Below are 48465 nucleotides of genomic sequence, written 5' to 3'. Positions count from 1 at the left end.
CGCGATCGCATACTCAACAGTTCTCCGCGATCAACCAAAGTCATCATTCTGACCAAATCCGCAGCGCTGGTAGTGTTGGTGCCATCTAAATCCGGCAGTAAGTTCCGGAGAAGGGTTGCGTCTAATCCCCATTCTTGGAACTTTGTATTTAAGGCATTGGTTCCACCCAAAAGCGTAATCATCAAGTTGGTAGCGGTGTTATCGCTATTCACGATCATTTCTGTCGCGACTTCCAACGCCGTATATTGACTACCAATTTCGTGCAGTTGCATGTCGCCGGAACCGCTGGCAATCATGTCTTCCTGTAAGGTGACAGCCTGATCGAGTCGCACGGTTCCATTATCAACAGCCTCTAAAAAAGCAATTAGGATAGGCAGCTTAATGGTGCTGGCTGCGGAGACAGCCTCTGTTCCGTTGAGATCAATGTAATTGTTGGTATCTAAATCGTAGAAAAAGACAGACTGCTGTAATCCTGGTGTCATGGATTCTAAAGCAACCAAATCAGTTTCTACTGAAATCAATTCTTCAGCTAAAGGAAGAGAGGTTGTCCGTGTGAGCGCATTGCGTCCAGAACTTTGACGAGACGCAGCCTGGGGTGCATTTGGATTAGCAGTTTGAGCTGTAGAACCCTCTTTTTGGGGATTTAGAGACGACAAGATGGTTCCAGCAATGGCGGCTATGCCTGTCCCCAAAATCAGCAGGCGGATACCGTACAAGACAGGACGGGGTGCTTTTCGAGTCGAGCGGCGAGGTTTAGACTCGCGACGAGAGCTAACTTTCGGAGGTGAGGAATCTGCTGGAGTGGACCAAACCGGTTGACGTTTTAGGGGAGTCACCTTGTTAGCGTTAACACGGACGCGGACAGTGTTGGGCGGCTGTGTCTGAGGCTGCTGGACAGGGGCTGGCTGAACGGGTGAGACCTGAGGTCTTTTAGCAAAAGACTCTAACGGATCCTTGATGGCAGATCTTGACGATTCGCGAGGCTGACTATGAGGCTGTATTTTTCCGGGAAGCTGGACAGGTCGATGAGAACTAGCGGACGTGAACGAAGCCTGTTGAGGTTGGCGTGAAGAGACAGGCGATCGCTTTCGGTTATCCTCGGTTGCTTTTGGAGATGTTGTTTGGATCCACTTACGCCAGCGACTGCGGACGTTCTGTGTAGTGCGACTCCGTCTGGGTGTGACGCCAGGCTGCTTGGCAGGACTACTGTCTAAAGGCAAAGGTTTGGGCAGAGGTGTAACGTTGGTGTGATCAGAACGCCCATCGGCAGGTGGAACGTACCGTCGCAAGGGCGAGGAGTTGTTATTCAGTTGCTGATTGTTGTCTGCCATTATGTCTCTTTTGTCACCTTAGCCACGCGCATCCTCTTGTGAGGAAGAGTTGCCTTCAGACGGGGAATGGTTGCTGGCTTGTATAAGAGCCCACTCCATCTGCCTCAAAATCCCCCTAAGCATAGCTAACTCTTGATGAGTCGGCGCAGCCCGTAGAAAGAAACGCCGAAATTTTTCCATACGACTATCTGCTGTATGGGGGTAAAGGTAGCCAATTTTAAGCAGAACAGCTTCTAAATGCTGATGAAAACCCTCTAACTTGTCCAAGGGAACAGAGGCTTGGGGATAAATCGGTTCGCTTCGGATCGTAGGTTGATGGCGAGGTTCAGCAGCTCGGGCCAGTTCGTAACAGCAGAGGGCGATCGCCTGCGCCAAGTTGAGAGAAGGATAGTCAGCATCGCTGGGAATGCGCACAAAACGCTGGGCATAGTTCAACTCTTCATTACTGAGTCCTCGATCTTCTGGGCCAAAGATTAGCGCCGTGGATTCTTCTACCTCCGCCGGTTTTAGCAGCCAAGGAAGGGCTATTTCGGGAAGTTCCATGTCCGTGTTGAGGGCACGATCACGAGACGTGGTGGCGATCGCCCTAACACAACCCGTAAGTGCCTCAGGAAGCGTCGTGACAACAAGCGCCTGCTCTAGTATCTCTGCGGCGTGAACAGCCATTAGCCGAGCCTCATTCCCCTGCGGATCACACTGCGGGTTTACAAGAACCAGTTCAGTTAAACCCATATTCGCCATGACCCGTGCCGCAGCCCCCACATTTAAGGCACCAGCAGGTTCTACAAGCACAATTCGAATATGTTTCAGGAGGGGACGCACCATGAAGTTTGTAGAGTTTGATGTGAGTAGCGATAGGGCAATAACAAAGGATAGAAAATAGAGCTTACCAAAAAAAAGCTGCTCTACTTTGGACCGTAGAACAGCTTCATTCAGTAGAGAGAATCAGACCCACACACGGGTCAATTATGCTTCGGACTGTGCCTGACGACGCTTACGAAAAACTGCGCCTCCAGCAGTTGCTGCCAGAGCGCCGAGAACCAAGCTGGGTTCCGGGACAGAAGCTGTTCCATTGAAATTGACGCCATCACCCGTTCGACCAAAACGCTCACCCAAGTTGAGAGTGATGGTTTTGACGTCTGTCAGTGCGACGTCTTGAATATTTGCATCTGGACCACTGGCGATTGTTACAAAGTCTCCGCCATTAATGCTGTAGCTCGTCGTTCCTGAGCGCTCAGTGTCAAAAAAGCTGAGGTTCAGTTCAGAGAGCATTCTGGTGAATTCGAAAGTAAACGTTCCAACTTCTAGCTCTCCACCCTCAATCAGAGAACCGTCGGGGTTGACTGCAACGGGGCGGAACCAATAGTGTTCAGTGCTTTCAGTGGTGCCGCTATCAACAGCGCCAAACGTAAACGTCCCACCATTAACGGTATCGTTGTAGGTGTTTTGGGTTCCCTTTCTATCTACAAAGAGATAGCTCCGAGTTCCAGTAGAATCATCAATTTCGCTAGTGACGCTACTGAAGATGTTGCTATCTAGCTCAAAACAGTCATTGCCCGTTAAGCATCCCAAGTCTTTTGTCTTGATTTCCCCTTCTGCAGACGGAACCAAGTTAAAAGCCTGAGCGGAAGGAGCCAATACAGTCATGCCCAAAACGGAAGCGGTTACGAGAGAGGCTGCTAAGCCTGTCTTACTGTGTAGAACCTTAGAAAAAATGACCTTCATACTATCCTGTTAGTAGTCTCGACGAGAGGTAGATAATTTCAAGTAGTAATTTTTACCCTGAGAAGTTACTATCGTCTCTGCTATTCAATTGATAACACGGGAGTTTTCAGGTCAATAAGGAAAAAGTTAAATTGAATACATAATCCTTACGCAAGAAGTCCGTGTATGAAGTTACGATTCTACATTCTAACCTCGGTAACTATCCCGAGAGATATTTTGCGACCTTTTTGGGGATTGTTAAATCTCTAAAAACGTCCTGTAAGACTGTTTGCGAGATATGTTGAGAATTTTACAGGGTATCTGCTTTGGTTTTTAGCAAATTGTCCTATTCCTGTCTATCTGTTTTCTCTATGCAGAGGGCGCCATCAAAAACAATCAGCGATGCCTGATTCAAAAACACTTTTGCAACACACAAAATGGGCAATACAAAAAGATGGGTAAGACCTCCCTGTCGCACTCAATCATTTTCAACGCTGTTGGTGCAGACGTAGGTCATCCCATACATGATGTTAACTGTGCTCAGAGCTTTCCACTGTGTAAGACAAGTCATCTACCGTGACCACATCTCCTGGAAAGAGTTTGCGTCCGCGCCGTAATTCCATTTCACCATTGACTTCAACGTAGCCGTTATGAATCAGCATTTTAGCTTCACCTCCAGATTGGGCAATCTGCTGCCATTTCAAGAATTGGTCGAGTTTAATGTAGGGTTCTTGGGTTGGCTGCTGGCTATTCATCGTGCTAAACGGTTATCTAATTCAAAGACGGTTCCTATTGGTGCGATCGCCGTCAGGTCGTATTGCTATCCCAGGCTCAAGATACCTTAAACCCAAATCAGGCTCGGTCATTGCGATTTTGATCAAACGACCTGATACTATCACCGAGACTACGTGAATTAATCAACCTTCTAGGAAGACCAAAGCTATCTATTCCAGGAGCACTACTTAAGACGTTAATACCGAACTGAAAGGGGTTCACTTAAAGCATCTTATGACTGCTGCCATGTTCAAATCATATAGGCTCTGGTTACTGGCTGCTTTGATTGCAATGAGCCTGGTTTTTGGAAGCTGCCAGCGATCGCGATCGCTTCCCGAGATTCGAGTTGGCTTAATCGTGTCTCTCAGTGGAGACATTCCAGAAGTCGGACAAGCCACCATTAATGCAGCACAAATGGCTGTAAGGCCGATCAACGAGATGGGCGGGTTGCAGACAGGAAAGCAAAGGCGCCTAATCAAACTCGTTATTGAGGACAGTCTTGATACCCCTCAGGGAGCAGTAGCGTCTGCCCAGAAGCTGATCAATCAAGAAGATGTGGCTGTCATTGTTGGCCCTCAAGCAAGCCGCAATGCCATTCCGGTGGCAGAGGTGGCAGAAGCGACTCAAATTCCCTTGATTAGTCCCTGGTCAACCAATCCAGCAACTACGGCTAACAAACGCTACGCATTTCGGGTTCCTTTTACTGACTTAGCGGCTGCTCAGGTAATCGCTCAGTTTGCTCGGAAAGATTTGCAAGCCACAAAAGCAGCTCTTTTATACGACATCACCCGACCCCACAACACGACATCCGCTGACGTATTCAAACAGGCTTTCCGGACCCTTGGGGGAGAAATCGTCGCCGATGAGACCTATACCCCCGATAATCCTGCTGACAATAATTTCATTCAGTACCTTACTCGCATTCGTGAACAAAACCCTCAGATTCTGTATCTGCCTAACTATTCCAATGAAATCTTAGTGCAGGCAGAACAAGCCCGTGAGCTTGGAATTGAGGCCATCTTTTTGGGGACTGATGCTTGGGTAACATTATCCTCAGAGCAGCTATCTGATGATTTGGAAGGGAGTATCTTTACGAGCCACTATGCGCCCGATATTCTAGAACCAGAAGCTCGGGGATTTGTAGAGCACTACCGCGAGCGCTATGATGAAGTGCCCAATGATGTGGCAGCGTTAACTTATGATGCCTTTGGCCTTCTTTTTCAGGCTATTCAGAACCAAGGAAAAGCTGATCCAGAAGCTATTCGTGAGGGGTTGGTTAGTATTAAAGATTATCGAGGCGTCACTGGCACAATTGGCTATCAGCGAGGAGGAGATCCTGTCAAGAGTGTAGTTTTGCTCAAAATTCAAGGCGGACAGTTCAAGTTTGAGCGCTTGGTCAATCCCTCTTAGTGCAGTGGCAATTGCGCCGACCTTTCTATATTCGAAAACATGGGGGAAGACTTGAGGCGATCGCAATGCCTAATTAGGAAGCTACGATAAACAGCTATCAGGCATCTCTTCAAGTTGACTGACGCCATTAAAGTCGTACATCAGACTCATTTTTGTTTTCGTTTATGGGTGTCAAGGAAAATTATCTCTGGATTAATATGTCAAGACTGATAGACGAATTGGGTTAGATCCCTTTATTTTTGACTTTAAAGATGAGATTTTGGCAGTTCTTTGAAAATCTAAATTAAAGCATGACTTAAGGAGCGGTCTTGATGCTTTCAGGGTGTATCTATTCGATAATATGCTTGCTAAATATCGAGATGTATAGCATCGGAGAATAGAGTGCTTCACGGTTCGAAGAGGTTAAAACTGAAGATTAATAACCTTTTTCAACTGTGGAACCATAACCTAATGGTTCGACTGGTGGCCTCTTTCCTGCTGCTGTCTCTACTGGTTGTTTCCGCAGCGAGTTTCTCAGCTTATGCTCTAGCTGCTAGAGCGCTAGAGGCCGAAGTTTTGACGCGGCTGAAGGCGATCGCAGATATTCGCGAAGAATCCCTAGAACGCTGGGTTGAAGATCAGAAAGACTTCATCGTCACTCAATCCGGTTTGACTGATATCCGTGAAGCTGCCACTCTCCTCAGCAAACGCTCTGAAAACGCCGTCGATTACCAGCTAAAAAGCACCATTAGCTATCAAAAACTCCATCAATACTTTGACACTTTGCTGGAGAACCAGCGCAACGTCGAGGAAATTTTCTTGATGTCAGGTGTAGGAGGACAAATTGCCATATCAACTGATTCCGCGCAAGAAGGAGAATACCGTTCGACAGACATCTATTTTGTTGAAGGGAAAGAGGGTCTCTTCGTTCAAGGGGTCTATCCTTCTCCGATCAAACAGCGTCCAATGATAACCATCTCGATGCCCGTTTTGAACCTTGATGATGAACTAGCTGCAGTATTGGCAATTCACCTAAATTCCAACCGTCTAGACGAAATCTTGCAACCTTCTGACGAAAACAATAGTAGCGGTCAAGAATCCTATGTAGTTGATCAATTTAATGTGTTTGTATCTGCCAAAGGTTTTGGCCGCAGCGGATTTCCTAGAGGCGTTCACACAGAAGGCATTGATGCTGCCGTTCGAGGAGAGAGTGGAACAGGCCTGTATAACAACTATAAGAACATTCCTGTCATTGGCGTCTATCAGTGGCTAGAGGACTATAACCTCGCGTTACTAGTAGAGGTGCCACAGTCAGAAGCGCTGAAGCCTGCTCGAATATTACTCAGAAACATTCTTGTCATTGGCGTAGTTTCAGCAGTTCTCCTATCACTAGGAATCTACTTTCTTGCCCGTCAAATCTCGCAGCCTATCTTGGCAATTTCAAGAACTGCTCGAAGAATTGCGAGCGGAGACCTCAATGCTTCCGTATCAGTAGCGACCCAAGATGAAGTGGGGGTTCTTGCCAAATCTTTTAACCAAATGACATATCAGTTGAGACGGTCTCAGCAACAACTAGCCGACTACAGCCATAGCGTAGAGCAGAAAGCTGATGAACTTGAGGCCACTCTGGCGAACCTGACCCATGCTCAAAGACGATTGGTTCAAGCTGAAAAGATGTCGAGCTTAGGACAGCTCGTAGCGGGTGTTGCTCATGAAATTAATAATCCGGTTACTTTTATCTACGGCAATATCAGCTTTGCTAAAAGCTACGTAGATGAGTTGCTGAGTTTGGTGTCCCTGGCTCGGCGAGGAGCCTCTACCCGCGAAATCGAAAGTTCTGCAGAAAAGCTCGACGTTGACTTCCTCGTAGAGGACTTCAAGAAACTCATCAGCTCCATACAAACGGGGGCAGAGCGAATTCGAGAGATTGTCGAATCCTTACAGAATTATTCGCGCCTAGACGAAGCGGAGCAAAAACAGGTGCAAATCCACGATGGCATTGAGAGCACCTTAACTATCCTGGCGAGCCGATTGAAAGCTAACGGCCATTTCTCAGGGATCCATGTGCAAAAAAAGTATGATGTGCTTCCTGCTGTCATTTGCTATCCCGGCCCTTTGAATCAGGTGCTGATGAATCTTCTGAGCAATGCTATTGATGCTCTTCAAGAACGGGAAGAAATACTGCCGCCTGAAGTTTTGGATGAGTGCCCGAATCAGATCACCATTACTACTTATCAATCCTGTGGCTGGGTGAAAATTGCAATTTCAGATAACGGAGTGGGTATGCCTCCCGAGGTCCAGACCAAAGTGTTTGATTACCTCTTCACGACTAAACCTAGCGGTCGCGGAACGGGGATGGGATTGTCCATCAGTCGAGACATTATTGAAGTCAAACATGGCGGACGACTTGAGTTCAAATCCCAACTGGGTAAAGGAACTACGTTTCAGATTGTGATTCCTGTTTATGGTCAAGCGGGATAGTCATTCATGCAGGATTGATTTGTTGCGAAAAACGACGAACTCTCCTGCTCTCTGGAGAGATAAATTAAGGTGAATATACATCCTTATTGCATGGTTTTGTTCTATGACATCTCCCTCTCCAGAGCTGTTACGGATTGGGCAAGTAAGTACCCAAAGTAGCTTGCCCGTTAAAACAATTCGCTTCTATGAGGAACGCGGTTTAATTCAGGCCGCCAAGCGTACGTCTGGTGGGTTTCGCCTGTTTGAACCATCGGTCTTAACTCGTCTCAGTTTTATTCGACAGTCCCAAGCTTTAGGGTTAAGTCTCAACGATATTCAAGACGTTCTGGGTATTGCAGATTCAGGAAGACGACCGTGCAAAGATGTTCGACAGAAGTTTCAGACAAAAATTGTTGAGATTGACGAACGTATCCACCAACTCAACCAGCTTAAACAGCAACTCCAGGTCTTAGTTACAGAGGCAGATCAACGCGAAATGCTAGATGCGGACTACTGCCCCATCATCGAACATGCTGCTGAATAGATCCGGAGTGCTTCATCTATTCAGCCCAGGACGTTGAGAGTGTGACGATTGAGCGTCATCAAAAACTCAGCAAGAGGAGAACAAGTTGCCCCCTAGCTGAGTTTGTAAATGATGATGATCCCCTCAGCGCAGTTGCAAGAGAGGTTTAAGGATACGGAACTGGTCCTTGAAGCTATAGCCGTCGCTAGTTCCGTTAGGACAAGGGCGAGCCATCTGGTTATGCACTAAGTACCCCGATGTGCCTTATGCACAAGCCTAGATGGCCAAAGCTATAACTCTCGAAACTATTCAGCCGGGGTTTCACTATCAGGAGCAGACTCTGCTGGGGCTTCACCATCAGGAGCGGACTCCGCCAAAGACCGAACATACTCTAGCGTTTGGGAAGAGGGAATAAATTCCACTAGCTCCATCAAAGGATCGCTTTCGGGATCATCAGCCGCCATGCTGCTTAAGACAGTCTCAAAAGTTGTAACTTCAACGCCAATGGAATCCTCGATGTCTGGATTAACAGCGACCAATGATTGGACTTGCGATCGCAAATCTTGCAAGGAGAAGAACATCGGCAGCGTGTTCTCTCCAGTCAAGAGATACTGATTACGCTCAAGATCAACAGCAGCATACAAAGGAACACCTTGAATTTCCTGATTAGAGATTTCGCTAGCTAAATAGAGCGACTGAGCACTGGGAATATAGACCAGTGAATCAGCGCTATCGAGCTGAGCGTTAGCCTCTGCATAAACATCGCTCAGGGACAAAATCGCAATCTGGACATCATCAGTGAACTCGGCTTCTCCGCTTTCAGCCTCCTCAACAAAAGCTTCTGCTTCAGTTGAATCGATGAAGACAACGGGTGACGGGACGGCTTCCTCTTCAGTCTCAAGGCTGACTGTCAAGGGCTGACCAGCATCGTCAACGACTAAAAAGACTGGGATTCGATCAAGTTTCTCTAAAATCTCTTGCTCTGAGAGTGCAAAAGCAGATCCTGGTGCAAGGAGCACTGAGGTTGCTGTCGCAACACTGGCTAGGCCTACAGAGGTTAGCTGACGGTAGATCTTGTTTTGCATGAGCATCTTATTTTTCATCTGAACAATAGGACTATGCCAGGAAACGTGAGGTTCCTCAAATAGCACTTCGATCGTGTTTGGGGACCCAACGAGACACCCAAATTTTGACAAGCAATCTCATGTCTGCGGCACGCTGTAGCCATCACGGCAGCTTACACAGCCGTTAATTGAAATTGCTGTCATCAAAGCTTGGCGTCACCGATGCATCCTAGCAGTTTTCGAAAAAATCGCGAACACGATTTAACCACTTTCAGAGGCGGCTTTCCAATAGCCAGAAGGTTCAAAAATCTAAAATCGGGATGACAGGATTTGAACCTGCGACATCCTGCTCCCAAAGCAGGCGCGCTACCAAGCTGCGCTACATCCCGGCCTTCATCCTAACATGAGTTTCTGAGGGAGTATGCTGTAACTTCTGCGCGTCTTGTGAAATTGATGTCTCAGCTCAAAACCTGGTTAATAGAAGAACTGCCTGGTCTCTCGAAGGAGCAAGTTGCTCAGCTTCAAAGTCTGGGACTACAAACGACACAAGATCTGCTGCGGTTAGCGCGATCGCCCCAGAACATTCAAAAAGCAGCGCAACGCCTCAATCTTCCCTTGCGATATCTGCAAAAATGGATTGCCCTGGCTGATTTGTCTCAGCTGCCGAGCGTTGGTTGTCAATACTGCGGGTTGCTGCTGCACAGCGGTATTGCTTCCGTGTCACAGCTTGCTGCCGCTGCCCCTGGACGCTTGCATAGTCAGATTCGCAAGCTGCACACGATGACCCTGCGTCGTGCCGATCTTTGCCCTACCGCTGATCAAGTTGTGAATTGGGTTCGGGAGGCAAAGTTAGTTCAAGGTCACAGCAGGGGCCTTTAGACAACGTCTTTATGCTACTGCTCGGCCATAGCACGCTAGAGTTCTTCGCCTTTAGCAACCCTATCCGCTGCTTTCACTTGACTCGGCATCGAGTCGAGTTGGTTGAGGTAGTGTTCAAATCGAGTTTTGAGAGCATTGGTGGACAGGTCTTTTGTCCAGTATTCAACGAGGGCTTGTCCCCAGGCCCAAGCCGTTTGACCAGGAGCGCGATCGCGACTTTGCAGCAGGATCGGCCATAGTTTGAGGATTTCTCCAGGTCGAAAGAGCGCCGTTTGTTCATTCAAAAGGCCAGCTAGTTCATAGGTGAGCATCAGTTTGCTGGCAACAATGGGCACGTGTTCGGCGGGTACAGCTTGGGCGAGCAACGTGCCCAGTTCGGGAGTTCCCGTAAATCGGGCCGAGAGGAACGCGAAGAGAGGCGTCTTGACTAGTGCAACGATGCCCTGACTACTGCTCATCTGGATCGCATAACGTTCAATCAAACGAGTGGCAGCCGTGATGCGGGCTTCGCGACTCCGCAAAAACTGAGCTAGCCTTTCGGACTTGGCTGGAGCGATCGCCTCCACTAATTGTGTGGCTAATTCATCGCTACCCCAGCTGGCTCGATTGGCTTCCTCAGAGGCCGTGACAATGGGCAGGATCGCCTGGACTCCGTTCCCCATTTGTTCTTGTCGATAGTTGACCGCTTCACGAATATTGCGTTCTTTAGTGCGATCGCCCTGCTGCCAATCGTAAGGGGGCTGCCATTCTCGGATGGGTCGCAGTCGGTCCACTTGGGTCAGCACCAGAAAGGTGGGGACATCATGCCCTTCTCGGGCGATGTCTTTGAGAAAAGCGATGTCTGCTTCTAGCGCCGGATCAAGTGCTGGAGCCACCAAGAGCAACACATCAGCGATCGCGGCTTGAGCCAGCACCTGTTGACGGAAGTCTGTTCGGTCAACCTGCTCATAGCCAGGACTATCCCACAGGACCAGTGCCTCTTGGTCGGGGGTCTCCCAGCGGTAACTGGTGATTTGGTCAGTGCTGGGCAGCACATCGACCTCAGCTTTGTCTTGCTGAAATAGGGTATTGATAAGGCTGCTTTTACCTGCTCCTGTTCGGCCCACTAGTAGTAAATTAATAGGCTCTGCCACGATCGCCTGAGTTGACTCGGCCTCCTCCATCAATTCTCGTAGGGTCTGAGCTGAGGTTGAATCGGGTGTAGATGTGGCAAAGTTAAGGGCTGCCTGACCACCATAGAGGGCGATAGCCTGTTTGCACAAAACCGTGAGAGCTGTTTCCCGCAGTGTCTGACTGAAGTTGGCCAAAAGTTGCTGATTGGCCTGGTCTCCTAGAGGACGACCGATTTCTTTGGCGATTGCGCCGATAGGATTCCATACCCAACGACTGAGGTCGAAGAGGGTCCAAACTCGCCGCAGTGGGGTTTCGAGTGCTCGATAGGTTTCGTAAGTCTGATAAACCTGGGCGACCGTGACCTGATTAAGGGTCGGTGCAGCAACGCGCATATAGCGATCCAAATCGTCCACCGTGCCACGAATTAGGCCATATGCTTGGGGCACGTAGATGTTTAGTAAGGGATATTTGACCTCAGGGTGATACAAGTGGGCAATCTCGCGCACTAGATCCTGACAGCGCTGGGCGAAGATGGGTAGGTCCTCCCAAATGGGCAGATCGTCTTGTGTAGATTCCAGGATTTGTCGCAAAACGGTCTCAACTTCTTCGGGAGCAACCTGCTGAGCGGTTTCGGTCAGGGTGTCTTGAAGCTGTGATCTCACCTCCGTTAGATTCTGCTCTAGCAGGGCAGTGTTGGGTTTCGACCAGCGACTAAACAACCAGCGCCAGCCTACAAGAGCGATCGCGACGATGGCCCAGAGCCAACTCAAGCCCCACTGCTGAAGCTGGATTCCGGCCAGAATGAATAATCCACTGATGAGTACAGTAGGAGGAATGGCTAAGACTATCCACTGCCAGCGTTTGAGCTTCAACATAAGCGCCTACTCATCTTGATTCCGGTTTTTCCAGTTTTGTTTTGCCTGCTGAAAGGCTTCTCCCATCAGCTCTTGAATTGCATCTGGGTCTGGCACCTTGCCTGCCATCAAATCACCAAAGTAAACACAGGCTCCTTCCCCCAGTGCCCACGTATAGGCAACCGCCCAGGACGTGGCTACCACGCTGCCCACACCAGGAACAAACTTCACTAGCTCTCGCCCCACCGCCTGGGCGAAGAATCCGCCTGCTAAGGTGCCGATCACACTCAGGGCTTGTCCAAAGGTCAGCGCCTGACCGTAGACTCGTCCCAACACGGCCACCATCGAAACCTGTAGGCTAGTCAGGACAGGCATTGTGGCAAAGGGTAGGGGGACAGCTGCCGCAATGCCAGCCATGACGGCAAAAGCACTGATGTAGTGGCGTGCTACTCGACGATACAGTCCGCCAATTGCTTTGCCTTGTTCGTCGGTTTCGAGAAGCTGATGAATGGCTTGAGCCTGAGCTTTGGGTAGCAAATCATCGAGCGCGTCCTGCAATGCACCGAGACCGTAGAAAACGGGATGGTAATTGTCTTCCTCTAACGTGAAATCCAGTAGGAGAGTACGATCGCACAAATTCCCGAAACCTTCCTCAATAGTTTGTGCAGCACGGGTCATGGCCTCCATCTGAGGCGGATAGTCAGGATGGTTGTCCGTCGGCGAATCATAGAGTTCGTGCAGGCAAGTTAAAGCGAGCAGACAGGGAATATGAGCAAAATCTTGTCTGAGCTGAGAAATGACTTGCTTCAAACTGTCGGTTGCGAAGTCTGTAATTTTGATCGTGAGAATAAAAATTCGCGATCGCCCAGCATCTTGCTTGAGCGTTTGCGTGAGTTCTTCAATGATGGCTTGGGTATTACGCTCAATATCACCTAAGCCAACCGTGTCTGTAAATATCAGCAGCGGCAATTCCTCAGACGGATAGGGATAGCGTTGAGTGTTTCGCGTATGGGGTCGGAACCCTTGCCCCACAATGTCTTCTGGCTGCCCCGTCATGCCCCGCACAATGGAGCTTTTTCCGGCCTGAGGTTTGCCAATCAAGACAACTTCAGTCGTGGGTAGCTGTTGCCGAACGGCTTCTAAATGAGCTGCGATCTGCTTTTCATTGATTGTAAATCGCTGCCAAATCTTATTTAGTGGTGTCCAGAGCCGCTTCACAGATATGTTCCGCCCCATAAAAGAACCCGCTCCTTTAGAATAAGAAGACTTCGCATAGACCTTATCGAGCTTGTTATAAACTGTCAGGAAACGACTGCGGCTCGCTGTACTGACCTAATTTTGAAGCCGTTACATCGGCAATATTGTGCTGACAACGTATCCTTTCTTCACGAAATCAGTGAGTGACACAACACCTAGCAAATGACCATCCTGGATTACAGGAGCCTGCTGAAGATTGGAATCTGACATAACTGAGGCAGCTTCTCGCAGCGTTAGGTGAGGTTCCAAAGAAATGCACGGATGCCGCATGATGTCTTGGACACGAATGCGAACCGGATCTAAGTTGCGGGCAAAGACTTTGTAAACGATGTCTCGCTCAGTCAAGACACCGTACGGCATTTCGCTAGCAGTGCGGTCAACAATAATCGATCGCAATCCATGAGCCTGCATGGCCATAATCGCATCGGCAACGGTTGATGTCCGATCAATGATTTGCAGGTTTTGGGTCATGATGTCTGCGATCGCCAGCATGCGGTGTCTCCCCTATGTATTTTTATGACGATTATCAATAAGCGCGCTGCCTACAAATTTAAAGACAATCCTGCGACTCTTCCACATCCTGCCGATAGATAGAGAGAGGTTTGTGATTTTTGCGGGTTATTTTTAGCTTTTGGGAGCAACCGCTCACTGTCCAGATGTTGCTGATATGACGGTGCTGTATTGGCGTTCCCTATCAAAAAAGGCTACCTGCGTGAACAGATAGCCGGAGCCGTCTATGAAACCTCAATGTCTTCTCAGTCAAACAAAAGGATTAGGTTTTTGATCGGCAAGCATCAGGCAGATAGAAGTCGACGCCACCATGTGCCTTTGCGAGTGTCAACAAATGTCCCACAGCTACTACATTTCTTAATGCCGGGAACTCCAATACGTCGGAGTCTGGTTTCTCCACATTCAGGACAATGAGTTTGCTTAGTCATGATGTGCCTTTCAAAAACGGTGGTTTCGTTTAACGCTGAATACACTTCACTTCTATCGTGGAGATTTTCTGAAGAAAGCACCCCCTAGACACTACCCAAGCCGTCATATGGGTTCTGACGAAAACCCTGGAATTTTACGGACATTGCCCTCGGTGTTGGAGGGCATGGTGCAACCAGCTATCGAACTGTCTTTTCCACAAGGTGCGATCGCGTCACTCGTCAATCCCAAACGTTGGCCAAAGGCACGGAGTTACCGCTGGACAAAAATGCGATTAAAATCGGGGTGATCTGGCATGTTTGGCAATGACTGCAAGGCTCGTAATTGTTGCCAGCCGTATTGCTCCTTTTAGAGGCTGCTATGTCTTGACTGGGATAGACAGTCGCTAAAGCGATGAATCCAGCGTGCTGACCCAGGACGGCAAGGCTGGTTTGTTGTGGCTCCATCCCTCTCCTGACTATCTCCACTACACCCATGACAGAGGTCCTAGAAACCCACGTTTATCCTGTTCGCTGGCAAGGCGATCACGTGCTCCTGATTGATCAGACCAAATTGCCCAAAGAGTATGCGATCGTTTCGATTAACCGCTGGGAGGACATTCTCACGGCTATTCAAACACGGATCGTCCGAGGCGGGCCAGCCTTGGGAATGGCCGCTGCTTATGGATTATATCTAGGTGCCCAAGACATCAACACCACGAACCGTACGGCTTTTCTAGAACGCTTAGAGGCGATCGCGGAACTGCTCAAATCAGTACGCCCTAATAAAGCCAACGTCCTTTGGTCAGTTGATCGTCAAGTCAACATTGCTCAGCAAACCTCTGGTACCGTTGACGAGTTGAAAGCGCTGTTGCTTGAGACAGCTCAAACCATTCAGCAAGAAGATTGGGAAATGTGTGTGGCGATCGGACAGCACGGTCTCACTGCCCTCCCTGAAACCCCCGAAAAGCTGACTCTCTATACCCACTGCAATCATGGTGCGCTAGCAACCTCCGGTTTTGGGACATCGTTGGGCATTGTGAGGACGGCGTGGCAAGAGGCGCGATTGAAGAAAGTGATTGCGGGTGAAACCCGTCCCTGGCTTCAGGGATCCCGATTGACCGCGTGGGAGTGCGTTCAGGAGACCATTCCAGTAACCGTGGTGACGGACAGTATGGCTGCGCACTGCATGACGCAAAACATGATTGACGCCGTCATCGTCGGCGCTGATCGCATTGCCGTCAATGGTGACACCGTCAACAAGATTGGGACTTATGGATTAGCCTTAGCCGCTAAAGCCCACAACATTCCTTTCTTGGTAGCAGCTTCCCTTTCCACTGTGGACTTTACATTGACAAACGGTGACGCCATCAAGATCGCTCAGGGCAGTGAAACGGATATCTGTCGCCTAGGCGATACGGTCACCTGTCCCAGCGGTGTGAATGCATATAACCCCCTAGTTGATGTGACGCCAGCGGATTTGATTACTGCAATTGTGACGGAACGGGGCGCGATCGCCCCTGCCCGCATACAAACCCTTGCGCCGCCAATCTCCTAAAAATTCTCAGGCAGTAAGCTATCAGCCCAGAGTTCTTTCTCCTTTAGCCAGTTCATGTTGAACAAGCGAGACTGGTAGCGGGCGCCGCTATCACAGAGGACCGTCACGATGGTGTGGCCGGGACCCATCTGCTTGGCTAATTTAACCGCTGCGCCGACATTGATGCCAACAGACCCCCCCATAAACAAGCCGTCCTTATAAAGCAGTTGGTAAACCGTTTGCAATGCTTCGTGATCATTCACCTGAATAGCATCGTCGGTTGGGGCACCCTCCATGTTTGCCGTGACGCGGCTGTTCCCAATCCCTTCGGTAATGGAACGCCCTTCTGGCTTGATTTCACCCGTTTTGACATAGCTATAGAGGCCACTGCCCATCGGATCTGCTACCACGCAGCGAATATTAGGATTCTTGTCTTTGAAGAACATCGCGGCTCCTGCGTAGGTGCCACCGGTTCCCGTTGCCGCAACCCAGCCATCAACTTTGCCGTCGGTCTGTGCCCAAATTTCAGGACCAGTCGTTTCGTAGTGAGCGCGACGATTGGCTAGGTTGTCAAACTGATTAGCCCAAACAGCATTAGGGGTTTCCTCAGCAACACGAGCCGAGAGCTTGACGTAGTTGTTGGGATTTTTATAAGGCACAGCAGGAACAGGGCGCACTTCAGCTCCCAACGTCCGCAGCATGTCCATCTTCTCTTCAGACTGGGTTTCAGGAATGATGATCAAGCATTTGTAGCCTTTGGCATTACAGATGTGGGCTAAGCCAATGCCTGTATTCCCAGCCGTACCTTCTACAACCGTCCCACCGGGTTGAAGCATGCCTCGTTCTTCTGCATCTTTGATAATGTAGAGCGCTGCACGATCCTTAACCGATCCCCCTGGATTGAGAAACTCTGCTTTGCCAAGAATCTCACAGCCTGTTTCTTCGCTGAAGCTGTTGAGGCGAATGAGCGGAGTGTTGCCAACAGTATCGACAAAGCCTTGTTTGATATCCATCCTGAGTTCTGGGTTAAGGAATGATTGGTCTACTCTTGCTTATCCTAAGGGAAAGGGTGGATGGGTGGATGGGTGGATGTAAGATTAGCCATCGGGAAATTGCCAGCAGGAGATGGTTTCGATGCGGGTGCTGCCGCAGGTACAGAAAACGGTATGGGAGGAGGCAACCCATTCGCGATCGCACTGGCGACAATGACAAAACACGTTGTTGTCGTCGGCCTGCTTCAGACCAAACTGCCACTGCTGCAATTCTTTTGGAGTGAAGTTGGATGAGGTGTTAGTCATGTGTGACACCAATTTGGGAGTTTAGATTGCGAGTTTGAAAACACGTTCACCATCTGTAGCCCCAGAAGGGAGAAAGGGTATTAAGTCTTCCGGTAGACGCTGCTGAGTCTAGAGCTTGATACGGTTTCAAGCATTGATGGCTACCAAAACGTCATCACTTTAGTTAAACCTTTACCTTGATTTCTTTCCATGCTTGTCAAAAATCGTGATGACCAGACGCTGATCAAAGTCGTAGATACAGAAGAACTGATCGATCCATTCAAAGATGAAATTCAGGGAAAACAGCAGGCTGGACAATCTGAACAACCCCCTCAAGCGTTCAACAAGTCTCAGTTGGTCTTTCCTTCTGGTGAGGCCCTACCCCAATGCTGGATAGACCCAGACTATCGGCAGAAGTAATCAGCATTGCCACCGGATAGCGTTTCTATTCGGTGGAGCAATGTCACACGCTCTTCTTCAAAATCTCTGCTGAGGATCAAGGGCTTCGCGGAGGGCGTCGCCTAGTAAGTTAAAGCCTAGGACGGTGAAGGCGATCGCCAGGCCAGGAAAGGTCGTAATCCAAGGTGCACGCTTAAAGTAATCCCGTCCGGCTGCCAACATCGCTCCCCACTCTGGCGAGGGGGGCTGAGCACCGAGGCCCAAAAACGATAGGGCTGATGCGGACAATACGGCAACCGAAACCCCTACGGTGGCGACCACGATGATGGGTGAAAGCACATTCGGCAAAACGTGGCGGAAGATAAGACGACTGTGCTGTGCCCCAATCGCTTGGGCTGCCTCAAAGTATTCTTTATTCTTTTCCACCAAAACTGCCCCATAGGTAATACGGGCGTAGAACGGAATTGAGCTAATGCCGACTGCAATCATGGCGTTTGTCAGACTGGGACCTAAAACGGCGACGGCAGCGAGAGCAATCAGCGTCTCGGTAAACGAGAACAGGACGTCAATCATCCGCATCAAAATCGTTTCCAACCAGCCACCTATATAGCCCGCGATCAGCCCAACTAGGACGCCAACGGTCATTGAAATGCCGACCGCAATCAGTCCAACATAAAGGGTTAAGCGAGAGCCGTATACGATGCGGCTGAACAGATCGCGGCCAAATTCATCGGTCCCAAACCAAAATTCGAGGCTGGGGGGCTGTAACAGCTCGCCCACCCCAAGTTCAGTCGGATCATGGGGAGCAATAACAGGTGCAAATATCGCTGTCAGCACCAGTACAAGACAAATAAACCCGCCGATCTTGGCACTAGGACTTTCAAGTAATCGCCAAAGAAATCGACGAGCACGCTTGGCTCGGGTAAGAACCAGTCCTGATTTGGGAAGGGTGGAAGCCTGCTGAGTCATTAGCTGTAAGTAATACGGGGATCAATCCAGGCATAGAGCAAATCCAGAACGATGGAGACGACAACCACCACCGTTGCAAAAATCAAGATGAAGCCTTGAATCGTAGGATAGTCACGCTGAAAAATGGACTGAATGGCGAGCCGTCCGATGCCATTCCAAGCGAACACATTTTCGACCACGATCGCGCCTCCCATCATGTAGGTGAACTGCAATCCCAGCATGTTGACCACATTGATCAAGCCGTTTCGCAGAGCATGACGAGATAAGACCAAAGTTTCTCTCAGCCCTTTTGCCCGTGCTGTTCGAATGTAGTCCTGAGCCAAGACATCCAGCATGGACGATCGCGTCAGTCTTGACACAGAGGCGGCGTTTGCCAGCCCTAATGTCACTGCGGGCAGAATCAAGTTTTTGAAGTCTGTTCCAGAAACGGGTAACCATCCTAGGCGGATCGAGAAAATATACATCAGCATCAACCCCAGCCAAAAGCTCGGAATCGAAATGCCAACGATAGCGCCTGTCATTAAAGTGGTATCCAGCCAAGTTCCCCGCTTATAGGCCGCAAAAAAGCCTGCGGCTACGCCAACCACCATCGTAATCAGCAAACTGCTAGCGGCCAGCAGTAGCGTATTTGGCAGTCTCACGAGCAGCAGTTCCAAAACAGGCTGATTGCCGCGAATCGTTGTGCCAAAATCGCCCTGAAGAATGCGTCCCATGTACATGAAGTACTGCTCATAAATAGGGCGATCAAGGCCGAGTTGCGATCGGATTTGCTCAATTTGCTCAGGCGTTGTGGATTGAGACTGAGCAAACATAATTTGCACTGGGTCGCCAGGGACCAAGTGGATTAGCAACGTAACGGCGACAGTTGTGACCCAAATGGTGAAAATACCGCTGAGGACGCGCTTGATAATGTATCGGGTCATGGATTTGCTTAACTTTAGTTAACCGCCTGTGGTGTATGCGTTGCGGCTATTCAAGGCAATTATGGGCGATGAAAATGTTCACTGTAAACTTCCCCGCAGCTTACAGCCCTTGTTGATTGACTGTTGATTGACAAAACTTTTGCGGTGTTGCTGAATTTGGGGATGAACGGATTAGAGGGGCAACTCGACATAGCCCCTTAAATCCCCAGGGCATCGCTCCCAGAATTCCGTCTATATTCAGACGCGAGGGATAACCCAGTAAAATCCTGAGAGCCAAGACACACGCTACGTCAACCGGCTACTCTGCCAATCTGACGTCATTGAATAAAGGTCGATTGAAAGGCCCAATCTTGAAGCCATCAACCTCCGCTCGGGTGGTGTAGATCCACAACCAACCAGGCGTATAGAGAGGAACATGCACCGCATTTTCCAACAAATACTGCTGGGCATCCTGTACAGCAGCAAGACGAGCTTCAGGATCAACAGTCGTCCGAGTTTCATCCAGCAGAGTATCTAACTCCGAAGTTTGATAGCCACTGTAGGCGCCAGGCGAGTGCCAGAGTTGATGCAGGATGTCCGGGTCATACCAAGCCCAACCCATCATGTCAAAAGTACTTTGACCACTGTCCGTCTCATTTTCCTGCTTCACGCGGGCATTCATCGTACCAATATCCATCGTCTCAATTTCGGTTTCGATGCCGACTTGAGCCAACTGGTTTTGGAAAACCTGCACCATCTTCTCCCGGTTTCCGCCAACCCACGTCATCATTGTGACCGTGAGGGGATTGTCAGGTCCGTATCCCAGTTCTGCTAGAAGTTCTTGGGCTTTCTCGGGATCGTGTTCGTAGCCGTGCTCAGCACAAAACTCTTGGTCATTGCCTAAAACACCCCGCGCAACCGTGCATTTCTCCCGCTTAACAACATCACCAAAGACAATATCAATGGCTGCATCCGGATCAATCGCATAAGCCACCGCTTGTCGTGCTCGAATATCGTCAAAGGGCGGACGAGAGATCGTGAACTCGAAGAACACATTCTGCCCAGTCTTTTCAGCAACGTAGAGTTCTAAAGCGTCATCAGAGCGAATAGCTTCTAATTCTTCTAGAGGCGGCTCGGCAATTACGTCAAGTTCCCCAGTTTGCAAACCTGCCAGTCGGGTTTGAGGTTCGGGAATTTGCTTGACAATCAACTCATCTAAATAGGGTGCACCTGAATTCTCGATAGGACGCCCAAAATTTTGATATTCCTCGTGAGCTTCAAGAACAATTTCGTCACCCTTAGTCCAACTGACGAGCTGCCAAGGACCTGTGCCAACCGCAGCGCTGACGCCAAACTCATCACCCAAGTCTTCAGCGCTATCGCAAATCTGGCTAGAGAAGGGATCTGCCATGAAAGAGATGAAGGCACCAAAAGGATTCTCGAAAGTAAACTTGACCGTCAAATCGTCAACAACTTCGACGGCAGAAATAGGACCCCACGCCCCACTTGTAACGCTAGGGTTCTCTTCGCTAATGGCCCGCTCAGCCGTATATTTAACGTCATTGGCATCAAAGGGGGTGCCGTCATGACACACAATTCCCTCGTTCAACACAAAAGTTGCTTCTAAGCCGTCTTCACTAACGGACCATTCTTTTGCCAAGTTGCCAACCACTTCGCCGTCGTCGTTAAAAGCCAGCAGTGTATCGTAAATCTGATCGAAAACTTGCCACGAAAGCGTTGTTGTGGTGCGATGGGGATCGAGGGAGTCAGCGTCGCCATAGCGTGCCCAAACAATTGAACCGCCTTCCTGAAGCTCGCCCGTTTCGGTTCCAGTCTCATCTGTAGTGTCGGGCGCTGCCGTTTCTTCACCACCGCAGCCGGCGATCGCAAATCCTAATAGTGCCAATCCAGCTAACCAACGACCTGTCCGCTTTGGGCGAAATTCCAAGTTCATATCGCGCCTCCTAATACGCTCTCTGTGTCAAAACGTAAGGATTTCAGTTTGTAAACTTACTGAAAAACCTAACCCATCGACCTTAAAGGGAAAGCGCGTCTGTAAAGGGATCATATAGATAGGTTTAAGGTTTGGTTAGGGGATGGAGCGATCGCACAATTGGCGAGATGCTCAGAACGCTCGCATTGCTTTGGGAGGGGGTTGCTCCAAAAGACAGGATGGGACAGATTAAATTCATTTAATTAAAGATAAACAAGCTTAGGGTAAGTGCTTTCTAATGAGCGGTTTGGTCTTGCGAAATTAACGAGGTGCAGTCTTCCTGAAATTGATCGAGTTGCGTGCGTTGGCTATCGTTCAGTTCGTCTAGTTCTTCTTCTTGAATTTCTACTTGGGTAACGGTTACCGCAGCCGTTCCTTGTTCAATGACCCCTAACTTGTGAGCAGCCGTATAAGAGACCAACAAAGACGGATTGCGATCGTTGACTTCGAGTTCGATGGGTTGGCTAGTGGCAGCTGATTGAATATGGATCTTTGAGCCAGGCGGCAGAAAAGCATGAGCAGCCGTCAGTTCAGAGTTTCTAAAAACCTTCCCATAGGCTGTACGCTCGCCATCCAAATCACGGTCAACCCACCTAATCTCCTCTTGACTACAGAAACTTGTATGGGGATTGGTTGATTTGTTTTCGGCAATCGTAGCTTTAGTACCCTTTTCAGGCATCGATGCAACTCGTTCAGTCCAACCAGAAGCGACTGATTTTCTAGCCTGCTTAATGAATATTGAAACTTCTCTGATATATAGGGTTGGAAGGATGAGCGTGATCACCGTTGCTGATACAGGCAGCAAATAGCGAACCAGTAGTCGTCGGCAGAAGCCTATCCGATTGGCTGGCTTTTCTCTAACCTTTTTTGCCGAGGAAGCCTTTTTGTGGGCATTAAAAGTCGTTCCTAATATTTTCTCAAGGGAAGCAATTCTGCCGGCTTCAATCTTGGCTAGTATGCCTTTATTGGTTGTGTTGCTCACCAGGTCAACGTGTTGGTTGATGAGCTGAGTCAACGCCATCAAATCTCTGTTTTGGCAAGCACTTGATAGAATAGCCTCTAACTCATCAGACTCTGATTCAGATAGCTCATTCTTTATCGTCAAGTACAGATATCTTTTCAGAGTTTTTTCATAACTCAGAGTGACTTTTTTGTTGCTTTCCACAAGTTGAATGGCATGAGCAATCTTAAGCCATATCTCTAAACTTAGTTCTGATTTTTCTGGGTGCGAATTACTCATTGAAGTAGTCCCTTAATTTGCCGAAAAGTTTTGCAACCTTACTCCTGCAAACCCAGATCGACACATGAAATGGCCTTCCGAAAGGATTCTCTCAGCTTTGACAAAGCTCTCTCACCCCGTTTCCTGATGGTTTGTTCTGATATTTCCTTGCCTTCAATCTCACTAAAACGAGCAGCGATTTCTCTCCAAGAATATTTATCAACGTGTCTTAGGATAAGTATGTTTCGGTCTGCTTCCTTCAGTGATCTCCAAGACGATAGCAAACTGTCAATTTTTTTAATGCCAATTTCAAAGACTGGCTCTATATCATCCGTGTTTACATCCAGTTCCTGAACTAACTGATAATTAAGTTTTTTCCTTGATTTGTACTCTCGACTGCGTTCACGGATGATGTTGAAGCAAACTCGATTCATCCAGGCAGGAAGACAGCGAATAACTTCTCCGTCTTGAATGGCTTTCTGGGTGCGAAGAACTGCCTCGTGTAAGATATCGTCGATCGCTAAGTGATCGTCCAGGTGATATTGTGACAATCTTCTTTGAATAAAAAAGAGCAGTGAGCGATCGCTATGTGCGGCATCAACTGCTAAAACCCTGCTTAGATAATCGTTCAACTCTTGTAAGCCATGATCGTACTCTTCTCTGCTTTGACTCATAGTCAGACCAGGTAAGCGTCTAAAACAATGTGATCACAGCTTTATGAATGTGACATTTTGAGAGGCAGTCCAAACAGGCCACCCTTTAGGAATAAGTGAATTTTAAGTTCTCAATTTTGAATTTTGAATGGTTGATCTACCGGTGAATCCAAAGCTCAAAGTGGATACTTCAACAAATTCCCGTTCCTTACACGGACGTTGCTGTTGCCTGAGGAGAGCGAAGTCCTTGTCGATCAGTCAAAATTTCATATCCAGTAGGCGTCACTAGAACCGTGTGCTCAAATTGGGCTGACAGAGAGCGGTCCAAAGTTACCACTGTCCAGCGATCGCTCAATGTTCGGGTATGTTTGCCGCCAGCATTTAGAATCGGTTCAATTGCAAGGGTCATACCTGCTTCCAACGTCATATTGGGTAACTGGCGGGTGCGAAAGTTAAACACGGAGGGAGCTTCGTGCAGATTGCGCCCTACCCCATGACCGACGTAGTCTTCCACAATGCTGAAGTTAGCTGCTTGGGCGACGTCTTCAATAGCACCTGCAATATCTAGTAAAGTATTGCCTGCTTTGACCTGGGATATCCCAGCATAGAGCGCTGCTTCAGCCGCCTCAATCAGTTTTTTCGCTTTGGTCGATACCTTCCCGACTGGAATCGTGATGCAGGAATCGCCGTGAAAGCCCTCGTAGTAAGCGCCGGTGTCAACTTTCAAAACATCGCCGACCCGAATAACTTTGCGAGCGCGAGGAATCCCGTGGACAACCTCATTGTTAATGCAGGCACAAATACTGCTCGGAAACCCGTGATATCCCTTGAAGCTAGGTGTTGCCCCTAGTTCTCGAATCCGTGCCTCTGCATACCCATCCAAATCAGCAGTTGTCATGCCGGGCTTTACTTGCTCTGCGATTTCGTGTAATACAGTTGCCACAATGCGAGAGGCCTGGCGCATGATGTCTATTTCTGCATCCGTCTTGATTTCAACGCCCCGTACACGTCGCTTTTTGCTGCCTTGAGATGAGCTAGGACGAGATAACAGTTGAGTCAAAAAGTTCATGAGCAGAGAAGTGAGTAATCGAGAACAAGGAGCTATTAATTTCTGAAAGGATGGCTATTTCAGACCTGCTGGGACATGGGCTAAATTAGGGAACCACATTGCAGTGTAACCTGCGACTTCTCCAATTGGCAGAACTCTCCTGCTTCCATGCTCCTATTCACTCCACCGCTCTATCCGTCCTCAGAACCTGATAGCTTGGGAAGGTTAAGAACAGACGAGGCGATCGCTTGGCACAGCGCTCTAAGTACTGGAAACTGACTCCCTATGTTCGAGAACAGTGGCGCACGATTGTTAATGCGCTGTTGTGCACGCTGGTCTTTACTGCATTTTGGCCTATCTTAGCCTGGTTATCTGGGCGCATGCTTTCTCTATTGGTGCAAGGGAAGGTGGCAGCGCTGGCTCGGCTAGCAGCTATTACTATCGCGGGTTTTGTTGTCCACAAGTTAGGACAGTATGGACAAGACTCGCTGATGTCGAAGGCCGCGTTGGAAGTTGCGCTAAAGCTGCGGGTGAATACCTATGCTCATCTGCAACGGCTGAGTTTGGCCTACTTCGAGAAAGCGCAGACAGGCGATCTGACCTACCGATTGACCGAAGACATCGATCGCATCGGCGAAGTCGTCAAAAAGCTGTTTCAAGACTTCATCCCTAGCATCTTGCAGCTCATCGTAGTGCTGACCTATATGGTGATTCTCAACTGGCAGCTTACCCTCACAATGCTGGTGATTGTGCCTGCTTTTGCACTGTTGGTGGGTTGGTTTGGCGAGCGCATGTTGGAATATTCGCGTCGCAGTCAAAATTTAGTCTCCGACCTGTCATCTCAGCTCACAGAAGTCTTTGGTGGTATTCGTCTAATCCGGGCCTTCGCCGCTGAGGATTACGCAGTCGAACAGTTTCGGCAAGAATCTCAGCGGCACTACGAAGCAAAATATCGAACGGCATGGCTGTTAGCAGTGCAGTATCCGGTTATCGGACTCCTCTATGCGGGTATCATTCTTTGCCTATTTTTGGTTGGCAGTTGGCAAATTTCAACGGGAAATCTGACGGGAGAGGCGTTTGCGAGCTATGTCACAGCAGGGCTACTCCTGATCGACCCCATTACCCACACCACCGAAAACTACAATCTGTTTAAAGAAGCCGAAGCCTCGGTTGATCGCGTTTTCGAGCTACGGGCGATCGCGCCCGGTGTTGAGGAAGATCCGCAAGCACACGCTTTGCCCGCTGTCACAGGCAAGGTTGAATATCGCAACGTCACGTTCAGCTACAAATTGGAAGAAACCGTTCTGCGTGGAATTAGCTTGCTGGCTAAGCCGGGCGAGAAAATTGCTTTGGTTGGTTCCTCAGGAGCAGGTAAAACCACGTTAGTCAATCTCCTGCCCCGGTTTTATGATCCCCAGGGCGGTCAGATTCTCATCGATGGTGAAAACATTGCCACCGTTACTCTCAAGAGCCTGCGACGACAAATCGGTATTGTCCCCCAAGAAACGATTTTGTTCTCGGGCACCATTGCCGAGAACATTGCTTTCGGACAACCTGATTTTGATCTTGACGCTGTCAAAGACGCTGCCAAGGTCGCGAATGCCCACAATTTCATTAGTGAATTTTCTCAGGGCTATCACGCTTGGGTGGGTGAGCGGGGCGTCAATCTCTCAGGGGGACAGCGCCAGCGCATTGCGATCGCCCGTGCTGTTCTGCTAGACCCACGCATCCTCATTCTTGACGAAGCGACCTCTGCCCTCGACTCTGAGTCGGAAAAGCTGGTGCAGGAAGCCTTAGAACGACTCATGGGCGATCGCACAGCGTTTATCATTGCCCATCGCTTAGCCACCGTTCGCAACGCTGATCGCATCCTTGTTTTAGAAAGGGGGCAAATTGTTGAATCGGGGAGTCATGAGGAGCTGTTAGCGAAGGGCGATCGCTATGCTTACCTCTATACGCAGCAGTTTCAGCCTTGATGGAGAAATCAAGAGCCAGGAGTCAGCCGTCAGATAGCCCATTCGCGTCAGTCTCACATAGCCGTAGTCGGTGCTACAGCTTTTACTGCTGAGCCGCTGCTGCTGCTCGAAGTCGCTCCTGCACTGCGGCTAGTAGCTGTTGAGCAGGTTCATAGGCAGTGGTTCCAGGTTCAACGCGGTTGAGGTCATTGACGATGCTTTGCAGTGCGCCCGCGTACCGAGCGGCATCCAAATTTTGCACTCTGTCTGCCAACTCTATATTTTTCTGCTGGGCGGACTCAAGGGCCTGTCGCGATCGCTGCTCTTTGACGAGCTGTTCCTGTATGACTCCCAGCTTGTTCTGATATTCCGCCAGCATTCTTTGTGCCTCGTTGTAGCCTGCGTCCTCCACAGGAACTTGTTCCAGACGGGCGATCGCTTGCTGCCAAAGTCCTGTAATACGCTCCCAGGTTTCAGCACTGTGGGGAGGATTTTGGGCTTCTTCAGAAGCAGTCCACGCAAATTGCTTTGCTGCATCGATTAGGGTTGACGTTCGACTGCCTCCAGCGAGTAGCCCCGACACTTGGTTAAAATCGCGCTGATAGGCTTCCAATCTCGTGGCTGCCATGCGACCTGCTAACGTCTCTGATGGAATTTCATTGAGCATGTCCAAGCCCGTCTGCCAAGCCGCCGCCGCATCTAACTTTACTGGAGTCTCGGTTGCTGACTGATACTGCTGCTTAGCGGTTTCAACAGCCGCCGTTCCCTGCTCTAAAAGGTCCAAGGCATTGTCTTCTTGAAACACCTTCGCCTCAATACGACCAATGTCCTTGCGGGCAGTTTCAAACTCGTCGTAGGTGAAACGCCAACTACAGTTCCACAGCGAACAGTAAGTGCGCGGATAGTAACCCAGGAACCAAACGGGTAGTTTATCCAGACTCTTTTGGGCCTGCTGAGCCCTATCAGCACCGAGTTCAATATCTTGAGCACTGGTGGCCTGATTAACTAACTGATCGGCTTGTTCAACCAGAGAAGTTGCCTGTCGATAGTGATGATCCATGCTCAAGAAACTGGGTAGCAAGACGATGGGGACAGTTCTGGAAACGGGCCATCGGATCATCGGATAAGGCAAATTTAAGACCCAGATGCCACCGGCAGTGATCGCGAGTCCAAGAGCAGTGTTGCGGATAACGCCCCAACGCCCTGTTCTCTGATTGACTCTCGCAGCCCTTCTGAGGACGTTGTCATCAAACTCCGGAAAAATATCCTCTAGTTCGGCCTTAATCTGGGCATATGTGAGAGGGGGACCGTCCTGCTGACGGAGTCTATTGAGCCGTCGCAGAATGATATCCCGACGAACGCCTTCCAATGGATCCTGAACTAGCCGCTCCACTTCCCTAGCGAGGATTTCATAGGCTTGATTATTTAAGCGCGACATGACTTTCGATTTTTCTCAGGAACAAATGAACTGGACACGGATAAGGTGCCCAATCAATAACTTCCAGCTGCGATCGCTCGAATTCGCACAAGCGTTCGGCTTTCTACACCTAACATAGGGAAATTGCTACTTCGGGGAAGTTAGCGCTCCGGAAGCGTTGTGATCTTGCGATCGTAGACAATAGTGATCAGGAAGCTGTGCAACTAATTCATGATTGTCACCGTCACTAGCTTTAAGGGAGGAGTCGGGAAGACAACAACCGCAATTCATCTGGCTGCTTTTCTACAGGGACATGCGGAAACGCTGCTGATTGATGCTGATCCGAACCGTTCAGCTCTAAGTTGGGCTAGTCGAGGAGAACTACCGTTTCCGGTAATCGACGAGTGGCATCCGGACGGATTAAGTCCCGAATTTCAGCACATTGTGATTGATACCCAAGCACGCCCCACTCAAGGCGATTTGGCGACCCTAGCGGCTAATTGTGATTTGTTGGTCCTGCCAACCACACCTGATGTTTTGGCGTTAGATGCTTTGGTATTAACTATCAATTATTTGAAGAGCATTCAGTCTGCTCGGTATTGCATTCTACTGACCGCAATTCCGCCCAAGCCTAGCAAGGCAGAAGAGGAAGTGCGATCGCTTTTGACAGAGGCTCAACTCCCCGTATTTGAAACCGGGATTCGTCGTTATGCCGTTTTTCAAAAAGCTGCAAAAAAAGGAGTACCCGCTTATGAGGTTAAAGATGCAAAAGCAGAAGCTGGTTGGCAAGACTATGAAGCTGTTGGTAATGAAATCCTCAAAATGGGCAAACTCCTAAATGGGTCGGATCCTTCTTTTTTAAATCCTTAATAGCCTACATTTAATTCGCACGGTAGCTAAGCACATCGAATACAAGTCGTCAGAAAAAGGACTTGAGGACAACCATAAGAACAGCTATTTTGTCATTCTACAAGCCGGATGACAACTTTAGAAAATCCAAAACATTTTGCATTTCAATGCTAGCCATTAAGCATTTGGAAACAATCGAACAAAATTCTGCAATAAAGATAAAATCAAACATAAAGTACTCTTAACTGAAAAAAACAGATTTTCATACAGCAAACCGTCGCAGACTTACAGTTCAAAAATATAGGTATTTTATCCCAGTAGAATTCTAACTATTCAGATAGAAAACAGATAAACGATCAAGACGCTTCAGATCGCTGAAAGCTCTACCCAAGACCGCCTTGACTGATTCTTAGGCTTCATTTTTTTACTTTAGAAGCTATCCAAAGAGAATCAAAAATTGAATAAACATATCGCTAATCGAGGGGTTAAACCCCTCGATTTTAGGAAAAAATATCGCTTTTTACAAAAAGGCAAGACAGCTCTATACTAATTAATCCATAATAAAAGTCTTTAAGGAGATGGAAATTCAAGTGAACTAGTTTTTTCTAGGTTGATTTATTTTGTTTATTGAACTATATGTTGGTCAAACGGTGAGAGGACCAACGTAGCTTATGACAAGGAAACCGTATGGGATAGGGCATCTACAATGCAGCGGATTTTGATCATTGCGGAAAATTCTTTACAGCAACAAAAGCTCTGTTTAGCACTAAAGTTCGATAGAACAGTTCAACTAAAAACTGCCAATCTTCGTCAGATTCATCCTAAAAACATTGAGGCTCTTAAAAGGTCAGATCTCATCATCTTAGAGAATAGTCGTGAACTCAGAGATATTAGTACATCCGCACATATTCTCCCCTCTTTGAAGGCGACAGGTTTACCCATTATTCTTCTGCCAACCGCAGGAGAGGCGATCGCCGCACCGGGAGTAGAGCCTTTGGTTTTGAATTTAAGTGAAGAAAGGGCCGCTCAGCCCAACTTAATTGCGCTGATAAATCAAATTCGCGCTCGATATAACACTCAAGAACAGCTCCAAAACGAAAAGATCGCTTCTGGGTCGCAACCTCTGCTGAGAGACGCTCAACGAGGTCTTGATTCAACGCCCGAAGTTGAAGCGCTTGACCTATTTCCAGTGACGTTGCAGCCATCTTACTCCCCGCCAAAATCGGATCCCTCGGGTAAGGTTGTTCACGCTCTGACTGCAATAGGGCGCATTGCTAACCAATTAAGGGAGCCTCTTTCAAATATGAATTTAGCCATCCATATGTTGGGCAAAGTGCAGTCTATCGAGGAACGCGATCGCTACGTCAGGCTTCTACGAGAGGAATATCAAAGAGAACTCCAGCTCGTTAACGAATTGGAAAACCTACAAACCAGCCTCGAAACCATTTTGTAGAGATCTGTGAGCAAGGTAGACCTAGACATAGGTATATAGCCGTCGTCGGCCCCGTCAGGACAAAATGATGAGCCCTCTAGTCAGGGGTTAAACGTCCATGCTTTGAGCACACAAGCCGATAGCAAAGCTATACAATGCGATTCAAAGCAATACCAAGCCTCACATTAACGAACTAGACGTCTGAAAAGTGGACTAATCCTTTTGTTGGAGGTGAGTCTGAGTCAGTGGGCTGAATCAGCACTTCGCTATCTGAGAATAGCGAAATGTTATCGGGAGTAATTTGCGATATGCCAAGCTGTTCGGGCCAAAAGAGAGACTGCTCATCAAGGTCACTTAAGATCTCTAGTTGAGGCGAATAGGATCCTTGACTCTGGGCAAAGGTTGTTTGCTCACTAGCAGTGAGTTTTCCCCTTAAAAGGAAGTCATGCACGTCCTCACCGCTCATAGTCTCAAAATACTGGATATCGATCACGACATCAGGTTCATGACTTCGAGTATCAGGATCGACTAACTGATCCAGCGACTGACCTCCTAAAGTGATTGAGATTGATTTAAGGGCCTCTAGATTAAGAAAGCCATCGGAAACAGCCAAATCAAAGATTGAGTCGTTGTCAGTGTCCTGAATCAAGCCAATAGTTTGATCGTCTCCAAATAGCGTGATTTCATCAATTGTGCCGTCGTCATGCGTGTCAGAAAGTTGCCCCCTCAAATCCCCGTTGCTGCCATAAAGGTAGATATCAATTCGATCAATCGTTTGATTCTGGTCGATATCAGAAATGAGAATTTCGATAACGCCGCTAGATTCTGAAGTAAACATATACCTCTGAATAACAGCACTATTGTTTTCGTCAAGATTAGACGAGGCTTCTACTGATGGGGGTTCAGGAAGGAGAGGAACCGCCTCCTCAGGAGGATAGAAAAACGAAGTTATAGCGTCAGGAGGTGGACTAGGAGTGATGGCGGGCTGAACTGGTGCCCCAACAGGACTATCCGGTGCAGGAGCAATAGCAAAATCAACGACTGGATCGGACGCTTCTTCAAAGCTTAGGATGTCGTCTTCATTGCCCACCCTTATCAACAAGCGTTGATCTGCCTCTGGGTTTTGCTCAGCTGGGTTTTGTTCAGCTGGGTTTTGTTCAGCTGAATCATCGGATGATTCTTGAATATTGATTTCGCGCGTTTGTGTCGCGATCTGATTAAGGGTTGCGTTACCGCTACTGTTGGATAATCTTTCGACTCGGTTTACAGGTGCAATTTCAAGGAACTTCGTCAAGTCAATGTGTTGTGCAATGAAGTGAGATGCGGCGTGATAGATGCTATAAACATTTACTCCTTCAATTCCTTCAATACTGCTCAGCTTCCCAGCCTCTAGAAAATTAATAAATTCTTCTAAAAGCTCCTGAGTGATTGAAAGATCATCAAAAATTTCCAGCTCTTCTGCGCTCGAAAACTTTTCATCTGTCAACCCTAAAGCCTTAATCAAGTGTTTATCAATATCACTGTGTCTATCGACGAGCGCTCTATTCTGTTCTTCAGGCGTAAACAAATTCCTGATGCTATCGATGAAGTCGTAGAGTTCACTTAGTTCTATGTCGAGAACTTCTTTAGTCAACCAAACAGACAAGAAGAAGATAAGGGATTCCACAGCCGCATTTTGAGCGCTGTAGTTGTTCAGGGAATGTTGGGTAATGACCTCTTCAACTGAGACTGCTTCTCTACCTTCAGCACTGAAAATATTTGAGAAGTACAGAAGTTTGATCTTAGGATCTCTATCGTTTTGAACGGGTTTAACATTTTTGCGTATCTTGTCGAGAATCGCCTCTGCCCGTTTTGGCTCCTTAATCCTGTTATGAATATGATTTCTTAGATTCTCCCATTCTTCAGAGAGCATCAAAATCTCGATCCGATTGGCTTCCAGCAGTGTCCAAAGGATATCTAGGCTCGTACTTTCAGACGACCCCTCATGTCCTTCAAGCCCTTCAATGAGCGTTTCTGCGTTGATGAAGTATCTATTATTGTGCGGTACGAACATTCTTGGAGGTCATCCAAAGTGAATGGGAGTCATAGCGTTCAACGATGTTAGTTAGCGATCGCTCCTATTGTTTTCCGAATCTCTAATAGCATCCTGATAGTCTTTCCGCAAAGCAGCAAAAGAGGTTTCGCTGTCCTGAGATAAGGGAGAGTTCTCGTTTTCCGTCAGTTCTTCAAACGAGCAATCAAGGGCTTGGCACAGCAGCTTAATCTGATAGAGCCACTTGCCAATGCTGCGTCCGTTCTCCCAATTGGCGATTGTGTTCTCAGTTACCCCGAGCTTATCGGACAGTTGCCTTTGGGTAATCTGCAAGTTTTCTCGTATTTCTTTTAGGTTTGGCTTGATTGAGTTGGGTTGACCCGAGTGTGCGTTGTCCAGATTACTCATAACCCCAATGTTCAGTCGAGTAGTTCAAAGTTAGCCACACTAAACAACAGTCGTAGAGACTAGCGATCGCCAAGCACTTTCTTCAAATTAAAGAACTGCCCTCTAGCAATCTAGTGCACCCTTGCATCAACCTTCTGCGAGTGAATTCTAGCTAACAGCTCCAGGGCTGACGCAAAACAGCAATGGAACGCTAGACGGGCAAAAGCCTTACTCCTTCGACTGGCAGCATGCGCTGAGTACTCTTCTCTAAATAAGTACCCCATTAGCTTACCCAATCATTTCTTTGTTGAGCAAGCTTTTTTGTAATAATAGTTTACCCCAAAACTTTTTGGGGTAAACTATTATTGTCTTAGGCTGGTCCGATAAGTCTCTATGACTCTGATCGCAGTGGCTAGAGATTGGTGAGTTTCTCCTTGGGCAGGGCCAGCCTTATCTCTGTTTGCTCACCAGACCTGAGGTAGACGAAGTTCAAGTCTGTTTCTTGTTGATAGGTTCGACTTTAATTGTTCTCTGCTGCGTTAATCCGTGCATTTGGTATTAGGGGATGTACTTTATTCCAAGTCCTCATTGTGTAATTCATGCTTTCACTCACATGGCCGAATCTACCGAAACCTTGTCGGTTCTAGACACTGAAAGTTTGCTCCCAGAGCAGGCTAATTCACCCACTAATTGGACTGAAAATTCGAGAACAGATGCTATAGGAAATACATTTTTACTGGATCTTTTGAACAAGCTTTCGTTTTCATTAAAGAACCGCTCTATATTTCTCAATCGCAACTTTGTTCTTCGCTCTAGATGGAAAGAAATTGGTGTCGCAACTTCCGATGGGATCGCTCATCTTTCCTTTGATCAACCCTTCAATGAGGATGTTTATTGGTTCAATAGCTCAAATATTATAGAGATTAATGAGAATCAGGAGTTACACCCTGAGTATAAATCTTCTATTTCCCAGAATACTTTTGAAGAGCCAGAGCTTATGATTCTTACCTCTAATGAAGATTATTTTCTAGTAGATTCAATTGTTGAGCCGAATAGTGCTTCATTCGATGAACCTAGTGAGTTCTGGGATTCTTTTGAGCATTCTTTAGAGACTGAAACAGATGAATCTCAAACTTTTTCAAAATCTCTTCCTTTCTTTCCTAATCGACTCTTCTTTTGCTCAATAACATTTCCACTTTGTCCTCGAAGTTCTACTGGAAATACAATGGTTTAATGGCCTAAAGGTTACTAACAGGGCTAGCAAGTTGTTTCTAAAGGTGGTTTGCCTATTGCCTTGAGTGAGTTAAGGAAAGACTTGTAGCTTCAAAAGAGTTCAGCATTTTAATCTTGAAAGTGTTTTTCTGAACCTATTATTGGTTAGATTTAGAACGCTTCAATTAGCCGGCATTTGTAATGCAAATGATGGCAGCCTTGAGTACTCCTGATAGCAAGACAGCGATCGCTGTGGCAATTTTCAGATGAGCTAAAGGCCCCCAAAAAACAGCACTACTCTTAAAGAGTACATCTAATCGCGAGTCAACATTATTCAATCTATGTCTTTAGTTTCATGGAAGATCTTCTCATTGATGTTTTACCCGTTTTGACATTTGAAACTGTCTCGCCTGAGCAGTCTACTACTCTACCCATTCACCAGACAAAATATCTTGCAGCAGAAAGTAAAGCTGGAACTTCATCCTTTTTTATTTCTCCACCGGATGAACTCACACTTCCTTCAAAAGACCCATTTGGCTTTTTCGACTACGACCTTTTGCTTCGGTTTCAATACGGTGAAGATATCGCAACCCCAACCGACACAATTGGTGATTTTTCTGTGGCTCAGTTCTTTGACGAACAATACTATTTGTGGCGCTATTCTGATGTGGCGGATGCGGTAGAGTCAGGGGAAATTGCTTCTGGCTATGAACACTTTATCAATCATGGCATTTCAGAGGGTCGCGATCCCAGTGTTATCTATTTAGAAGAATTTTATCTGTCGTTTCATACGGATGTTCAAGAAGCCGTTGATGATGAACTATTTGCGAGTGGCTTAGAGCATTACTTGACTATCGGCCATATCGAAAATCGCCTTGCCAGCATTGATTTCATTGCGCTGCACTATTTAATTGAAAACCCTGATGTTGCCGCTGCTGTCGAAAGTGGGGAGCTGCAAAGTGCATTTGAGCACTATGTCAAATTCGGAGCGGATGAGCTGCGCCCATCATTTGTTCCTTTGACTGACACTTCTCCGTTCGATCCATTTGATGTTTCAGACATTGTCCTGCACATTTTGCCCTCGGAGCTGTACAACGAAGCCTATTATCTGCGGACAAATGCTGACGTCGCTGAGGCTATTAATACTGGTCTTTTCGCCAATGGATTTGAGCATTTCGTCCAGTTCGGACAACAAGAAATCCGTAACCCTAGCAGAGATTTCGACCAAGGAGCGTATCTCATGGGTAACGCTGATGTCAAAGCAGCTGTTGAAGCAGGAGATTTCGAGAGTGGATTTGAGCACTACATGCAAATTGGACGGTTTGAGTATCGTTCTTTTTCGATTGTTTAACCCCAGTCTTCCTGTCCCCGGCTGAGCCGTCGCCAGTTCCGTGAGGACAAAACAGCAAGCCATCTAGCTATGGGTTAGCTACCCGAATGCTATTGAGTGCGCAAGTCTAAATGGCTAAAGCTATAGATTGCTGGCGGAACAATGATGAGATCAGTTTTTGATACACAGGTGGAATTGACTCAGTCATAAGTTTGAATCGATTTAATCGATTTATCTGGGTGCACCATCAAACTTAGTCTAGAACGCTTCGAAACCTATGCCCGTTCTATAAATTCAACTGGGAGTTAGCCCCTTATTTGATCATTATTTGACAATAGCCATTTGTCCTCTTAAATAATGACTGCTCCTAGTGAAGAGATATGGAGACTGACAAGAATGAAGGGAAATCTACTGCGTAAGTCCTGACATATTGGTAGCTCTATTGATCCTCGATCTAATCAACTTCCTGAAATTGTGCATAAGCATCATGAAACAAGTCGATACAGAAATCCTAAACAAAACAATGTATGGCGTCGTTGAGAGCTTAATTGCTGGCCCGATCCCTGGACGAGTTAGGGTTATGGGAGCGACCTGGGCTGCACGACTTTGCATTCCTGATTCACGCTACATTCTGGCACCTGGTACACCCGTCATTATCTTTGGCCGCCGTGGAAATGAGTTACTCGTGCTAACTACACGAGGGCTAACGGAAGTGACGCCCTAATGATGAATTAAAAGTTACTGCCTAAAGGACTGATTAACAGAACCAGGATTGATGCATGGGTTATTCGATTACTACAGTTGGTGTCAGGTAAGCATTGCCGTCCGTCTTGTGGACATCCTGCATTAATTCTAAGAACCAGTGAACCTACAACGCAGTGTTGCGGTCAGAATCTCCTAACTGGTAAGGCCATTCACCCATGATGACTTTAGGTTGAAAGGTTTCAGGGGGTGGGGCCTGTCCCCAATGTTGCTGTAGGGCAAGTAGTAGCGCGTCCTGTTGCGCTCTGAGCAGTTCCAGATCTCCCCCCCAATTTTGAATGGAGAACCAAACCGGACCGCGATCGCGCGTTGGAAAATACCCTGCTAGTGAACTCACAGTATTCAGCGTCCCGGTTTTTAGAGCTGCTTTATTAGGGAGTTCACGAAAAACGAGGGTGCCTTCATCCTGGCCGAAAACAGGCATCACGTCAGAAATAGACAGATTGTGTGTTCTCAACTGGCGCTGAATCTCTAGCAGAATAGCCACTACAGCACGGGGAGAAAGCCGATTGTCGACCCCAAGGCCAGAACCGTTAATTAACCGAATCTCTGCAATGGGCACTCCAGTTCTTTCTGCAGCCTTAGCCATTACTGTATCAATGCCTCCTGCTGCCACGGCGAACTGTTCAGCCATCTCGTTGTTGCTATAGATGTTCATAGCTTTGAGAAGCGGGACCAAAGGTAGCGACTGATGACGAATGAGCCATTGTGAAACCGTGACGCTATTAGGAGCGGAGACAGTGACTTCTCCCTCAATAGTCAACGAGGGCTGAGGTGTCTCTGAAGATAGCTGGCTATAGGCATACCCAGCATCGTTAGACCAGAGACCAGAATCGATGGCCTGGATAAAAAGTTCGCCAGATCGATAGGAATCTGGTTCGAAATTCATCGAAAACTCGCCTAGGATGACGAGGTTACCCGTTACTTTCTGGACTCCAAGTTGATTCAAGGCATTCCCTAGTACGATCGCCTCTTCCCAAACGAAATAAGGATCGCCCGTCCACTGAACGACAAGATCCCCATTGATGACACCGTTCTCCAGCGTGCCTGTGTGTCCAAATAGGGTCTCGAAGCGGTGGGTAATAGGCCAGGTTTCTAGTGCGGCTAGGGTTGTTGCCATCTTAGTCAAAGAGGCAGAAGACACAGGGCGATAGGGCTGATGGACTGCGATCGCAGTAGCCCCAGTTTGAAACCAAAGGCCCTGTTCTTCGACTGGAAATCCTTGACTCGCAAGGATGTTTAAGTAGTTGCGAACGATATCTTTGGCTTCTGGGTCAGGGGCATTCATGCTGAGCAGCCAAGGCGACTGCCAGCTGATCACTGTATCCATGGAAGGCCATGCTATCGAGTAGAAGGGCGTTACGGTTTTGGGTTGCTCTCCCAGCAACGACAATAGGCCAAACGCAAGTAGTGCTTTGTACAGCATTTCAGAAACGTGCCACACAACGGCAATGATCGTAGCGGACTATCGACGTTTTGAGATATTGAAATTTTGCTTCTACCCCAGAATGCTAGGTGGGCGTTTCCTAACCCACCAATTGACGTGGTTATTTCATCAAAAGGGTTGTTTGGATAAGTTAACGCTGAATCTTTATATCTTCAAGATGAAGTGGTATTTGAGTCAATGGCTTCTGACGCGGAAGGAATTTCAGAGCTTGAAACAGATGCAGATGGTGGCGTTTGCTCAACATCATTCAGGTCATCACCAGTGTCGTCTATCTGGTCGGACGACTGCTCAGGAACCCCGACCACTGCTAGGTGAGACATCTCCTCGGGTACCAAATGTGTAGATGATTCTAAAGTCTTACCTGGCGTAATCAAAATTTGGCGTAAGGAGTGTCGATTTGAGGTGTCGAGATAATACTGCTGAAGCGTTTGCCAGCGTTTCCAAGCTTGGTGACGACTGTCCGACACCAAGGATTTCAAAGTAGGCAATGCTGTTTGCCAATCGGGCATTACAGCTTCTAATGCAGCTTCTATAACTAAGCTATCTTGCAGCTTTCCGAGAGCTGATTGTAGTTTGGCTAGCTTAGATAGATGGTCTTTTATGCGATCGCCATAAAATTCCGAAACAAATGTCAGCTGATACCGTACTCGCTTCACCTGCTTTCTCAGACTGTGCAGCACGTCCCCCTGATCTGCTAAGAGTTTGTCGACCTGATCGCTGCTTAGGGTCGTATCGGGTTTGAGATCTTTCTTCGCCGGTTCTACAGCAAAGAACCAACCTGGATGTAGCCAAAGCTGGCTGATTGTGGGTAATGTTAGATCCGGTAATACCTCATAAATACTGAGCTCAGCCAAGGCATTGCATTTAGGCTTAGATGCCCATCGATACAAACTCCTTTTAAGATGGTTGTAGCGATCGCCCTTCAGCTTCGTTTTTGCTCGTTTGTAAGCTTTCTTTCGCTGCTTAAGGAGATGGTCAAAGATAGCTTCCAATGTGCGTCGTTCTGCACTTGGCAGATCAGGCGCGTACTGGTTTTGGAGTGTCTCAAAAATGACATCCAGATCACGAAGTTTGCCTAAACGTCCAAAAACTTTTTTTACCTGAGCTTCTTCCCCAGCTTTAGGGAGTACGATACCCGGCTTAAAGACCTGCGTTGCCGTTCTCAATCGTCGTAGATTGACCCGCATCTGATGCAGATCCTCAGGATCTTGATCTTCAATCACCAAATGTTCGTAACTTTCGGCTCGCTGCAAGCAATTGGCAACCTCTTCAGCAGCTAGCGTACAGATTGTTGAGCGATTTGTCGATTTCATTGAGCTACTCTGATTCTAAAGATGATGACAGGAAAGCACTAGTACACTGCGGCAGAAATAGACTCACCATTCAAAACACTGAGAAAGCTTATCTGCCTTAGCTTTGAATTTTGAATTCCGCGTAGCGGTACTAGAGCCATGAGGCTGATCAGTCCTATCTGTTCCTTAATCTAACTTTAATTCAACTCATCTAGAACTGCACGATTGGACCTGCAAGCGTTCGACTTTTGTCTGTTTCTCAGCACCCTCAAGCCTTAAATTCTTAGTAGGGTTGCTATTTGTCTTAACCTTATTGGGCAAAACTCCGCATAAATTGGCACCATACTCCAACGCAAATGGCGTCCCTTTTGCAGATACTATGATTGAACGATTGACTCATTACTAGGAGGGTATCAGCGTTGGGATCTGTTTTGCGTCAGCTAGGAACTTCAAGTCAGCAGAAAGCGCGATCGCATCAGAACATTTTCGTGCTTGTGTCCCTATTTTTCCTAGTAGGTTTAGGGCTAAGAGTCATGAATCTAGGCTTAAAAACGGCCTGGATGGATGAGGTTAGCACCGTCATCTTTAGCTTAGGTAATAGCAGCTACTTTTTGCCAACAGAAGCAGTTGTTGACCTGAAAGCACTTCTGCAACCTATTACGCTGAATAGTGAGGCGACCTTTCTAGATTCTGCTCGTTATCTACTCCAGGAAAATAATCATCCACCTGCCTATTTTATGCTGGCCCATTTTTGGATGGATTTGTTCTCTAGAGAAGGGGCTGTTGCTTCCCTCGCGATCGCTCGTTTGTTTTCAGCATTATTAGGTTCTTTAGCAATACCCTGTATCTTTTGGGCAGCTAAGAATACTTTTCAATCCTCACTAGCAGGAATGTTGAGTGCTGCTTTCATGGCAGTCTCACCTTTCAGCCTATTTCTCTCCCAAGAAGCGCGACACTATGGGCTAGCCATTACTCTGATTACCCTATCTCTAGGGTGTTTTGTCATTGCCGCCCGTTCCGTGTCTGCTCAAAAAGCTCCTGATTGGCAGCTTTGTTTAGGATGGGGTTTAGTCAATATTTTTGCTTTTGCTAACCACTATTTCTCGGCGTTGACGTTCTGTGCTGAGGGAATTGTTATCGCCATCATTGCAGGCAAACAGATTAGACAAGAGCGACTCTCCGTTTTATGGAAATCCCATTGGAGACCTATCTACGGAGCCGTTTCTATCACAACTCTTGGAATTCTTGCTTGGCTGCCTGTACTGCTGCATTTTTATGGCAGCCCTCAGACAACCTTTTTGAGAGAAAATGGCTGGTTTATGAGGTGGTTTAATCCCTTAGTACAGACCTTTGCTGCTTTCATTACAACTTTCGTTACGCCAGCCAATTTCTTTGCTCAAACACCTTTGGATTTCGTCATTATCAGTTTCGGTATCCTACTGACACTGCTGTTTATTGCAAAATTCGTCCCTACTTTCTTCAGAGGGATTGGAAAGCTTTGTAATGTACCTCAGAAGCGCATGGGCTCGATGCTGATAGGCGGCTTTTTGTTGGCTATTCTAAGTCTTTTTGCTGTGATCTGTTATGTCTATGGCTCAGACATCACCCGTGGCCTACGCTACAAATTTACTTACTATCCCGCTGTGCTGATCTTATCGGGAGGAATTTTTGCTCACTATTGGACACAGCGATCGCCCAACGGCGATCTGAGTATCTCCATTCCCTTCAGCCGCAAACGACTATCGGGTCGACGTTTCGTTCAACTTACCTGGATACTCGGCTTGCTGAGTTCGCTTCTAATCGTCAACAATGTTGCGTTTCCGAAATACTATGCTCCTGATCGCTTTATTCCATTTGTTCAAGAGCACTCAATCTATCCCGTTGTGCTGGCATCCACTGAAAAGGTACATGAGCAACCTACCGTCATTGGCGCTCGTTTTTTAAGCATTGGATGGGAAATTGATCGAAACTTCCACCCCAATGACCCTGGCAGTGGTTGGAAAGCAGCTCCAATGTTTTTCTCAATCAGACACGGTTATGGTGTCGAAAGGTCGCTCACCGAGAGCTTTGCTGACAGAATTGATCAGATTGCAAAACCAGCTGATGTCTGGGCTATCCGCTCACGAATTGAAGATGACGATCCCCTCATCGTCACTATGCCTGAGTCTTGCCGCCTTTCGCCCGACATGCCCCAAGGGAATAAAGGCGGTTATCTATATGTCCATCTTCGCTGTAGAGAGGCACAAGAATAGGCGTCTTCTTGACGTACCCATTCCTAGCTGATGCAAGGTGGTGGTGCTTTTCAACCAAGACCTCTATTGCCTAGGAACTGGGATACAGTAACATCAACACGCTTTCTCAAAATCGCTATAATCGCTCAGCGACTTTACTGTCTTGCTGACTATCTAAACTGCAACTTTCTAGTCCGCAAATCGTCAGTCCGATTAGATGTCTCTGTTTTCTGGAACTTTAAAATCATGCGTTTGCCCCTACTTTTAGGTATTCCTTTCAGCTTGAGTAATCCCTCTTTTTCGAAATCGCGTCTTCTAACCCGTCTGTTCTCTATAGGGGGCGTTGTTCTGGGTACTGGTGCTGTTCTGCTATCTCAAGCCCCTAAAGCTCAAGCATTAGAGGAGATCAAACTGTCTTATGGTGGTTTTCAATTCGGTAGTTTGTCGGTGCAGGACCTAGCAGATTTCTCAGCCACAGGACAACCCTCTCAAGAAATTGAGTCTCTTTTAGGTGTCATAAATGTTGAAAAAGAGGTTGCTCTTTCAGTCCTCAATACTGAAGTGAGTGTTGATCAAGGGCTCTTAGAAGAAGCCAGCCAAACCTTTATTGCTGAAAGCTTTTTTCAGCTAGTTGGAACCACGATTAACATGCCTAATGGATCTCAACAAAGCTGGACTTACATCAAAGATGCACTACTGGCTTCTGCAGCGGATAACCAAGTCAGTGCGATCGAATTTATTCAAGAATTTGATGCTGATTCTGTCGTGGTTGAAACTGAGAAAATAGGTCCTGTCGTTGAGCAAGTTCAAAAAGACATCTCGACGGTTGAGCAGTTTCTGGCGGCAGGCTTCTTGTAAAAGAGAGCTTGAATTTCTGCTAAGGGTGGACTGCTGATTCACTATCGATCTACTAAAAGTTATCTGGAAAGGCCGTTTCATGCTCTGTTCTGTTTGAGAACATGGAGTGTGGAGTGGCCTTATTGTTTTCAAGCAGAAAGTGACACCTATGGTTTAAGCTATCGAACCACCAAAAGGTCGCAGGTTAAAGTCAGCATAAACGAGCGTTAACGCTACCATAGGCAGCATTCCATATGCTTATATTGCAGGGAGTGAAAGCTATCAAGCTGAGTTTGCCCCAGGTTTTCTCAAAGCTTCTTAGCGATTTTTTGCCATCGCGGGTCAAGGGAGTTCGTAATCTCTGCATTACGACAAGTCACATCTAATTGATGCTAATGCGGTTTGTCAAAATGCCGCTGAGCTGAGAAAACAGACTCTCTAATGCTCCTATGACTAAATTTATTGTTTATGCTTGTCCGACTGGTGAATTAGCAGAGCAACTTAAGACCTATTTTGACAAAAGTCGTATGGCTTATGGGCCGAATATGGCTCATCAATACATGCCTCACTGTACGCTAACAGGCTTCTTTGAGGATGTGCCGGGTGCTGTTCCCAGATACACACAAAAATTGGAGCGGTCTCTTAAACGACTCCGGCGATCGCAACCTGAACCGGTCATAGACGTCAAGGATCTGGTCTTTCGGGCTGACTGGCATGGCCTCGAATTATCGTCAGAATGGCTGAGAAAACTGATTTTGGATTTTGTCTGTACGGCGACATCAGCGACTCGAAAAACTCCCCTCAGACCTAAGGACTGGCTCCATCTCAGTCTTGCCTATGACTTTGTGTCTGAACAATCAGACGATTTGAAGGCTCTTGCGGTCAATTTAGTAGACCCTCAAGCACCTGTCGATTGGGAACTGCGTTTTTATCAGCACAATCCTGACAAATCTTGGATTTGCCATCAGCAACTGAAACTCAGCAAACCTTGATGGCTTGCTACTTTGGATGTTCACTTCAAACGACTGCCCCAAAAATCGCAATTCACAATTCATAATGGGCTACAGTAGGCTTGCTTTGGTTGGTTGAAGTGAACGCCATGACATTAGATTTGCAATCTCGGTGGCAACTTAGACTGAAAAAAGATAGCGATCGCACTGTCGGCAAACATTTTCAGGCAGTCATGGCAATGGTCGTTGTCTCAGGTGTGCTGTTTGGTGCAGTAGGAACTCGCCTAGCCCAGCTCCAGCTTGTGGACGGCATTCGCAATCGCCAGCGGGCAGAAACCAACCGTATTCGTTTGGTTCCCAAACGTCCTGCCAGAGGAGCCTTACTTGACCGCAACGGGAAGATCTTGGCAAGTAGCCGTCTATCCCATTCCATTTCTATTTGGCCAATCGCACTCCCTCGGTCTGAATGGCCTACCGTCATCGACCGCTTGTCTGAAATATTGAATGTCTCGCCAGACAGCATTCGCCAGCGTTTGGAACAGGCCGGATACGAATCTATTGAAGCTATCACCATTGCGCGCGGGGTTAGTCCGGCTCAGGCGACGGCCATTGCTGAATTTGGTGATGAACTTCCCGGCGTTCGTTTAGAAGCTGAAGCTGTTCGCAACTATCCCAACGGAGATTTGGCTGCACATGTGCTGGGCTACACTGGCGAAATTACTGAAGATGAACTGAATGAGTCGCAATACGAAGAGTATCGTATGGGTGACATCATCGGCCAAATGGGAGCCGAAGCAGCCTTCGAGCAGACCCTACAGGGGCAGTGGGGCGGGCAGCAGGTCGAAGTTGACAGCTCTGGACGAGTCATCAGTGTATTGGGGAACAAACCTGCCATTTCTGGAAACGATGTTCGACTTACCATTGATCTAGAAGTTCAGAAGCTGGCAGAACAGGCACTGGGCAATACCAAGGGCGCGATCGTGGCAATGGACCCTGATTCAGGAGCCATTTTGGCAATGGTCAGCCGTCCTACCTTCGATCCCAATATCTTCACGACTAACATCACAGACGCCCAGTGGGCGCAGCTTCAAGGGGCTGAGCATCCGTTCCTGAATCGATCGCTCCAAGGATTTCCACCCGCTAGCACCTTCAAGATTGTGACTACCGCCGCAGGTATTGAGTCAGGGGCTTACTCTCCCGATGCAGTTCTGCCAACATTCGCTTTTCTGAATGTTGGAGGCCATCTGTTCTGGGACTGGAACAACGCGGGATTTGGCCCGTTGGGGTTTCGGGGCGCAATGGCAATGAGCAGCGATACGTTCTTCTATCAGGTGGGTCGTAGAGTTGGTGGAGAAACCCTGATTCAATGGACCCGTCGATTTGGATTTGGCTCTAAGACAGGCATCGAAATAGGCGCCGAAGAAAGTGCAGGCTTGGTTCCAGATGATGCTTGGAAGCAGGACAATTTAGGGTACGGCTGGCTGGTAGGAGACAGCATTAATATGTCCATTGGTCAGGGTTTCTTGCAAACATCACCGCTGCAAGTCGCCGTTATGTTTGCAGTTCCAGCCAACGGAGGGTATCTCGTAACGCCGCACTTGTTGCAGGATAGTCGTACTGAAGATGACTGGCGCGAATCCGTTGGCCTGCAGCCCGTTACCATAGACGTTTTGCAAGATGGTTTACGGCAAGTGATTTCTGGCGGTACTGCGCGATCGCTCAATCTACCTAATATGCCGCCCATTGCTGGCAAGACTGGCACAGCAGAAGCGCCTCCCTATGAAAACCATGCATGGTTTGGGGCGTATGCTCCAGCAGATGACCCTGAGATTTTGATCGTTGCCTTCGCTGAACATTCAGGCGGTGGCGGCGGTTCGGTAGCTGCTCCAATGGTCAAACAAATGCTGGAAGGCTATTACAAAGATTGGCAACCATCACAGCCTCAGTAGCTATCTCATCCTGTTGTTCGCTGAAGACTTACGATAAAACGGTAAGTTGCCTGGAGCAACCGGCTGCCGAATGTGGAGACAAAGTGGTCAGATAGTCAACTCGCATGACCACCCAAATCTCTACCTCGATAAGCTTTGGACCTTTTGGTAGAGGGAAATCAATCATCCCGTCGAGAGCAGTGCTAAGGAATTATGCTTCCTCATCCTGGGTGCTGTCCATCGTCTCCGACGAATTGTCGTAAAGAGCATCCAGTTGCTCGCGAGCATCTTCGAGGGAGATTGATTTCATAACCAGTAGTGGCTCATCCAGTACGCGCCCTTTTTCATCAAGCATCTCTGGGTGAGGAATTGACCGACCAGAGCTACTACTGCTGGAGCGATCGCCATTATTCATGTAGGGTCTGCGAGGGTCGCGGCGGCTGTCAGAGCCCAACAGCATAATGTTGCGTATCAGATTACTGATCGCCAGGACAGACAAAACTGCGAATGCAATGATGTAAAGAGCTTGCAGCATGGTTCTTATAAATATTGCTCCCTAGGGGCCGTCATGTGAGAAGGCGATTAGCCCACGAGTACTCACTCAGTTTCTTAAGTGTCTCTAATTACATAGTATCCAAAGCCGTCGTTATAGATTTAGATTTCTTTGGGAAAACCGTCTACACAGACACAAACAGGAGGAATCTGACGTAGGCCCAGCAAGGTACCTAGCAGATTTCTCCAATATCATTAGCTCTCATTTCCTGACTGGCGGATGTGACGAGCAGCCTGCCAACACTTGTTCACGAGCTGATGCCACTGAGCCACCACAGCAGTATCCACCCCAGCGTTTCCGCTGGTTGCCAATAACAGCGTTCGAGCAGTAGCCACCTCTTGCTGAGCAGTCTGAATTTGATTCATCAAGTCTTGACGGATCTCAGATTCTAGACTCTGGGCTGCGTCAGAGGTGAGAAGGGCCTCAGTCTCACTAAACCAGTACTTGAAGTCATCGAGCAAAGGTTCCAAAACGCTTTGCAATAAGGGGGGTTCAGACTGATTTGAAAAATCTTGAGAGAACATGTATTTCTCGACAATTAAAGGATTACGCTGACAGCTTAACAATTTTTCATGAAATGTCTCTTCCCTGTTCTTGTGGAGATTGCCACCCTGCTGCCCAAACTTGGCGATTCTTCAAACTCTTCGCATTGACCCAAAACCGAACTTCGGGGTCGCACGCCGCAACTAGCTCAGCAAACACGAGACCGCCCTGGTTTTTGCGATTGACAACTCGAAAATGCCGCCATCCAAAGGTTTTTTGTTGAGCTGTCCATTTGGATCCCAGCAAATGAGGAAATTTTTGCTTCTTGGCCATTGCAGTCTTTCCTGTGTTTTCGACGCGGCACATGTCCCTTTGTGAGCATTTTTGAGTAGACACGGCACTGTAAAACGAAGTCTCGGCGATCGCTGATCTCCTTCACCCCATCAAACGGTTGCGGCAGCTTGAACTCCAACAAGTTTTTACTTTAAGCGCTTTTTAAGCGTTCGTACGTTGGCGGCACGGCTGACTAGCATGACCGATTGCTCCCGCTGCTGCACGAAAATATTGCCTGCGAGCCAGCGACTGAGACGCACTTTGCGGTAGCGAGAAACAGTTCCCTCGGTCTCGTCGAGCGAATAGCCCATGTCAGCGATCGCTGACTCAAGCTGCCGCAAAAACGGCTTCTTCTTCGTAAATGGAATTTCCACAGTGACGGTGCGATTCATAAAAACGCCTAGCAATCCACTCATAGCTCCGCCGACTAAAGCAAACTGTCCAGGCAAGCCTGTTGCTAAGCCCACTCCAAAAGTTCTCGCTGTGAACAACGCCGTGAGCAAAGCTGCTGTCGAAAAATAGTATAGAAAGGTGAAACTTGCCCCGGGTCCCGTTGGCAATTCATCGTCCAGATCATCCAAATGGGTTCTGGGATTAGCAGAGTTGGGTGCTTCAGTCATCGGCTTCGCTTGGAGGAATCAGGGCTTACACAGATAATCCTGGATTTTTGACCCGTTAACCCGCAATTTTGGTAGCGTTTGGTTTCGGCAATCCATTTCAAATTGCAAGTCTTAGAGTCAAATATGCAAGTCATACCTGTAATGATGCAGCAAGATTGACCTAATCCTACGAGAACGCCCATACCGGGAGAAAATGAGTTCCATGGAGCGACGTTCCATAGACTAGCAACAAAGCTTTCCTTAGGTGGTATTGAGAAATTTACGTGTGGGCTTATCACGACCAAGCTGCTATTTCAGTCATCCCTGAGTAGCGCTAGGATAGACTACGTTGCATTTTCCCTGAGGCGATCCTGTGTTTGAGGCACTGCGAGCTGATTTCAAGATTGTTTTCGAACGAGACCCGGCAGCCCGCAACTGGCTGGAGGTTTTGTTTTGTTATCCCGGCCTGCAAGCTCTAATTTTCCATCGGATAGCCCATCGTCTCTGGAACACAAAATTACCCTTTGTGCCCCGGTTTATCTCTCACATCAGTCGCTTTATTACGGGCATCGAAATCCATCCAGGAGCCACTGTTGGGAAAGGCGTTTTTATTGACCATGGCATGGGAGTGGTTGTTGGTGAGACGGCCATTATTGGCGATTACTGCTTGATTTATCAGGGCGTCACTTTAGGAGGAACTGGAAAAGAATCTGGCAAACGCCATCCCACGTTGGGAGACAACGTTGTCATCGGGGCAGGGGCTAAGGTCCTCGGCAACATCCAAATCGGCAACAACGTCCGTATTGGCGCAGGTTCGGTTGTCCTCCGAGAGGTTCCTTCAGACTGTACTGTTGTTGGCGTGCCAGGACGGGTTGTTTACCGTGCTGGAGAGCGGGTTGGGCCTCTTGATCACGATCGCCTTCCCGATTCTGAGGCACGAGTCATTCGAGCATTAGTAGACCGGATTGAAGCCTTGGAACAACAACTTGAGGACTTGAAAACGGATAAGGTCAGTCAGAAAGAATTAGCCACAATCAGCCAAGGCAGCCGATGTCGTCTTGAGGATAAAGTGATTAGCGAATTTCTTGATGGTGCAGGTATCTAAGGAGATTTCCACGAAAGCATTTACCGCTGGTCGAGGGGCTTAGCGCAGCGTAATGCACCGCAGCTGGGTATTTTTATTGTCAGAAATCTCCTGAATCGGTCGCTGAATGTGCGATCGTCATTACAGCAGGCTGTACCGCTTCAGTTCCCCTTCAATCTTGGTCTTCAGTTGAGAAGACAGGTCAGATGAGTTGTGAAAGATAATTTGCTGCTCGGACGGTATTTCGAATGGAAAATGACCCGGTAGATCATCTCGTTCTTGCCGAGCCAAAATGATCTGTTCTGGCCGTTTACACTGGAGCGCGTAGCCCAACTCAACGCAAACGTTGGCGCTGGGAAGCAGTTGAGGTGATTTTCCAGGAGATTGGGCAACTGACGTGCCATCCGCAATAAAGAGCAGAGATTTGCGGAGTTTTCGCATGAGAGGACTGTTGCGTCGCAAAGCACCTTCTCCGCCCCGATTGGATTCTTCTAGTGAAAGAGATAGGCGCGACTTCCGATTGACCTTTCCCAGAAGCGACTCTAAACCTTCACGGATCAGGGCGCTGGATTCGTCATAATCCGTTTGATAACAGAAGAAGATAAAGGGTTCCAACTGAACCAACGATTCCTGCTTAGCAAAATACATTTCATGGCTGAGCAAATCAATGTTGGAAATGGTGTAAGTGCCGCTGCCCTCGATGTAAAACTCTACGGCCTCTCCCGATAAGTAACGCTGGAACCAAGTTGATTGTTTCACGTCTTCGCTATCGTCCAAAAAGTCAGCCCTCATGCCAGCCTTGAGCAAGCTATTACGACTCAGACGGAGATCTTGGGGACGCTTTTCAAGTTCGCGGGCAGGTTCGTATTGCTCTAGGTACCAAGCTTTGAGGGCAATAATCGCCATGAAGTCAACCTAATCTCAGAAGGGGCAAAGGCATCAGATTAACCGCTACTTTACGCAGCATTGAGCGAAATGCAAGATGCAAGTGACAATTCCTGACATTTACGCGCTTATAGACAAACAAGGACCAGAAGAAACCCTGTTGAGCCATTTGTCCATGCATAAATTATAGTTCATTTGAACTATAATC

At 47.8% G+C, this 48465-nt stretch carries 44 protein-coding genes and 1 tRNA gene (1 of these 45 running past the window's edge); 17 read left to right on the top strand and 28 right to left on the bottom strand.

Annotation, left to right across the window (positions count from 1 at the left end; all coding sequences use genetic code 11):
• The 4 genes from PN498_RS11840 to PN498_RS11825 form a co-directional block, all read right to left on the bottom strand.
• Positions 1–1331, bottom strand: a 1331-nt coding sequence (locus PN498_RS11840) for a serine hydrolase (RefSeq protein ID WP_272062977.1), incomplete at its 3' end; no start/stop codon positions are given.
• An 18-nt stretch (positions 1332–1349) separates the two neighbouring features.
• The gene (locus PN498_RS11835; protein ID WP_272062976.1) at positions 1350–2156 is read right to left on the bottom strand and encodes an RNA methyltransferase; all 807 of its coding nucleotides are present in this window, start codon (positions 2154–2156) and stop codon (positions 1350–1352) included.
• Between the two features lie 141 nt (positions 2157–2297).
• A complete protein-coding gene (locus PN498_RS11830; protein WP_272062975.1) occupies positions 2298–3056 on the bottom strand; it encodes an LEVG family PEP-CTERM protein in 759 nt (252 codons plus the stop codon).
• Positions 3057–3565: 509 nt separating this feature from the next.
• The gene (locus tag PN498_RS11825; protein ID WP_272062974.1) at positions 3566–3790 is read right to left on the bottom strand and encodes an RNA-binding S4 domain-containing protein; all 225 of its coding nucleotides are present in this window, start codon (positions 3788–3790) and stop codon (positions 3566–3568) included.
• A 310-nt stretch (positions 3791–4100) separates the two neighbouring features.
• Here PN498_RS11825 and PN498_RS11820 point away from each other — a divergent pair, with 310 nt between their 5' ends.
• From PN498_RS11820 to PN498_RS11810, 3 genes are all read left to right on the top strand, one after another.
• Positions 4101–5219: an ABC transporter substrate-binding protein gene (locus PN498_RS11820; RefSeq protein ID WP_272062973.1), complete on the top strand. Its 1119-nt coding sequence runs from the start codon at positions 4101–4103 to the stop codon at positions 5217–5219.
• 450 nt (positions 5220–5669) lie between these two features.
• Positions 5670–7679, top strand: a complete 2010-nt coding sequence (locus PN498_RS11815) for an ATP-binding protein (RefSeq protein WP_272062972.1) — start codon at positions 5670–5672, stop codon at positions 7677–7679.
• Between the two features lie 103 nt (positions 7680–7782).
• On the top strand, positions 7783–8202 hold the full coding sequence (locus tag PN498_RS11810) for a MerR family DNA-binding protein (RefSeq protein WP_272062971.1): 420 nt from the start codon (positions 7783–7785) through the stop codon (positions 8200–8202).
• Between the two features lie 284 nt (positions 8203–8486).
• Here the strand turns inward: PN498_RS11810 and PN498_RS11805 are convergent, their stop codons facing one another.
• Positions 8487–9266 (bottom strand): Tic22 family protein, encoded by a 780-nt coding sequence (locus tag PN498_RS11805; RefSeq protein ID WP_272062970.1) that lies wholly within the window; start codon positions 9264–9266, stop codon positions 8487–8489.
• Positions 9267–9560: 294 nt separating this feature from the next.
• Positions 9561–9634: transfer RNA gene (locus tag PN498_RS11800), tRNA-Pro, on the bottom strand.
• Positions 9635–9698: 64 nt separating this feature from the next.
• On the opposite strand from PN498_RS11800, the gene PN498_RS11795 reads away from it, so the two are divergent.
• Positions 9699–10124 (top strand): DUF4332 domain-containing protein, encoded by a 426-nt coding sequence (locus tag PN498_RS11795; protein ID WP_272062969.1) that lies wholly within the window; start codon positions 9699–9701, stop codon positions 10122–10124.
• A gap of 35 nt (positions 10125–10159) precedes the next feature.
• On the opposite strand, the gene PN498_RS11790 is transcribed toward PN498_RS11795, so the two are convergent.
• The 3 genes from PN498_RS11790 to PN498_RS11780 form a co-directional block, all read right to left on the bottom strand.
• Positions 10160–12112, bottom strand: coding sequence for a GTPase (locus PN498_RS11790; RefSeq protein ID WP_272062968.1), 1953 nt, complete (start codon positions 12110–12112; stop codon positions 10160–10162).
• Positions 12113–12118: 6 nt separating this feature from the next.
• Positions 12119–13327, bottom strand: coding sequence for a YcjF family protein (locus tag PN498_RS11785; protein ID WP_272062967.1), 1209 nt, complete (start codon positions 13325–13327; stop codon positions 12119–12121).
• A gap of 111 nt (positions 13328–13438) precedes the next feature.
• Entirely contained in the window at positions 13439–13840 is a 402-nt protein-coding gene (locus PN498_RS11780; RefSeq protein WP_272062965.1) for a CBS domain-containing protein, read from the bottom strand.
• Positions 13841–14758: 918 nt separating this feature from the next.
• On the opposite strand from PN498_RS11780, the gene mtnA reads away from it, so the two are divergent.
• Positions 14759–15820, top strand: a complete 1062-nt coding sequence (gene mtnA / locus PN498_RS11775; RefSeq protein WP_272062964.1) for an S-methyl-5-thioribose-1-phosphate isomerase — start codon at positions 14759–14761, stop codon at positions 15818–15820.
• On the opposite strand, the gene PN498_RS11770 is transcribed toward mtnA, so the two are convergent.
• Both PN498_RS11770 and PN498_RS11765 read right to left on the bottom strand, forming a co-directional pair.
• Positions 15817–16812, bottom strand: coding sequence for a cysteine synthase A (locus PN498_RS11770; protein ID WP_272062963.1), 996 nt, complete (start codon positions 16810–16812; stop codon positions 15817–15819). The genes mtnA and PN498_RS11770 overlap by 4 nt on opposite strands.
• 84 nt (positions 16813–16896) lie before the next feature.
• Positions 16897–17097 (bottom strand): hypothetical protein, encoded by a 201-nt coding sequence (locus PN498_RS11765; RefSeq protein ID WP_272062962.1) that lies wholly within the window; start codon positions 17095–17097, stop codon positions 16897–16899.
• A gap of 189 nt (positions 17098–17286) precedes the next feature.
• Between PN498_RS11765 and PN498_RS11760 the strand changes: the two genes are divergently transcribed.
• Positions 17287–17496 (top strand): acetyltransferase, encoded by a 210-nt coding sequence (locus tag PN498_RS11760; protein ID WP_272062961.1) that lies wholly within the window; start codon positions 17287–17289, stop codon positions 17494–17496.
• 57 nt (positions 17497–17553) lie between these two features.
• On the opposite strand, the gene nikC is transcribed toward PN498_RS11760, so the two are convergent.
• From nikC to map, 6 genes are all read right to left on the bottom strand, one after another.
• Positions 17554–18444: a nickel transporter permease gene (gene nikC / locus PN498_RS11755; protein ID WP_272062960.1), complete on the bottom strand. Its 891-nt coding sequence runs from the start codon at positions 18442–18444 to the stop codon at positions 17554–17556.
• The gene (locus PN498_RS11750; protein WP_272062959.1) at positions 18444–19367 is read right to left on the bottom strand and encodes an ABC transporter permease; all 924 of its coding nucleotides are present in this window, start codon (positions 19365–19367) and stop codon (positions 18444–18446) included. The genes nikC and PN498_RS11750 overlap by 1 nt, the downstream gene beginning before the upstream one ends.
• Before the next feature lie 298 nt (positions 19368–19665).
• Positions 19666–21300 carry an ABC transporter substrate-binding protein gene (locus tag PN498_RS11745; RefSeq protein ID WP_272062958.1) on the bottom strand — a complete coding sequence of 545 codons (1635 nt, stop codon included), beginning with the start codon at positions 21298–21300 and terminating at the stop codon, positions 19666–19668.
• Between the two features lie 274 nt (positions 21301–21574).
• A complete protein-coding gene (locus PN498_RS11740) occupies positions 21575–22360 on the bottom strand; it encodes a septal ring lytic transglycosylase RlpA family protein (protein WP_272062957.1) in 786 nt (261 codons plus the stop codon).
• A 257-nt stretch (positions 22361–22617) separates the two neighbouring features.
• Positions 22618–23232: an RNA polymerase sigma factor gene (locus PN498_RS11735; protein ID WP_272062956.1), complete on the bottom strand. Its 615-nt coding sequence runs from the start codon at positions 23230–23232 to the stop codon at positions 22618–22620.
• Between the two features lie 187 nt (positions 23233–23419).
• Positions 23420–24280 carry a type I methionyl aminopeptidase gene (gene map / locus PN498_RS11730; RefSeq protein ID WP_272062955.1) on the bottom strand — a complete coding sequence of 287 codons (861 nt, stop codon included), beginning with the start codon at positions 24278–24280 and terminating at the stop codon, positions 23420–23422.
• Between the two features lie 227 nt (positions 24281–24507).
• On the opposite strand from map, the gene PN498_RS11725 reads away from it, so the two are divergent.
• Positions 24508–26235: an ABC transporter ATP-binding protein gene (locus PN498_RS11725; RefSeq protein ID WP_272062954.1), complete on the top strand. Its 1728-nt coding sequence runs from the start codon at positions 24508–24510 to the stop codon at positions 26233–26235.
• 82 nt (positions 26236–26317) lie between these two features.
• Here the strand turns inward: PN498_RS11725 and PN498_RS11720 are convergent, their stop codons facing one another.
• Complete coding sequence (locus tag PN498_RS11720; protein ID WP_272062953.1) at positions 26318–27652, bottom strand: hypothetical protein; 1335 nt, start codon at positions 27650–27652, stop codon at positions 26318–26320.
• A gap of 210 nt (positions 27653–27862) precedes the next feature.
• On the opposite strand from PN498_RS11720, the gene PN498_RS11715 reads away from it, so the two are divergent.
• Entirely contained in the window at positions 27863–28501 is a 639-nt protein-coding gene (locus tag PN498_RS11715; RefSeq protein ID WP_272062952.1) for a ParA family protein, read from the top strand.
• A 685-nt stretch (positions 28502–29186) separates the two neighbouring features.
• Complete coding sequence (locus PN498_RS11710; RefSeq protein ID WP_272062951.1) at positions 29187–29933, top strand: hypothetical protein; 747 nt, start codon at positions 29187–29189, stop codon at positions 29931–29933.
• A gap of 172 nt (positions 29934–30105) precedes the next feature.
• On the opposite strand, the gene PN498_RS11705 is transcribed toward PN498_RS11710, so the two are convergent.
• Both PN498_RS11705 and PN498_RS11700 read right to left on the bottom strand, forming a co-directional pair.
• Positions 30106–31965 (bottom strand): hypothetical protein, encoded by a 1860-nt coding sequence (locus tag PN498_RS11705; RefSeq protein WP_272062950.1) that lies wholly within the window; start codon positions 31963–31965, stop codon positions 30106–30108.
• Positions 31966–32016: 51 nt separating this feature from the next.
• The gene (locus PN498_RS11700) at positions 32017–32352 is read right to left on the bottom strand and encodes a helix-turn-helix transcriptional regulator (protein ID WP_272062949.1); all 336 of its coding nucleotides are present in this window, start codon (positions 32350–32352) and stop codon (positions 32017–32019) included.
• A 592-nt stretch (positions 32353–32944) separates the two neighbouring features.
• On the opposite strand from PN498_RS11700, the gene PN498_RS11695 reads away from it, so the two are divergent.
• The 3 genes from PN498_RS11695 (at position 32945) to PN498_RS11685 (ending at position 35597) form a co-directional block, all read left to right on the top strand.
• Positions 32945–33565: a hypothetical protein gene (locus PN498_RS11695; protein ID WP_272062948.1), complete on the top strand. Its 621-nt coding sequence runs from the start codon at positions 32945–32947 to the stop codon at positions 33563–33565.
• A 333-nt stretch (positions 33566–33898) separates the two neighbouring features.
• The gene (locus PN498_RS11690; RefSeq protein WP_272062947.1) at positions 33899–34894 is read left to right on the top strand and encodes a hypothetical protein; all 996 of its coding nucleotides are present in this window, start codon (positions 33899–33901) and stop codon (positions 34892–34894) included.
• Positions 34895–35360: 466 nt separating this feature from the next.
• Complete coding sequence (locus PN498_RS11685) at positions 35361–35597, top strand: NfeD family protein (RefSeq protein ID WP_272062946.1); 237 nt, start codon at positions 35361–35363, stop codon at positions 35595–35597.
• Positions 35598–35741: 144 nt separating this feature from the next.
• Here the strand turns inward: PN498_RS11685 and PN498_RS11680 are convergent, their stop codons facing one another.
• Together PN498_RS11680 and PN498_RS11675 are read right to left on the bottom strand one after the other, a co-directional pair.
• Positions 35742–36965, bottom strand: coding sequence for a D-alanyl-D-alanine carboxypeptidase (locus tag PN498_RS11680; RefSeq protein WP_272062945.1), 1224 nt, complete (start codon positions 36963–36965; stop codon positions 35742–35744).
• Between the two features lie 269 nt (positions 36966–37234).
• Positions 37235–38395, bottom strand: coding sequence for a CHAD domain-containing protein (locus PN498_RS11675; protein ID WP_272062944.1), 1161 nt, complete (start codon positions 38393–38395; stop codon positions 37235–37237).
• A gap of 398 nt (positions 38396–38793) precedes the next feature.
• On the opposite strand from PN498_RS11675, the gene PN498_RS11670 reads away from it, so the two are divergent.
• The 4 genes from PN498_RS11670 (at position 38794) to mrdA (ending at position 44341) form a co-directional block, all read left to right on the top strand.
• Positions 38794–40626, top strand: coding sequence for a glycosyltransferase family 39 protein (locus PN498_RS11670; protein ID WP_272062943.1), 1833 nt, complete (start codon positions 38794–38796; stop codon positions 40624–40626).
• A 225-nt stretch (positions 40627–40851) separates the two neighbouring features.
• The gene (locus PN498_RS11665) at positions 40852–41463 is read left to right on the top strand and encodes an alpha/beta hydrolase (protein ID WP_272062942.1); all 612 of its coding nucleotides are present in this window, start codon (positions 40852–40854) and stop codon (positions 41461–41463) included.
• A 428-nt stretch (positions 41464–41891) separates the two neighbouring features.
• On the top strand, positions 41892–42434 hold the full coding sequence (locus tag PN498_RS11660) for a hypothetical protein (RefSeq protein ID WP_272062941.1): 543 nt from the start codon (positions 41892–41894) through the stop codon (positions 42432–42434).
• A gap of 107 nt (positions 42435–42541) precedes the next feature.
• Positions 42542–44341, top strand: a complete 1800-nt coding sequence (mrdA, locus tag PN498_RS11655; protein ID WP_272062940.1) for a penicillin-binding protein 2 — start codon at positions 42542–42544, stop codon at positions 44339–44341.
• A 190-nt stretch (positions 44342–44531) separates the two neighbouring features.
• Here mrdA and PN498_RS11650 read toward each other — a convergent pair whose 3' ends face one another.
• From PN498_RS11650 to PN498_RS11635, 4 genes are all read right to left on the bottom strand, one after another.
• On the bottom strand, positions 44532–44855 hold the full coding sequence (locus PN498_RS11650; protein ID WP_272062939.1) for a DUF2973 domain-containing protein: 324 nt from the start codon (positions 44853–44855) through the stop codon (positions 44532–44534).
• Positions 44856–45067: 212 nt separating this feature from the next.
• Positions 45068–45397 (bottom strand): DUF2605 domain-containing protein, encoded by a 330-nt coding sequence (locus tag PN498_RS11645; RefSeq protein WP_272062938.1) that lies wholly within the window; start codon positions 45395–45397, stop codon positions 45068–45070.
• A gap of 46 nt (positions 45398–45443) precedes the next feature.
• Positions 45444–45689 (bottom strand): TIGR02450 family Trp-rich protein, encoded by a 246-nt coding sequence (locus PN498_RS11640; protein WP_272062937.1) that lies wholly within the window; start codon positions 45687–45689, stop codon positions 45444–45446.
• Between the two features lie 146 nt (positions 45690–45835).
• Positions 45836–46309 (bottom strand): hypothetical protein, encoded by a 474-nt coding sequence (locus PN498_RS11635; RefSeq protein WP_272062936.1) that lies wholly within the window; start codon positions 46307–46309, stop codon positions 45836–45838.
• 352 nt (positions 46310–46661) lie between these two features.
• Between PN498_RS11635 and cysE the strand changes: the two genes are divergently transcribed.
• Positions 46662–47393 (top strand): serine O-acetyltransferase, encoded by a 732-nt coding sequence (gene cysE, locus PN498_RS11630; protein ID WP_272062935.1) that lies wholly within the window; start codon positions 46662–46664, stop codon positions 47391–47393.
• A 120-nt stretch (positions 47394–47513) separates the two neighbouring features.
• Here cysE and PN498_RS11625 read toward each other — a convergent pair whose 3' ends face one another.
• Together PN498_RS11625 and PN498_RS11620 are read right to left on the bottom strand one after the other, a co-directional pair.
• The gene (locus PN498_RS11625; RefSeq protein WP_272062934.1) at positions 47514–48278 is read right to left on the bottom strand and encodes a hypothetical protein; all 765 of its coding nucleotides are present in this window, start codon (positions 48276–48278) and stop codon (positions 47514–47516) included.
• 185 nt (positions 48279–48463) lie between these two features.
• Positions 48464–48465, bottom strand: a 2-nt sliver of a protein-coding gene (locus PN498_RS11620) for a DUF3082 domain-containing protein (RefSeq protein ID WP_272062933.1). It continues 352 nt past the right edge of the window; a 2-nt sliver of its 354-nt coding sequence is all that appears in the window; the start codon falls outside the window, past its right edge; the stop codon is cut by the window's right edge — 2 of its three bases fall inside, at positions 48464–48465.

This window comes from Oscillatoria sp. CS-180 (assembly GCF_028330965.1).
GTDB lineage: Bacteria > Cyanobacteriota > Cyanobacteriia > Phormidesmidales > Phormidesmidaceae > Halomicronema.
Note: the sequence above shows the minus strand (reverse complement) of the source record. Positions and strands in the feature narration are given on the sequence as shown.

Coding starts and splice junctions, on each gene's coding strand:
- PN498_RS11770 (WP_272062963.1), bottom strand. CDS start 16,812: ATGGATATCAAACAAGGCTTTGTCGATACTGTTGGCAACACTCCGCTC.
- PN498_RS11825 (WP_272062974.1), bottom strand. CDS start 3,790: ATGAATAGCCAGCAGCCAACCCAAGAACCCTACATTAAACTCGACCAA.
- PN498_RS11710 (WP_272062951.1), top strand. CDS start 29,187: ATGCAGCGGATTTTGATCATTGCGGAAAATTCTTTACAGCAACAAAAG.
- PN498_RS11785 (WP_272062967.1), bottom strand. CDS start 13,327: ATGGGGCGGAACATATCTGTGAAGCGGCTCTGGACACCACTAAATAAG.
- PN498_RS11790 (WP_272062968.1), bottom strand. CDS start 12,112: ATGTTGAAGCTCAAACGCTGGCAGTGGATAGTCTTAGCCATTCCTCCT.
- PN498_RS11660 (WP_272062941.1), top strand. CDS start 41,892: ATGACTAAATTTATTGTTTATGCTTGTCCGACTGGTGAATTAGCAGAG.
- PN498_RS11705 (WP_272062950.1), bottom strand. CDS start 31,965: ATGTTCGTACCGCACAATAATAGATACTTCATCAACGCAGAAACGCTC.
- PN498_RS11815 (WP_272062972.1), top strand. CDS start 5,670: ATGGTTCGACTGGTGGCCTCTTTCCTGCTGCTGTCTCTACTGGTTGTT.
- PN498_RS11715 (WP_272062952.1), top strand. CDS start 27,863: ATGATTGTCACCGTCACTAGCTTTAAGGGAGGAGTCGGGAAGACAACA.
- PN498_RS11640 (WP_272062937.1), bottom strand. CDS start 45,689: ATGGCCAAGAAGCAAAAATTTCCTCATTTGCTGGGATCCAAATGGACA.
- PN498_RS11700 (WP_272062949.1), bottom strand. CDS start 32,352: ATGAGTAATCTGGACAACGCACACTCGGGTCAACCCAACTCAATCAAG.
- PN498_RS11835 (WP_272062976.1), bottom strand. CDS start 2,156: ATGGTGCGTCCCCTCCTGAAACATATTCGAATTGTGCTTGTAGAACCT.
- PN498_RS11690 (WP_272062947.1), top strand. CDS start 33,899: ATGGAAGATCTTCTCATTGATGTTTTACCCGTTTTGACATTTGAAACT.
- PN498_RS11745 (WP_272062958.1), bottom strand. CDS start 21,300: ATGAACTTGGAATTTCGCCCAAAGCGGACAGGTCGTTGGTTAGCTGGA.
- PN498_RS11720 (WP_272062953.1), bottom strand. CDS start 27,652: ATGTCGCGCTTAAATAATCAAGCCTATGAAATCCTCGCTAGGGAAGTG.
- PN498_RS11795 (WP_272062969.1), top strand. CDS start 9,699: ATGTCTCAGCTCAAAACCTGGTTAATAGAAGAACTGCCTGGTCTCTCG.
- mtnA (WP_272062964.1), top strand. CDS start 14,759: ATGACAGAGGTCCTAGAAACCCACGTTTATCCTGTTCGCTGGCAAGGC.
- PN498_RS11805 (WP_272062970.1), bottom strand. CDS start 9,266: ATGCAAAACAAGATCTACCGTCAGCTAACCTCTGTAGGCCTAGCCAGT.
- PN498_RS11680 (WP_272062945.1), bottom strand. CDS start 36,965: ATGGATACAGTGATCAGCTGGCAGTCGCCTTGGCTGCTCAGCATGAAT.
- PN498_RS11625 (WP_272062934.1), bottom strand. CDS start 48,278: ATGGCGATTATTGCCCTCAAAGCTTGGTACCTAGAGCAATACGAACCT.
- PN498_RS11810 (WP_272062971.1), top strand. CDS start 7,783: ATGACATCTCCCTCTCCAGAGCTGTTACGGATTGGGCAAGTAAGTACC.
- PN498_RS11820 (WP_272062973.1), top strand. CDS start 4,101: ATGAGCCTGGTTTTTGGAAGCTGCCAGCGATCGCGATCGCTTCCCGAG.
- PN498_RS11645 (WP_272062938.1), bottom strand. CDS start 45,397: ATGTTCTCTCAAGATTTTTCAAATCAGTCTGAACCCCCCTTATTGCAA.
- PN498_RS11650 (WP_272062939.1), bottom strand. CDS start 44,855: ATGCTGCAAGCTCTTTACATCATTGCATTCGCAGTTTTGTCTGTCCTG.
- PN498_RS11760 (WP_272062961.1), top strand. CDS start 17,287: ATGCTTGTCAAAAATCGTGATGACCAGACGCTGATCAAAGTCGTAGAT.
- PN498_RS11740 (WP_272062957.1), bottom strand. CDS start 22,360: ATGGCGTTGACTCAGCTCATCAACCAACACGTTGACCTGGTGAGCAAC.
- mrdA (WP_272062940.1), top strand. CDS start 42,542: ATGACATTAGATTTGCAATCTCGGTGGCAACTTAGACTGAAAAAAGAT.
- PN498_RS11635 (WP_272062936.1), bottom strand. CDS start 46,309: ATGACTGAAGCACCCAACTCTGCTAATCCCAGAACCCATTTGGATGAT.
- PN498_RS11695 (WP_272062948.1), top strand. CDS start 32,945: ATGGCCGAATCTACCGAAACCTTGTCGGTTCTAGACACTGAAAGTTTG.
- map (WP_272062955.1), bottom strand. CDS start 24,280: ATGAACTTTTTGACTCAACTGTTATCTCGTCCTAGCTCATCTCAAGGC.
- nikC (WP_272062960.1), bottom strand. CDS start 18,444: ATGACTCAGCAGGCTTCCACCCTTCCCAAATCAGGACTGGTTCTTACC.
- PN498_RS11830 (WP_272062975.1), bottom strand. CDS start 3,056: ATGAAGGTCATTTTTTCTAAGGTTCTACACAGTAAGACAGGCTTAGCA.
- PN498_RS11780 (WP_272062965.1), bottom strand. CDS start 13,840: ATGCTGGCGATCGCAGACATCATGACCCAAAACCTGCAAATCATTGAT.
- PN498_RS11665 (WP_272062942.1), top strand. CDS start 40,852: ATGCGTTTGCCCCTACTTTTAGGTATTCCTTTCAGCTTGAGTAATCCC.
- PN498_RS11685 (WP_272062946.1), top strand. CDS start 35,361: ATGAAACAAGTCGATACAGAAATCCTAAACAAAACAATGTATGGCGTC.
- PN498_RS11675 (WP_272062944.1), bottom strand. CDS start 38,395: ATGAAATCGACAAATCGCTCAACAATCTGTACGCTAGCTGCTGAAGAG.
- PN498_RS11750 (WP_272062959.1), bottom strand. CDS start 19,367: ATGACCCGATACATTATCAAGCGCGTCCTCAGCGGTATTTTCACCATT.
- PN498_RS11735 (WP_272062956.1), bottom strand. CDS start 23,232: ATGAGTCAAAGCAGAGAAGAGTACGATCATGGCTTACAAGAGTTGAAC.
- PN498_RS11765 (WP_272062962.1), bottom strand. CDS start 17,097: ATGACTAACACCTCATCCAACTTCACTCCAAAAGAATTGCAGCAGTGG.